We start from the raw sequence: 57,029 nt of genomic DNA, 5'->3' as shown, positions 1-57,029 counted from the left end.
GCAGAGGGCCGCCTAACATGAGCACCTGACCGGAACAGAACCGGGACAGGTCCAATCCAAGAGATGGCGGAGCGGAGCGGCTTGCCGAAGAGATCACTTGAGAACTATATGAATCTCAAAAGACCCGCAGCGTCCTGGTGTGGATGCGCTCATCGGTATTGCCGATGGTATGAGCGTATCCATTGACGGGTTGGCTGGTCGCGGTGATGACCTGACCGGGGGCGTGTTTTCGAAGGAAGACGACGCAGTCTTCTGTCAGTCAGCAGTTCTTCATGTGCTGGTCAAGGGTGATAGACGCGGTCAGGAAACACCCGGAAACTGCCATAGATGTCGAGGACGGGCGCATAGAAGGGTATGAGCTTCATGAGATTGCAGCAGTCGGCCTGCCCGACTTTATATCGATTGCAGATCGACAATCCGGCCATCCAGACCGTCCGAAAAATTACTTCAAGAGAAGCTGCGCGAAGATGTCACGATGGGTCGAGGGCGACCTGAATTCCTCCGCAAAGTGGGATATGTGAACGGCTAGACTGTAACCTGAACAGGTTACGGTCGTGCCTGAATGCGCGCACGACCTCGCCTTTCCCGACCTTGATTTTATTGAATAATTTTTGATCGGATACATGCCGCAGCGGGCGATATTGCCCGGTTTAGCCGGAAATATATCAAACCATGTGTCACCGCCTCCACGTAACCCATTGTAAAATATGAGCCGTGAAAATGGTCAATGTTCAATCCAGGTGTCACCGCTCACCGGGGTTCCATCCGGCCCCCCCCTGGCCCGCAGCGCATCGGCGCTGTGTTCGGCCGTATCGAGCGCGCCAAGCAGCACCGGCATCACGATGCGCCAGGCCGGACGGCGCGGCGATCTGGCCCGCCAGGCCTCTCCCAGCCGGGCCGCGGTTTCCGCCATGACGGGCACAAAGCGAATCACCAGGGTGAAGGCCATCGCGAGGCGTCGCGGCGGCAGGATCGGTGAGAACGGGCGCGCGAGGCGCTCGAACACCGCCAGCATGTCGGAAAGCCGCGTGGTCATCGTCACCAGATTGGCCGCTGCCACCAGGGTCAGCATCCGCAAGGCGATCAGCGCGCCATGGCCGGGCCGCCCGTCCCACCAGCCGAACAGCATCAAAGCCAGGACAAAGGGCCAGAGCGGCCAGAGCATCCGCGCGCCCTGGGCGAAGAGAGGCCGCCCGCCCGGCAGATAGAGCGCGATCACCAGCGCCGCCCCGAGCCCAAGCGGCACCGCTGTCGTGAAAGCCATCAGGACGATGCCGAACCCCAGCAGCGCCGCGAGTTTCACAGCCGCAGGCAGCCGGTGCCAGGGGGTGTCAGCCGGCGAGGTCAGTGTCAGCATCGACCTCTCCCAGCCGGGACATTTCGGTCTCAAAGGCCGGCAAAACCTGGTCAGGCGGGCCGTCCATCCGGATCGCGCCACCTTCGAACCACAGCACGCGGTTCTGCTCTTTCAGATCGCGCGGGTCATGGCCGATGGTGATGATCCGCATGGGGAGCGCGGCAAGGCGGCGCTTCAGCCGTAAGGCGGTTGGCATATCGAGGCCGGAAAACGGCTCATCCAGCAAAAGCGTCTGCGGCGCCATCAGCAAAAGCGCCATGAGGCACAGATATTGCTTCTGCCCGCCCGAAAGCGTGCTGACGGAGGCTTCGGCCCAGTGGCTGCGGGCTTCCGATGCCAGCAGCGCATCCACCCGCATGCGGGCCTCGCGGCGGTTGATCCCTTGCTGGGTCAGCCCGAAGGCCAGCTCTTCGGCGACGGTTGGGAAGAGGATCTGATGGTCCGGGTTCTGGAACAGGATGCCGATCGCCGAAAGGGCGGCGCGGCGGTTCTTAAACATATCCTCGCCGCCGAGGCTGACGGAACCGCTTTCTGCCGCGATCAGACCGGCGAGAAGCCGCATAAAGCTGGTCTTGCCCGATCCGTTGCGGCCGATGATGGCGATTCTCGGCTCTGACAGGTCCAGGTGCAGGGCTGCCAGAATGCTGCGGCCACCAGGAACGCGCACGGCGCCGGTACGAATGATCAGGGGCGGGGGCAGATCGGTCCGGAGGGTCATAGCGGCGGATGGGTCCGGGATTGCAGGAAAACAGAACGGGCAGGGGCCGCCGCGCTTCTGACCTGTCTATGCGGCGGGCCCGGCGCTGCCAAGTCCCGCCGTCACGCCGGCGCAAACTCTGCGACGTGTCGCTGCTTGCGGTTCAGAGAGAAACAGCCCCGGGGCCAGGCGGCTCCGGGGCTGTGTGCAATGACGGGGCAGGGCCGTGACCGGCTTACCGGGACGCATCCGCCGGGGCGCATGTGTCGTCGCCACCGGCAGTTGCGCCACCGGCTCAGCAGGCTGCGACGTAGCGCTGGCCGGCCGAATTGCGGTAATAGCACTGACCCTTGGTCGAGGTCTGGCCGAGATAGGTGCCTGCGGCTGCGCCAAGAGCCGCGCCGATCAGCGCGCCTTTGCCCATATCGTCGCCTGAGGACAGAGCGGCGCCCGCTGCTGCGCCGGCGACGCCGCCGAGCACGGTGTTCTGGGTAGGCGTGGTTTCGACACAGGCGGAAAGCGCCAGGCCGGAGAGCGAGAGAGCAAGGACGATCGCTTTCATGACAACCTCATATGGTTCGCTCCGCAGAGCTTTGGAGAGCTTTGGTTTTGGGCCGCGTGGTAAACGCGGCCCGATGTCATAAGGTTCCCTGACTGCAAAGCCTCAGTCAATTGTCGCTTTCTGACAGGGGTCAACCCTGGCGGGCTGCCGCTACCGAGGCTTCGAGAATCCCGAGCGCTTCGGTGAAATGCGCCTCGGCGATGGTCAGCGGCGCAAGGAAGCGCACCACATTGCCGTAGACGCCACAGCTGAGCAGGATCAGCCCGCGCTTCAGCGCCTCGGCGATGACGCGTTTCACGATCTCGCCATCGGGGTCGGTGGTGCCGGGCTTGCCGAATTCGGCCGCGATCATGAAACCGGGGCCGCGGATGTCGATGATCTCGGGCGTGGTGGCGCGGATCTCTTCCAGCTTCTGCTTCAGCCGCGAGCCGAGCTCGGTTGCGCGGGCATTCAGGCCCTCTTCCTCAACCACATCGAGAACCGCATTGGCCGCTGCCACCGAAAGCGGATTGCCGGCATAGGTGCCGCCAAGGCCGCCGGGCTGGCTGGCATCCATCAGATCGGCGCGGCCAGTGACCGCCGAGATCGGGAAGCCGCCGCCAAGACCCTTGGCCATACAGGTCAGGTCTGCCGCCACGCCATGTGCCTCCATCGCAAACAGCGTGCCGGTGCGGGCGATGCCGGTCTGCACCTCATCGGCGATCAGCACGATGCCATGCTGGTCGCAAAGGGCACGCAGGGCTTTGATCAGATCGGTCGGCAGCGGGTAGAAGCCGCCTTCGCCCTGGACGGGTTCGAAGATGATGGCGGCGACGCGCTCGGGGTCGACATCGTTTTTGAAGAGCTTCTGGATGCCGTCCAGCGTGTCTTTCGAGGTGATGCCGTGGATGTCCTGCGGGCAGGGGACATGGAAGACATCCGGCATCATCGCGCCGAAGCCCTTCTTATAGGGCTCGACCTTGCCGGTCAGGGTCATGCCCATGAAGGTCCGGCCATGGAAGGCGCCGCCAAGGGCGATCACCGCATTGCGGCCGGTGGCACGGCGCGCAATCTTGATTGCGTTTTCAACGGCTTCGGCGCCGGTGGTGACGAAGATGGTTTTCTTCTTGAAATCACCCGGGACTGCCTCGTTCAGGCGCTCGGCCAGACGGATATAATTCTCATAGGGCAGGACCTGGTGGCAGGTATGGGTGAAACGGTCGAGCTGCGCCTTGACGGCTTCGATCACTTTCGGGTGGCGGTGCCCGGTATTGACGACCGCGATCCCGGCGGCAAAGTCGATATAGCGGTTGCCCTCGATATCCCAGACCTCGGCGTTTTCGGCGCGGTCGGCATAGATCTGGGTCGACATGCCGACGCCTTTCGAGATGGCATCCTCGCGGCGTTTGGCGACTTCGGCGTTTTTCATGGCAGGCTCCTCTGGGCACCGGGCGGCGCGCGCGCGGCAATGGCAGCGGCGGCTATACGCCCGCCGCTTTCTTGCGCGCATTCGACCAGATCGCCGGGCGCGGATCAATGAAAGCCATGAGGCCAGATCGGCGCATTCCTTCGCGCCAGTATGACCAGATCGGGGAGGGCGCCCAGGGTTGCAGCGCATTTTACGGGTTCTCTGAGAAAACGCCGGAAATTCGCGTTGGCGGGGGTAAATCTTCAGCTTTCGTTAACCAGGTGCCGCCAATGTCGGATCTGCGAATGAGGCGAGGTGACATGGCGGACGGTCAGCTTTCGAACCCCACACACCCCACCCCACCCCGTACGGAGGAGGAACGTCTCAATGCTCTTCGTCTCATTCGTTCCCGCAGGGTCGGCGCGGTCACCTTTCACCGGCTGGTCCTGGAACATGGCTCCGCCGCCGCTGCACTTGCCGCTTTGCCGGCGATTGCCCGTGCCGCCGGGGTCCAGGACTATGAATGCTGTCCCGAAAGCGTTGCCAGGGCGGAACTCGCGGCCGGACGCAGGATCGGGGCGAGACTGCTTTTCCATGGCGATCCGGATTACCCCGACATGCTGGCCGCGACCGAAGACGCGCCGCCCGTCCTCTGGTTGCAGGGCGATTCCACCCTGTTGCGGCGGCCGCTGGTGGCGATCATCGGTGCGCGCAATGCGTCTTCTCTGGGCGTTCGCATGGCGCGCAGGCTGGCCAGGGATCTTGGCGAGGCGGGGTTCTGCACTGTCTCGGGCCTTGCGCGCGGCATTGATGCCGAGGCGCATCTCGCAACGCTTGCCACCGGCACCATCGCCGTGCAGGCCGGAGGTGTCGAGGTGATCTACCCTCAGGAAAATGCCGGCCTCGCGGCGGATATCGCCCGCCAGGGGCTGCGGATCTCGGAACAGCCGCCAGGGCTGCAGCCGCATGCGCGGCATTTCCCGCTCAGAAACCGCATCGTGGCAGGGATGGCCCGGGCGGTGCTGGTGGTTGAGGCGGCGGCGCGGTCCGGCTCACTGATCACCGCACGGATGGCGCTTGATCTTGGGCGTGAGGTGCTGGCGGTGCCCGGCCACCCGTTTGATGCGCGCTCCTCCGGCTGCAACCATCTGATCCGGGACGGTGCGGCTTTGCTGCGGGATGCGGGGGATGTGTTCGAGGCGCTTGGAACCGGCCCCGATTTGCCGGGCCTGATCCGCCGGGCGGCAGTGTCTCTGACCGGGACCGCTGCGACGAACCAGCCCGAACATGACCGGCAGGTCGGGGCACGCGGACCCGAAAAACCGGCTCGTCCCGCTGTTCTGAGCGAGACCGTGCGGCTGCATGGCATGATCCTCGACCGGCTTGGCCCCAGCCCTCTGGCCGAAGATCAGCTGATGCGTGATCTTTCGCTGTCCAGCGCGGCGCTGGTGCCGGAATTGTTGACACTCGAGCTTGAGGGGCGGATCCAGCGGCAACCCGGCGGGCTTTTGTCGCGGCGCTGAACCGATGCAACAGTCCGGTACCCGTCAGACGATTGTCAGCGTCACAGTTGACAATTGCCCCTGTTGCACCACATCTGGGACCGCCCATATTGCCTGTATAGAATACGTTCCGGAAAGGGATTCATGCCTGTCGTCGTAGTAGAATCTCCTGCCAAGGCCAAGACAATCAACAAATATCTTGGGCCGGACTATATCGTTCTCGCCTCTTATGGCCATGTTCGCGACCTGCCGCCCAAGGATGGTTCGGTCGATACCGAACACGATTTCGCGATGAAATGGGAGGTGGCGCCCGAGAGCAAGAAGCATGTCCGCGCCATTGCCGAGGCGCTGAAAACCGATGATGCACTGATTCTCGCGACCGACCCTGATCGCGAGGGTGAGGCGATTTCCTGGCATCTGAAAGAGGCGCTCGCCTCTTCGCTGAAAAAGGGCAAGACCGTCAGCCGCGTGACATTCAACGCGATCACCAAGGATGCGGTGACCAAGGCGATGAAGGAGCCGCGCGAGGTCGATGAGCCGCTGGTCCATGCCTATCTGGCGCGGCGCGCGCTGGATTATCTGGTTGGCTTCACCCTCTCGCCGGTGTTGTGGCGCAAGCTTCCGGGCGCGAAATCGGCGGGCCGTGTGCAATCGGTCTGTCTGCGCCTGATCGTCGAGCGCGAGATGGAGATCGAAGCCTTCAAGGCGCGCGAATACTGGTCGGTCAAGGCGATCCTGACCACGCCGCGCGGCCAGGAATTCGAGGCAAATCTTGTCACGCTCGGCGGGGCAAAGCTGCAAAAATTCGACATCCCTACGTTGGCCGCCGCCGAAATGGCGGTGCATGCCGTCACCTCGCGCCAGTTCACTGTGGGGGGTGTCGAGAGCAAACCCGCGAGCCGCAATCCCTGGCCGCCCTTCATGACCTCGACCCTGCAGCAAGAGGCCAGCCGCAAATTCGGCATGGGCGCGAAGCAGTGCATGAACGCGGCGCAGCGCCTCTATGAGGCGGGCTATATCACCTATATGCGGACCGATGGCATCGATATGGCGCCCGAGGCGGTGATGGCCACGCGGTCTGAAATCGGCCGGCGGTTCGGTGACGCTTATGTCCCGAAAAGCCCGCGCATGTATAAAAATAAGGCAAAAAACGCCCAGGAGGCGCATGAATGTATCCGCCCGACCGATATGTCGGCGGATCCGTCAAAGCTGCGTGTCGAGGAAGATCAGCGCCGTCTCTATGACCTGATCTGGAAGCGCACCATCGCCAGCCAGATGGAAGCCGCAAGGATGGAGCGCACCGTGGTCGATATCACCTCGCCCGACGGCCAGGTGGGGCTGCGCGCCAATGGTCAGGTCGTGTTGTTCGACGGCTTCCTCAAGGTCTATGACCAGGGCCGCGACGAGGAAGAGGATGATGAGGGCCGCCTGCCGCAGATCATGCAGGGCGAGGCGGTCAAACCGGCACCCGGCGCGCTGAAAGAGGCGTTTTCCAAAGCGGCGGCGAGGGCTGCGGGCGATAAGGAAGAGCGCATCGCTTCTGCCGTTCTGGGCGAGGGCGGCGCGGTTCTGGCCTCGCAAAGCTTCACCCAGCCGCCCGCCCGCTATACCGAGGCGACGCTGGTCAAGCGGATGGAGGAGCTCGGGATCGGGCGCCCCTCGACCTATGCCTCGATCCTGACGACGATTGTGGACCGCGAATATGTCCGCAAGGACAAGAACCGGCTGATCCCCGAAGACAAGGGGCGGCTGGTCACGGCTTTCCTGTCGAATTTCTTCCACCGCTATGTCGAATATGATTTCACCGCAGCGCTTGAAGGTGAGCTGGATGACGTCTCGGCGGGCGAGCGTGATTACAAGGATGTGCTGGCGCGGTTCTGGCGCGATTTCTCGGCGGCGGTGGCTGAGACGGCGGATCTCCGGATCGGCGAAGTTCTGGATAAGCTTGATGAATTCCTGGCGCCGCATCTCTATCCGGCGCGTGCAGACGGATCTGATCCGCGTATCTGCCCGACCTGCGGCACTGGCCGTTTGCATCTGAAAACCGCGCGTTCGGGCGGGGCGTTTATTGGCTGCGGCAATTATCCGGAATGCCGTTACACGCGGCCCATCGCGGGCGATGCGGAATCGGCGGCCTCGGATGGGCGGATCCTCGGCCAGGACGATCAGGGCAATGAGATTTCCCTGCGGGCAGGGCGCTTTGGCCCCTATGTCCAGCGCGGTGAGGCGACCGAGGCGCAGCCGAAACCCGACCGCTCCAGCCTGCCCAAGGGCTGGACGCCGGACAGCCTGACGCTGGAACGCGCCTTGCAGCTTCTGTCGCTGCCACGCCAGATCGGGGCGCATCCCGAAGATGGCGAGGCGGTGGAAACCAATCTCGGCCGGTTCGGGCCCTATGTGAAACATGGCAAGACCTATGCCAATCTCGCCGATGCGGAAGAGGTGTTCAGCCTTGGCATGAACCGCGCGGTGGAACTGCTGGCGCAGAAGAAACTGCGTGGGCCGGGCGCGCGGGGGGCTGCGGCGCAACCGCTGAAATCGCTGGGCGAGCATCCCGATGGCGGCGAGATCCAGGTGATGCCGGGGCGCTACGGGCCCTATATCAAATGGGGAAAGGTCAATGCGACCCTGCCGAAAGACATCGCGCCCGAGGCGGTGACGCTGGAAGAGGCGCTGGCTCTGGTCGCGGAAAAGGCCGGGAAATCTCCGGCGAAGAAGGCGAAAAAGGCCCCGGCAAAACCGGCGGTGGCCAAACCTGCGGCAAAGAAAGCGCCCGCGAAAAAGGCTCCGGCAAAGAAAGCTGCGGCTGAGGGCGTGGCGGCACCTGCGGTTAAGAAAGCCGCGGCGAAAAAGCCAGCGGTGAAGAAGGCGGCTGCGTCAGAGGTCTGACCGGCTCTGCATGCGGATCCCGGCCCGACAGGCCGATCAAAGAGGGCGGGGGATTTCCTCCGCCTTTTTCTTTGGGGGATCGGGTGGCAGGAGGCGGGGCGGACACCGGAGGCACATAGAAAAAGGGCGGCCCGCAAGGCCGCCCTTTTGTCATTCTGTTTTGCTTAGCCAGTCGGTTCTGGCCGCTCAGAGCAGCGCTTTGACCTTTGCCACGGTGGCTTCGGGGGTGATGCCGAATTCCTTGTAGAGACGGTCATAGGGGGCCGAGGCGCCAAAGGAGGACATGCCGACGAAATCGGCTTTGGTTTCCTTGCCGCGCTCGCCCAGCAGCCAGCGATCCCAGCCCTGACGCACGCCGGCCTCGATGCCCACGCGCACCGGACCCGCCGGCAGCACTTTCTTGCGCCAGGCTTCATCCTGCTGCGCGAAAAGCTCCATCGAAGGCAGCGAGACCACGCGGGTGCCGATGCCTTCGGCCTGCAACAGGTCGCGGGCCTTCATCGCGATCTCGACCTCGGAGCCGGTGGCGATCAGGATCGCCTGACGCTTGCCCTCGGCCTCGGCCAGAATATAGCCGCCCTTGGCGGTCATGTTCTGGTTGGTATGGGTCTTGCGCACGGCAATCAGGTTCTGCCGCGACAGCGCCATGACCGACGGCGTGGTTTTCTGGGTGAAGGCGATTTCCCAGGCCTCGGCCACTTCGGTCAGATCGGCGGGGCGGAACACCAGCGTGTTCGGGGTCGAGCGCGAGATCGCCAGATGCTCGACCGGCTGGTGGGTCGGGCCGTCTTCGCCAAGGCCGATCGAATCATGGGTCATGACATAGACGACCGGCAGACCCATCAGCGCCGACAGACGCATCGCGGGGCGGGCATAGTCGGTAAAGGCCATGAAAGTGCCCGAATAGGGCCGGACGCCGCCATGCAGCGCCATGCCGTTCATCGCCGAGGACATGCCGTGTTCGCGGATGCCCCAATACATGTAACGGCCCTTGCGGCTGTCGATGTCAAAGGCGCCCAGATCGGCGGTTTTGGTATTGTTCGAGCCGGTCAGGTCAGCCGAACCGCCGAAGGTCTCGGTCAGGATCGGGTTGATGACGTTCAGAACCTGCTCCGACGCCGAACGGGTCGCGAGCTTCGGCTGGGTCTCTGCGGCCTGTTTCTTCAGCGCACGGATGGCGCCTGCGAGTTTCGCCGGAGCATCCAGCGCGAAGCTGCGTTCGAATTCGGCCTTTTTGGCGCCGGGCAGCGCCGTCAGACGGGTTTCCCATTCCGCACGGGCAGCGGCACCAGGCTGACCCAGCGATTCCCACCAGGATTTGATCTCGGCGGGGATGGTGAAGGGGGCAGCGGTCCAGCCGTAAGCGGCTTTTGCGGCCTCCAGCTGCGCCTTGTCGGTCAGGGCACCATGACCTTTCGAAGTGTCCTGGGCGGCATGGCCAAGGGCGATATGCGTCTTGCAGTCGATCAGCGCCGGGCGGGGCGATTTTTTCGCCTCGGTGATGGCGCGGTCGATATCTTCCGGGTCATGGCCGTCGCAATGGAACACATCCCAGCCGCTTGCGGCAAAGCGCGCGCGCTGGTCGGTCACATCCGAGAGCGACACTTTGCCGTCGATGGTGATGTCGTTATTGTCCCAGAGCACGATCAGGCGCGACAGTTTCTGGCGGCCGGCAATGCCGATGGCCTCCTGGCTGACACCCTCCATCAGGCAGCCGTCCCCGGCGATGACATAGGTGAAATGGTCCTGGATTTTCGCGCCGTATTTGGCACGCAGGTGCTCCTCGGCCATGGCGAAGCCGACCGAGTTTGCGATGCCCTGACCCAGCGGGCCGGTGGTGGTTTCGACGCCCGAGACATGACCATATTCCGGGTGACCGGCGGTGATGGCGCCCCATTGGCGGAAGTTCTTAATCTGATCCAGCGTCACATCGGCATAGCCGGTGAGGTAAAGCAGCGAATAGATCAGCATCGAGCCATGACCGGCCGACAGGATAAAGCGGTCGCGGTCGGCCCAGCGGGGCGCGGTCGGATCGAATTTCAGATGCTTTGAGAAGAGCACGGTTGCGACATCGGCCATGCCGATCGGCATGCCGGAATGGCCTGAATTGGCGGCTGCCACCGCGTCGAGCGTCAGCGTGCGGATGGCGGCGGCGCGCATCCAGTGATCGGGGTGACGGGCGCGAAGGGCTGCGATGTCCACTTGGGTGATCCTCTGCGATGATAGCGGAAACAGGAAGCGGCATAGTCCCGCCCAGGCCCAAGATCAAGCGGCGAGGCGGCTCTGATGGCAAGCCGCTGGCCGGAAAGGGGAAATAAGCGCGGCGATGACGCGCCCAAAACGCGCTAAACTGAGGCGAAGGGGTTTCGCCTGCGATTCGTGCAGGCTATCCTTACGGCAAGACCAAAAGCCGATGAGGGCGGGTATGCAGGAAATTGTCGAGTTCGAGCGTCGTATTTCGTCGGCCTTGCGGCGGATAGAGGCCGGGTTTTCCGCCATCGACGCCGTGCGGGCAAATGCGGCGGAACAGCTGGCGCTGGCCGAAGAACGGATCAGAGAGGCCGAAGCAGCGCGGCTCCGCGCCGAAGCGGCGCGCGACGCCCAGACGGCGCGGGCCGCCGGGGCGGTGGAGGCTGCGGAACGCGCCCGGCATCAGGCCGCGGATGAGATTCGCGCCGCCAGAGCCGAGGCACGGGCTGAATTCGAGGCCCAGGGCGGGCGCGAGGAGCCCACCCTTGTCAGAATGCGCGAGCGCCTCGCCGAGGCGCGTGAACGCGAGGCCGCGCTCAGGGCCGGTTATGAAGAGCACCTGGCCGCGCTTTCCGAGCAGCTTGATGCCCAGGGGCTGGAACTGGCGCGAATGACGCGCAGCGCGGCGACGCTGCGCGAGGAACTGCGCCGGATCACCGAAGCCTCGGCGGCGGGGCTGGTGGATGCTGCGGCGGTGAACCGGGCGATGCTGGCGGAACTTGATGTGCTGCGTGCGAGCCGGCTGGCCGAGATGGCCGAACTTGACGGGATCGCCACCGCATTGAGCATGCAGATCGGGGAGGCGGAACATGCCTGATATCGAGGTAATGATCGGCGGGCGCGGTTTTATGGTGTCCTGCCAGCCGGGAGAGGAACATTTCCTGCGCTCGGCTGCGGCGCAGCTGGATGTGGAGGCACAGCCGCTGGTGGCGTCGATGGGGCGGTTGCCGGAGACGAAGATGTTGCTGATGGCGGGGCTAATGCTCGCTGACCGGACGGCAGCGCAGGAAGAGGAAATGCGCGAGCTGCGGGCGAAGCTTTCGATGCTGGAGGACCGGCCAGAGCCGGAGGCCAGACGCATCGAGGTGCCGGTGATCCCGCCACAGGTGCCGCTGACTTTCGCCGAACTTGCGGCCCGGGCCGAAGCCCTGGCCGAGCGGATCGGTGAGAAAGCCACAGAGCTGCAGCGCAGCGCCGGGACGGGGGCAGGGCAGAGCGCGCAGAACACGGCGCCGGCCAAAGCGGGCGCAGTCATGCTCGCAGATGATGCGCCGCCCGAAGGCGATCCGGTCAGCACCGGGGGCGGCAGCCCCGACATGGCGTCTGAGCCGGACTATGACCCGGAAGGCGGGCTGCCGGAAGTCATTGCCCAACCGGATGCCGATCCGGAAGAGCTTGCGCCCGGCGATCTGTCAGGGCCTGCAGATGGCCCCCCCCATGACACGCCCCGGAGGACGGAAGAATGAAAAACGGATCTGTCGCAGCTGCGGCTGTTTTTGCCACGATCCTGACCGTGGGTATGGCTCAGGCCGAGGCGCAGGACAGCACGTTCCAGACCACCCGCTACATCTGTGAACGCGGCGTGGAAGTGCCGGTCACCTATGTGAATGCGCCGGATCTGTCGCTGGCTGTGCTGAATGTCGAAGGGACACAGATCACCCTGGAGATCGAAACCTCAGCCTCCGGTGCCCGCTATGGCTGGCCCTCGGACGGGGCGCATTACATCTGGTGGACAAAGGGCGAAACCGCCTTCCTGATGTGGTCGGAAGGCGGTGAGGAAAAGACCATCCTCGACGGCTGTCAGCAGCAATAAAGCAAATCGCCCGGGCTGCTGCTCCGGGCGGTTGCCAAAAGCCGAAATCTTCAAAGATTTCGGCACGGTTCCTTTGAAAGGAACCGGCGCCGGTGGAAAACGCGCGCCTTCAGCCGTTGGCTTCGCGGATCTTGTCAGCGGCTTCCTTGTTAAAGCTGACACCGTTCTTCTCGAACAGCGCATCCAGCTCGCCCGAAAGCGTCATCTCGGTCACGATATCGCAGCCGCCGACGAATTCGCCTTTGACGTAAAGCTGCGGGATGGTCGGCCAGTCGGAGAAATCCTTGATCCCCTGACGGATTTCGGCATCGGCCAGCACATTCACATCGGCAAAGTCGACGCCCATGTAATTCAGCACACCCGCGACACGGCTCGAAAACCCGCATTGCGGCATGGTCTTGGTGCCCTTCATGAACAGCACCACAGCGTTTTTCTCGACGGTTTCGCGGATCTGATCCTGCGCACTCATTTCAGTTTCCTCTCGGCTCGCCAGCGCTCGGCCTGGCGTTTACGCGGCCAGTAGCTGCCGCCATATTTCAGAAAGCCCCGCATATCGCCGCACCATCCGACAAGGGCCAGCAGAGCGGAAATCGCCGCCAGACCCTGCAGAAACGCTCCGGCAGATATGCTCATTCCGGCGCCTTGGTGGTCAGCGCCAGGGCATGCAATTCTCCATGCGCCCCGTCCATCTTGCCCTTCAGGCTGGCATAGACGGCGCGCTGCTGCTGAACCCGGTTCATGGAGCGGAAGCTCTCGTCGATCACTTCCGCTGCCCAGTGATTGCCGTCGCCGGCGAGGTCGGTGATGGTGATCTTCGCCTCGGGGAAGGTCTCCCGGATCAGGGTCTCAATATCCTTGCCTTCCATTGGCATCGGGCTGCTCCTTGCTCATTCCCTGAAAGATGTAAGCTCTGGTTGCAGGGGCTGCAAGGGACATGGTTCCGGGGGAGATGGTTCCGCGGGAGATGGCTCAGCCCGCCTCCTGCCAGTCACCGCGCATCAGGCCGAAAAGATGCAGATCGACCGCGCGCCCGATATCCGGGCGATACCAGTGTTCGCGCTGCACCCCCTCGCGCCGGAAGCCGAGCTTTTCATAAAGCGCCATCGCGCGCGGGTTCTCGCCCGAGGCGTCGAGCCAGAGCCGGCGCGCCTGCAGCCTGTCGAACCCGTAGCGGATCAGCTGGCCGACAAAGGCGCGGCCGCGCCCGCCATCTGTCACGGCCAATGCGAGGCGGCGCAGTTCTGTCCTTCCTGACGGGTCGCCGATCTCGCAAAAGAGAGCATAGCCCATCGCGGTGCCATTCTCTTCGGCGATCAGCAGACGGCAATCGGGCGCGGAGACATAGGCGGCCAAAGCGGTCTCATCTTCGTCGGTGATGAAAGCGCGGTTCTCGGGGCGCTGCGCGAGGGCGCGGATAAAGGCGAAATCGCCGGCAGTGGCCAGTCTCAGATCGATTTGTCCCAGATCGATTGGCCCCAGATCCTTTGGTCGCAGATCCATCTCAGCCCCTTATCCGCTGCCATTCCGGCGCCAGCATCGAGAAAGCATGGCAATCGACCCAGATGCCGCTCCGCTTCCAGCATTGCCGCATATTGCCCTCGAAAGTGAATCCTGCCCGCGTCATCGCGGTCATGCCGGCATGATTGTCGAACACCACGTCACACATCAGACGATGCGCGCCCAGCTTGTCAAACACCACCGCCAGCATATCCCGGATCAGTTTTTGCCCCTGGCCCGGACCCTCGACCGCGAGATTGTCGAGATACCAGACCTGGTCATAAAACATGTGCAATGTCGCAAAGCCCAAAAAACCCTGATCCTCGCGGATCAGGATCTCGCAATCTTCGGCCTCCAGCATCTCGTGCAGCTGGTCGATGCCCTTATCCATCAGGGCAGAAGGATGGGCCTTGATCAGCAGGTCCACCCGGGCAAGATCATCCGCTGTCGCGCGCCGGATCACAGACCCACGGCAGTGGCAAAGGCACTGCGATACAGTGCCGAAAGCTCGGCGAGGGAGGCGCTGTCCTGGCCGAATGTCACCTTGTCGCCGCCGAAAGCGCCGATCCGGGTGACTGCGACACCTGCGGTGATGGCTGCCGCCTCGATCTCAGCCGCAGCAGTTTCACGGACCGCGAGAAGATAGCGCGCCTGGTCTTCGCCAAAGAGCGCCGAAGTCTCGCCCGGGATCAGGGTGATGCCGGTGCCGGCCGCTTCGGCCATTTCAAAAGCCGCCAGCGCCAGGCCGCCATCGCTGAGGTCGGAGGCGGCGGTGATCGATTTCCGATGCGCGCGGACGAAATCGCCGTTTTTCTTTTCCAGGGCCAGATCGACCGGCGGCGCATCGCCGCGCTCGTTGCCAAAGGCTTCCACGATCAGGGCGGACTGGCCGAGATGGCCAAAGCTTTCGCCGATGAGCAGCGCCACGTCGCCGGCCTGGGGCCTGCCGTTGATCAGATCATCAAGCGAGGCGAGGATCCCCACCGCACCAATCGTCGGTGTCGGCAGGATGCCGGAGCCATCGGTCTCGTTATACAAAGACACGTTGCCGGACACGATGGGCATGTCGAGCGCCGAGACCGCTTCGCCGATGCCTTTGATCGCGCCGACGAACTGGCCCATGATTTCAGGCTTTTCGGGGTTGCCGAAGTTCATGTTGTCGGTGGTTGCCAGCGGCAGTGCGCCCATAGCAGTCAGGTTGCGATAGGCTTCCGCCACTGCCTGTTTGCCGCCCTCGAACGGGTTGGCTTTGACGTAGCGCGGCGTCACATCCGAGGTGAAGGCCAGTGCCTTGGTGGTGCCATGCACGCGCACGACGCCTGCGGGCAGGCCCGGGGTGACGACGGTATCGGCGCCGACCTGGCTGTCATATTGTTCGAACACCCAGCCCTTATGGGCGTAGTTCGGGCTCGACAGCAGCACTTTCAGGCCCTGGATCGCCCCGATCTGTGGCACTGCGCCCAGCGGTTCGGCTTTCGGCGTCTCTACCCAGGGGCGGTTATATTCCGGCGCGCTCGACGACAGCTTTGACAGCTGGATATCGGCCTTGATCTCATTGCCGTGCAGGATCAGGAAACGGTCTTCCGGGATGGTCTCGCCGACAATGGCGAAATCGAGATCCCATTTTACGAAGATCGCCCGCGCCACATCTTCCAGCTCGGGATTGAGCACCATGAGCATCCGCTCCTGGCTTTCCGAGAGCATCATCTCATAGGCGGTCATATTGGTTTCGCGCTGCGGCACCTGATCAAGCTGCAGTTTGATCCCGAGGCCGCCCTTGTCGCCCATTTCGACCGCAGAACAGGTGAGGCCCGCCGCGCCCATATCCTGGATCGAGATCACCGCGCCGGTCTGCATCAGTTCAAGGCAGGCTTCCAGCAGGCGTTTTTCGGTGAAGGGGTCACCGACCTGAACGGTGGGGCGTTTTTCCTCGATCGTGTCGTCGAATTCAGCGGAGGCCATGGTGGCGCCGCCCACGCCGTCGCGGCCGGTTTTCGCACCCAGATAGACCACCGGCATGCCGACCCCGCTGGCCGCCGAGTAGAAGATCTTATCGGTATCCGCGAGGCCCGCCGCGAAAGCATTCACCAGGCAGTTGCCGTTATAGGATTTGTGGAAACGCACTTCGCCGCCCACGGTCGGCACGCCGAACGCATTGCCGTAAGAGCCCACACCTTCGACCACACCCTTGACCAGATGCGCGGTTTTGTGATGCGAGGGCAGGCCGAAGGAGAGCGCATTCATCGCCGCGATGGGCCGCGCGCCCATGGTGAAAACGTCGCGCAAAATGCCGCCGACGCCGGTCGCGGCGCCCTGATGCGGCTCGATATAAGATGGGTGGTTGTGGCTTTCCATCTTGAAGATGACCGCCTGGCCATCGCCGATATCGACCACACCGGCATTCTCGCCCGGGCCGCAGATCACCTGCGGGCCGGTCGTCGGCAGGGTGCGCAGCCAGACTTTCGACGATTTATAGGAACAATGCTCGTTCCACATCGCCGAAAAGATGCCAAGCTCGGTGAAAGAGGGCGCACGGCCGAGGATCTCCAGCAGGCGCTCATATTCGTCGGGTTTGATCCCATGCGAGGCGATGAGCTCCGGGGTGATTGCGGGGTCGCGTGCGGCGTCTGACATGATCGGGCCTCCGGGTCTGCAGCTCTGGTCTGGTCGGGCCTGCTGCGGCACTTCTGCGGCAATGCAGGAAATCTGCGCGCGTCTTATTGCATGACGCGCGCCTGGGGAAGGGCTCTGCCCGGTTTGCGGCAGGAATAGGCGTCGGGATAATGCGCAGATGCGACAGAGGCGCCGGCGAGACGCGCAGTCGCACTGTGGCGGGCGTGATTCCCTTGGGAGTCTGCATATGCCGCAGCCCGATAGCACAAAGCAAAAAAAAAAAGGCCGAGCAAAGCTCGGCCCAAGTCCAACAGGGAGGTATGAGGGCGATCAGGTTGCCCCGATCCGCGCCTCGTAGCCTGATTTATGGGCTGTTTGCGAATTATGCAAGTGCAGCAATGTCGCAGCCCGGGCAATGCCGCCATGCGCTCTCCGCATGGCTTCTTCTTGGCCGTGTTTGCGATAACGCCGCAACGCAGATTCCGGTCTCATCCGGAGGCCGGGAGGGAGGGGCAGTGACCGACCCGCCCCGTCTGAATGGCCGTCGCGGGCCGGTCAGCACCCCCTCAGGAATGAGGGCTGTGCTGCAAATGATATGGCAGTGGGAACGGGTGCCGCCGCGGGGCAAAAGCGGTCAGGGCCTCAGGCGGGCGTCTCAGCTGCCGTGACTGCGGCGGAAGGTGGAGATCTCTTCCGTCACGAAATCGCGGAAGGCGGCAACGCGTTTCGAGTGCCGGAGTTCTTCGGGATAGGCGAGGAAGACCGGCACTTCGCCCGATTCGATGTCTTCCAGCACCCGTACCAGATGCGGGTTTTCTTCGGTCGTGTAATCGGGCAGCACGCCGATGCCGAGATGGTTGATCACGCCCTGCTGCACACCGAAATAGTTGTTCACATGCAGGGTCGAGGGGATGTCATGTGCCATGATCTCCTGCACCAGCCGCGCGCCTGCCGCCACCTGGGGAGTGCCGGGATGCTGACAGATCAGACGGTGCTGGCTGAGATCGGCCATGGTTTTCGGCGTGCCGTTACGCGCGAGATAATCCGGCGTCGCGTAAAGGCGCATGCGGATATTCATCAGCCGGCGACGGATCAGATCGGCCTGGCTGGGTTCTTTCATGCGGATCGCGACATCGGCCTCGCGCATCGGCAGGTCGAGGACACGTTCTTCGAGCATGAGATCGATCTTCAGCGCCGGGAATTTGTCGTAAAGCCGTGCTAGACGGGGGGCGAGCCAGAGCGTGCCAAACCCCATCGTCGTGGTGACGCGCAGCTCGCCAAAGACCTCATCCTCGCTGTCGCGGATGCGGGCCGCGGCAGCGTCGAGCCGTTTTGCCATGGCCTGGGTGGCCTCGAACAGCAGTTCGCCCTGTTCGGTCAGGATGAGACCGCGCGCATGGCGGTGGAACAGCGTCACATCGAGGCTTTCCTCAAGCGCGCGGATCTGCCGGCTGACGGCGGATTGCGACAGATGCAGCACCTCGCCCGCATGGGTGAGGCTGCCCTTGTCGGCCACCGCGTGAAAAATCCTCAGCTTATCCCAGTCCATTTGTCTGCCCTGTTCCTTCGGGCGGGACAGTAGCACAAGCTATGCACCGGGGGAAAACCCGATCACGCATTTTTGCTGTGGCGACAGGGATTTGGCAGGAAAGTCACGGATGCCCTGACGGCAGGCCCTTTCACGGTGTATCTGTTGCGCCTATGATTGCAGCATAAGGCGGTGAACCCGTCAGATTTTCCACCCGGTGAGAGGGCAGGCAGATGGCAGTTGGCGTTTTTGATTCGGGTCTGGGCGGGCTGACGGTGCTGGATGCGGTCTCGCGCCGCCTGCCCGAGGTGCCCTTTGTCTATTTCGGCGACAATGCCCATGCGCCTTACGGCGTGCGCACCGCCGATGATATTTACAACCTGACCTGTGCGGCGGTGGAACGGCTCTGGGCCGAGGGCTGTGACCTGGTGATCCTTGCCTGTAACACGGCGTCGGCTGCGGCTTTGCGGCGGATGCAGGAAAGCTGGCTGCCGGCGGACAAGCGGGTGCTCGGTGTGTTCGTGCCGCTGATCGAGGCGCTGACCGAACGGCAATGGGGCGACAATTCGCCGCCGCGCGAGGTTTCCGTGAAACATGTGGCTTTGTTTGCCACGCCGGCGACGGTGTCGTCGCGCGCCTTCCAGCGCGAGCTCGCGTTTCGCGCCATCGGGGTCGATGTCGAGGCGCAGCCCTGTGGTGGTGTGGTCGATGCGATCGAGCAGGGCGATGAGATCCTTGCCGAGGCGCTGGTGCGCTCTCATGTCGAGGCGCTGAAGCGCCGGATGCCGCAGCCCGAGGCCGCGATCCTTGGCTGCACCCATTACCCTTTGATGGAAAAGACCTTTCAGGAGGCTCTGGGCGAGGGGGTCAGGGTTTACAGCCAGGCGAAGCTGGTCGCCGAAAGCCTGAGCGACTATCTGGAGCGGCGGCCGGAGATGCTCGGCTCCGGCACAGTGCCCAAATTCCTCACCACCGGCGATCCGGTCTCGGTTTCGGCCCATGCGACGCAATTCCTGCGTCGCGGGATCAAATTCGAAAAAGCCTGAAACTGAAAAGGCCTGAAACCGAAAAAGCCTGAGTTCTGAAGGACCAGATCGGCTCTGCCTTGCGGGCGTTCAGCCGGTGAGGTCGGGCCTTTCAGCCCAGCGGCGCGATCAGCGTTTTCAGCGCGGCGACCGGGTCTTCTGCGCGCCAGATCTCTTCGCCAATCGCGAAATGATCGGTGACCGGAGCGAAGCGGGTGATCAGTGCGGGCGTCAGAGCGCCTTCGGCGATCACCGGCACTTCGATCACTTCCGACCACCATTCGAACAGCTCCCAGTCGACCTGGCTGCCATCGCCGAGACCGGTTTCACCGACCGGGCCAAAGGCCACGTAATCGGCGCCGGCTTCGGCGGCATTCATCCCCTCATGGCGGGTGATGCCGCAATGGGCGCCGATGATCGCGTCCTGACCGAGATCCTTGCGGGCCTTTCTGACCGAACGCGCGCCATCGGTGAGATGCACGCCGTCAAGCCCGTGACGCTCGACCAGCAGCAGGTGGTTGTCGATCACCACCGCCACATCGCGCTGATGCGCGATATCGCGGCAGATATCGGCGGCCAGGCCCTGGTCATCGATGTTTTTCGTGGCCAGCGAGATGCGCAGACAGGCGATTTCCACCGCATCCAGCACCCGTGCCAGCTGATCCGGAAACAGATCGGTCTGGAAGCTCGGGGGGGTGATCAGATTGATCTGCGGACGATCTTCTGCGGCCATAATCAAAGGCTCCGTAACTGTGTCGGGGGGATTTAGCAGCGTTTGTGCGCTTTGGCTATGGGCGGAAGGGGGCGCTGCCCCCGTCTGCGCTTTGCGCAGCCTCCCCCGGGATATTTAAGGACAGAAAATGAGCCCTGCTTGTTTGCGGGCGGCTGAGGGGCTATCTGGCGGGCGGTTTTCAGATGGGGGCGCGCAGATGGCACAGGCTGATATGGTGGATCCGGTGATCGTGCTGGTGCGGCCGCAGATGGGCGAGAATATCGGCGCGGCGGCGCGGGCGATGCTGAATTTCGGGCTCGACCGGATGCGGATTGTCGCTCCGCGCGATGGCTGGCCGAACCCGAAGGCCAATGCGATGGCGAGCGGGGCGGGGCGGGTGCTGGATCAGGCCGGGGTATTCCCGGATGTGGCGCGCGCGGTTGCGGATTGCGATTTCGTTTTTGCCACCACCGCGCGGTCGCGCGAGCTGGTGAAAGAGGTCGTCACGCCTGAGCGCGCGATGGCGATGGCGCGGGAGATGGGGGCGGCCGGCAAGAAGATCGGGATCCTGTTCGGGCCGGAGCGGGCGGGGCTGGAGAATGGCGATATCATCCATGCCAATACGATTGTGACCGTCCCGGTCAATCCCGAGTTCTTCTCGCTGAACCTTGGCCAGTCGGTTCTGCTTCTGGCCTATGAATGGGGACGCCAGGGCAGTGAGGTTCCGGCGTCAGTGATGGGCTTTGCGCGCACCGAACTTGCCAGCCGCGAAGAGGTGGAGCGGCTGGGGGATCATTACGAGATGCGGCTGGAAGAGGCCGGGTTCTTCTTTCCGCCGACCAAGGCGGCCGGCATGCGGCTGAATTTGAGGAATATGTGGGGGCGGCTCGCGCTGACCCGCGCCGAGGTGCAGACCTTGCACGGGATGCTGCGCCAGATCCTGTTTCGCAAGGGCCAGGAAAGCGGCCAGGACGAGCCGCGCGACTAGCGCCCGGCGAACCCCTGCCGGTGGCGGTGACGGGGCCCTGGCCTGGGCTTTGACTGACGGTCGGGATCGGGTAACCTTGCGCCAAATCTAAAACAAAGGCAGGCAGGCGCTATGATTACCCGCAGATTTTTCACCACTACGGCTGGTTTTGCGCTGCTTTCCGGCTGCGTGGGGGGCGCCTCCCGCATGGGCGGCTCCGTCCCCGGCAGCCGCGAGACGCCGGCGCCGCGTGCGGTGGCGGACAGTGGCTGGGACAGCTGGGTCGCGAATTACCGCAACCGGGCCACGGGGCGCGGGATTTCTGCCGGCACGCTTGATGCCGGGTTCCGCCATGCCGGCTTTCTGCCCGAGGTGATCGAGAAGGACCGCAACCAGACCGAATTCAAACGCTCACTTGAGGACTACCTGTCGATTGCGGCCTCGGATGAGCGGGTCTCGCTCGGGCGTGAGATGTATGCGCGCTATGGATCGACGCTGGCCGCCATCGAGCAGCGCTACGGGGTCGAGGGCAATGTCGTCGCGGCCTTCTGGGGGCTTGAGAGCTTTTTCGGCACAAGGCGCGGCAATGTGCCGGTGATCTCGGCGCTGTCGACCCTCGCCTATGAGGGGCGGCGCGCGGCGTTTTTCGAGAGCCAGCTTGATGGCGCGCTGAGAATCCTTCAGGCCGGGGATGTCCAGGCTGACCGGATGGTCGGCAGCTGGGCCGGGGCGATGGGTCACACCCAGTTCATCCCGACCTCCTATCTGCAATATGCCGTCGATTTCACAGGCGACGGGCGGCGCGACATCTGGTCGGATGACCCGACCGACGCGCTGGCATCGACTGCGAATTACGTGGCGCGCACCGGCTGGCAGCGCGGGGTGCCCTGGGGGATGGAGGTCTCGCTGCCCCCGGGCTTCAACGCGGGCCTTCTGGGGCGCGGCAAGGGGAAATCGGCGGCGGAATGGGAAGCGCTTGGCGTCTCGCGCAGCGGCGGCGGGCTTTCCGCGGGCTCGATCATCCAGCCGGGCGGGGCAGGGACGCCGGCCTTCCTGCTGACGCAGAATTTCAACGTGATCCTGCGCTATAACAATGCCGAGAATTACGCGATCGGCGTCGGGCATCTGGCCGACCGGATCAGGGGCGGCGGCCCGGTCAGGGCGGATTTCGGGCCGGACCGCACCGGTCTGACAAAAGCCGACCGCCAGGATCTGCAACGGCGCCTGACCGCGCGCGGCTTTGACACCGGTGGCAGCGATGGCGTGATCGGTCCGAAATCGCGCGAGGCGATCTCGGCCTGGCAGTCCCGCAATGGTATGGCGGTGACGGGTGAGCCCTCGGCCGCGCTGCTCGCGTCTTTGCGATAGACCTCAGATCGTGATCAGGTCCAGGTGATGCGGGGCCGGGCGGTTGCGGTGGCAAACTGCTCCAGCACCGGCCCGGCGCCGTGTTCCTCGGCCAAGCGCAACAGGCCGAAGCGGATCGCGGCCATCTCGCGGTAATAGCGCAGGAAAGCGGCATTGATCGCAGCGCCCGAAACCGCCCCCATCACCGGCACCGCCTGGGCCATAAGCTTCTGGCCAAGGGTCGCGGCAAGCTTCGGCGCGACGGTGGCGATCAGCTGGTTCAGCGCTGGCCCGGTCAGGGCCGCGCGGGCCGAGAAAAACGCCGTATTGCTCCCGTCATCCGCCGCAATCGGGCTGCCCGAGCCAAAGGTGCGCAGCGCCTCAGACATGATCCAGGGATCGTCGGGGTCGTAACCCAGCTTTTCAGCTTCCCGCCGGATCGCATGCAACAGCACGGTGATTGTGAACGGAAGTTCGGCAAGCCCGCCCATGATCCCACCGGCGCCGCCGGCAATCCCTGCCCCAATCGCAGCAGCAAGCGTGCCACGATCCCCGGTGCCGGGAAGCCTGCCGCCTTGGCGGGCCACCATCCAGGCCCGCTCCAGCGCGGCCGCAGTCACCCCTTCGGCCCGCTCGCGAAAGCCTGCGGGAAGGATCGACATCTGGTCTTCCAGCCTGCCGCCAAAGCGGGTCAGAAGCGCCATCACCGGCCCATTGGCCTTCTTCCAGCGCAGCGCGAGTTCATCGACGCCGGCCCGGCATTCGGCGGGCAGCGGCAGATGGGGCAGGGTCATGTCTTCATGGCTCATAAACCGCATATGGGGAGGGCGCGCCGCCGCACAAGACCATGCCCCGCAGGAAGCGAGACCGCGTGGCCAGGCGGCATCAGGTGGCGCGCGAAACCACGCCGGCAACCCCTGTCCAGGCGCCCGCTTTCAGCTCCAGCCCCAGCACCCGGTCGGGGTTGGTCGGGGGCGGCATCACGACCTCTGCAAGTTTTTCAAAGCCAAAGCGGCTGTAATAGGGCGCGTCGCCCACCAGAAGCACCCGCTCCCAGCCCAGCTTGCGCGCCTCGGCGAGGCTTTCCGAGATCAGCAGCCCGCCCAGACCCTCGCCCTGACGCGTCGGGTGGACCGCGACCGGGCCGAGAAGCAGCAGATCCACCGTGCTGATCTTTGCCGGCCAATAGCGGATCGCCCCGGCGAGGATCCCGTCGCCATCCCGCAGACAGAGGCATAAAGGCGCGATGGTCGGCACACCGTCCCGCAGCCGATACGACGACAAAGCCGTCCGCCCCGGCGCAAAACAGAGATCGTAAAGCGCCTCGACCTCCCACCAGTCTGCCTCGCTCTCTTCTTCAAGCCTGTAGACCACAGCGCCTGTCCTTTTCCCTGTGCCGCGTCCAGGCGTGGCAGCGCCTTGCCTGCCATGCCAATAGGAGTGTGATTATGACAATGCCGCGCGCGCCGAAGGGCCGCATCTTCCTCTTGAGAAAAATACTCCCGCCGGAGGCATTCCACCCCGGCCAGAGGCGCATTCAGCGGGTCAGAGCGCGCGCCAGCCGATATCGCGTCGGCAAAAACCTTCGGCCCAGTCGATGCCATCCACCATTTGATAGGCGGCATCGCGTGCGGCTTTCAGCGTATCCGCCCGGCCGGTGACATTCAGCACCCGGCCGCCACTGGCCAGCACATCACCATCGCGCGCCACGGTGCCGGCATGGAACACCATATGGCCGCTGTCTTCGGGAAGCGCCTCAAGGCCCTGGATCCGTCTCCCCTTCACATAGGCGCCCGGATAGCCCGCCGCCGCCATCACCACGGTCAGCGCATGATCATCGGCCCAGTTCACCTTTGCCTGCGAAAGCCGCTGGTCTGCGGTCGCAATCAGATGATCCAGCACCTGGGCGCCAAGACGCATCATCAGCACCTGACATTCCGGATCACCAAAGCGGCAGTTATATTCCACCAGCCGCGCGCGGCGTTCGCCGTCAGGGCCGTCATCGATCATCAGCCCGGCATAAAGCACCCCCTGATAGGGGGTGCCGCGCCGCGCCATCTCACGGATGGTCGGCAACACGATCTTTTCCATCGCCTGGGTCTGGAGCGCTTCGGTCAGCACCGGTGCCGGGGAATAGGCGCCCATGCCCCCGGTATTCGGGCCGGTATCGCCATCGCCGACCCGCTTATGGTCCTGGGCGGTGCCATAGGGGATCGCGGTCACGCCATCGGTCAGGATGAAGAAGCTCGCCTCTTCGCCCTGCATGAATTCCTCGATCACCACCTCGGCGCCGGCCTCGCCGAATTCGCCGCCGAACATATCGTCGATCCCGGCCAGGGCCTCGGCCTCGGTCATTGCGACGATCACGCCTTTGCCGGCCGCCAGCCCATCGGCCTTGACCACAATCGGCGCGCCCTGGGCACGGATATAGTCTTTTGCCGGCGCCGCTTCGGTAAAGCGCGCCCAGGCTGCGGTCGGGGCGGCACAGGCGTCGCAAACCTCTTTGGTAAAGCGCTTTGACGCTTCAAGCTGTGCCGCCTCGCGGCTCGGGCCGAAGGTCAGGATCCCGGCGGCACGCGTCGCATCCGCCACGCCTGCCGCAAGGGGCGCCTCGGGGCCGACGATCACGAAATCAATGGCGTTTTCTTCGCAAAACGTCACCACGCGCGCCTGGTCCAGAATATCAAGGCTGGCGCATTCTGCGATCTGAGCGATGCCGGCATTGCCGGGGGCCACGATCAGCCGGTCGCATTTCGGGTTCTGCTTTACCGCCCAGGCCAGCGCATGTTCACGCCCGCCGCCGCCAAGGATCAGGATATTCATCTGCTGCGCGCCCCGTTCCGGTCTGATGGTTCTGGCGCCTGATAGTCGCCACAGCCGCTGGTGGCAAGCGCCCGAAACGCCCTGTGAAGCAGCTCCGGCCGGATGCTTTGCCACCTTGAAGCCAGGGGGCGCCCGGCCTAGTCTCGCGCCCGTCACGAAGGAAGGCACCATGGCCGGAAAACGCAGCATTTTCGAAGAGGTCGGCGAGACCTCGAAAAACCCGAAACAACCGGGGAAGTCCGGCGTTACAGGCGGGATGATCGATCAGGGCCACAGGGGCGCGCGCGGCGCGATCCGGGTCTGGCTGATCGTGCTTTTCCTGCTGGTCGTCGCGATGATCGTGGTCGGAGGGCTGACGCGCCTTACCGGCTCGGGCCTCTCGATCACCGAATGGCGCCCGGTCACCGGGGCGATCCCGCCGATGGATCTCGCCTCCTGGACGGCGGAATTCGATAAATACCGCCAGACGCCGCAATACGAGCTGGCAAATACCGGCATGACGCTGGATCAGTTCAAGACGATCTACTGGTGGGAATGGGCGCATCGCCAGCTTGGCCGCCTGGTCGGCCTGATCTGGGCCATTGGTTTCCTTGGCTTTCTTGTCACGAAATCCATCCCGCCGCGCTGGTCAAAGCGGCTTTTGCTGATCGGGGCGCTTGGCGGGCTGCAGGGCGCGATTGGCTGGTGGATGGTGTCTTCGGGCCTCTCGGGCAGCATGATCCGCGTCGCCTCTTACCGGCTGGCGGTGCATCTGGGGCTGGCCTTCATCATCCTTGGCTTCATCGGCTGGTATGTCTTCCTGCTGTCGCGCAGCGAATCCGCGCTGATGACGGCCAGGCGGGGCAGGGAGGCGAAGCTCTTCTCAATGTCCACTGGCCTCATGCATTTCGCCTTCCTGCAGATCCTTCTGGGGGCGCTGGTCGCGGGGATTGACGCCGGGCGTGCCTTTCCGACCTGGCCCCTGATGGGCGACAGCTTCTTCCCGGCGGATGCGTTTTACGCGACCGATATGCAGGGCAATGTGCTGCCGGTCTGGCACGCCTTCTTTGAAAACCCCGGCCTCGTGCAGTTCATGCACCGGATGGCGGGCTATCTCCTGTTCATCTTCGGCGTGGTCGTCTGGCTGCGCGGTCGCAAATCCGCGCATCGTGATACCAGGTTTGCGTTCAACATGGTTATGCTGATGCTGGTGGCCCAGGCCGGGCTTGGCATGATGGCGGTTCTCACCTCGGCGCATCTGCATGTGGCGATCACCCATCAGATCGGCGCGGTGATCCTCTGGGTGCTGATCCTGCGCGCGCGCTACCTGTCGCAATACCCGGTTGCGGGCTCGATCCGGAAAGGAACCGCCTGATGGCTGATGTCTATGACGCGCTGATGGCTCATGCCCGCGAGACCGCGGCGCTGGAACAGGTGGCGGGGCGCTTGTCCTGGGATCAGGAGACCATGATGCCGCGCGATGCCGCCGAGCAGCGCGGCGAGGAAATGGCGGCGATGGAGGGTGTTTTGCATGCCCGCCGCTCTGACCCGCGTGTCGGTGACTGGCTGTCAAAGGTCGAGCCGGTCGAGCTGGTCGCGAAAGCCCAGGTTGCAAAAATCCGCCGCTCTTACGAGCGCGCGCTGAAAGTGCCGGCGCGGCTTTCGCAGGAGATCGCGCGGGTGACCTCGCTCTCGCAGGGCATCTGGGCCGAGGCACGGGCGAATGAGGCGGTCCCGTCTTTCCTGCCGACGCTGGAGAAGGTCGTCGCCCTGAAGCGCGAAGAGGGCCAGGCACTCGCTTCCGGTGGCGACAGCTATGACGCGATGCTCGATGATTACGAGCCCGGGATGACCGGGGCCGAATGCGCCGCGATGTTCGACGCGCTGCGCCCGCGCCTCGTGGCTTTGCGCGAAAAGATCCTTGCCTCACCGCGCAAACCTGCCGCGCTGACCGGCAGTTTCGGGGCCGATGCCCAGATCCGGCTGTCGCGCCGCCTTGCGATGGTCTTTGGCTATGACATGCAACGCGGCCGCATCGACACCGCCGTGCATCCGTTCTGCTCGGGGTCGGGCGATGATGTGCGCATCACCACCCGCGTGGCCGAAGGCGACCCGTTCAACTGCCTTTACTCCACCATCCACGAGACCGGCCATGCGGCTTACGAGCAGGGCGTCGATTCCGATTTCCTGCTGACCCCGATCGGCGGCGGCGTCTCGATGGGGGTCCATGAAAGCCAGAGCCGGATCTGCGAGAACCAGCTTGGCCGCTCGCGTCCCTTTACCGAATGGTTGTTCGGCGAGATGCGCGACCGTTTCGGCGAATTCGGTATCACCGACCCCGAAGAGTTCTTCGCCACCGTGAACCGCGTCACGCCAGGCTATATCCGCACGGAATCGGATGAGGTGCATTACAACCTCCATGTCATGCTGCGCTTTGATCTCGAACGCGCGCTGATGCGCGGTGATCTGGCGGTTGGCGACCTGGAATCTGCCTGGAATGACCGCTTCCTGAAAGATTTCGGCGTGGCGGTCGACAGGCCTTCGAACGGGATGCTCCAGGACGTGCACTGGTCGATCGGTCTTTTCGGCTATTTCCCGACCTATACTTTGGGCAATCTTTACGCCGGCTGCCTTTTCAAGGCGTTGCGTGCCGATCTGCCGGGGCTCGATCAGGATCTGGCCGCAGGCGAGATCGGTGCAGCAAATGACTGGCTCAGGGAAAACCTCCGCCGTCACGGTGCCCTGTACAGCCCGCGCGAGACCATTGCCCGCGCCTGTGGCGAAGAGCCGTCCGCCGGCCCGCTTCTGGATTATCTCGAAGCGAAATTCGGCGCGATTTACGGGTTCTGAGACGCAGTCCGGGGCCGCAGCGCCACGAGACCCATCGCCAGAACCGAGATGCCCGCGCCGATCAGAAACGGCGCGGAGGATCCCCAGCTGACCCAGGCCCAGCCTGCGGCGGTATTGCCGATCAGCATCACCAGACCGCTTGCAAGGTTAAAGGCCCCGAAGGCGCTGCCCCGGAGCGCGGGCGGCGCGCTTGCTGCAATCATCGCGCCCAGAAGTCCCTGGCTGAACCCCATATGCAGCCCCCAAAGCGCCACACCGGCCAGAAAGACCGGGGCGTTATGCGAATGGCCCAGCACCAGATGCGCGCCCGCCAGAAGCCCGAGCCCGATCAGCAGCGGCAGCCTCACCGGATCGCGCCCGGAGGCTGCCAGCCGGTCCGAGAAGATCCCCACCGGCCAGGCCGCCAGGGCATAAACCGCATGCAGCGCCACGATGATCAGCGGCACCCAGACCGGCGAGAACCCGGCCTCCAGCGCTTTCAACAAAAGGAATGCCTCGGAAAACCGCGCCAGCATGATCAGCCCCGCCAGCGCAATGACCCCCCTGACCGGGCCGGTCAGCCGCAGCGCATCGCGAAACCGGAAGCCGGAGCCCTTGCCGGCCTGCGCCGCCACCGGCTCCCTGACCCGAAAGATCAGCAGAAAAATCGCGAAAGCCGCCGGCAGCACCGCAAGCCAGAACACGATCCGGATATCCCCGGCAAAGACCAGCATGGCGGCAATCGCGAGGAGCGGCCCGAGAAAGCCGCCCAGACTGTCGAGCGATTTCCTGAGGCCAAAGGCCGCGCCCCTGATCGCGGCCGGCGTGGCGGTGGCGATCATCGCATCGCGTGGCGCAGACCGGATCCCCTTGCCAACCCGGTCCATCGCCTTGGCCAGCACGACCTGATCCAGGCTTATCGCGAGCGGAAAGATCAGCCGCGACAGCGCGCCAAGCCCGTAACCCAGCACTGCCAGCGGTTTCGCCCGCCCCGACCAATCCGCCAGAACCCCGGAAAGCGCTTTGGTCACCGTGGCCACGGCCACGGCCAGCCCTTCGATAAAGCCGATAACCAGCGCCGATGCCCCGAGCCCACTGGCCAGAAACACCGGCAAAAGCGTGTTCACCATCTCGGAGGATACATCCATCAGCAGGCTGACAAAGCCCAGCATCCAGACCATGCGCGGAATCGGCAAAACTGTCATTCAGAGCGCAAGCCCCTTCCTCATGACACAAATACTCCGGGGTCCGGGGCAGAGCCCCGGCGCCTCCGGCGGCTGACAGGCGCCGCCGCCGCAGTCACGCGCGGCGAAAGCGGTAGACCCGTGCCGGCGGCAGATTGGCCCAGACCTTGTGGCCCCTGTCCACCGCCAGGCCCAGATCGCTGATGATCTCGGGCGGCACCGGCGGGCGCGGGCCATAGGTGAATTGTACATATTCCCCGTCCGGCTCCAGCACATCGAAGGCGGCGCCGACAATCGCGCGGCGCACCGGGTCCGGCATCGACAAAAGCGGCAGGCCCGAGATGACCGTCGACACGCCGCTGCCGACAATTGCCCCCACCTCCTGCGCGCCGGTCTTATGCACGGCCACCCGCGGAAATTTCCGCCGCAGGAAATCGACAAATTCATCATCCAGCTCGAAAAGCGTCAGATTCTCGGGCGGCAGGCCGCGCGCAAGAATGGCTTCGGTAAACCGTCCGGTGCCGGGGCCGAATTCCACCACTTTGCCGCTGTCGGGGCCGATCTTCGCTGTCATCGCACGGGCCAGCACCCGCGACGAGGGCGCGATGGCCGAGATCTGCCGGGGATTGCGCATAAGGCGCCTCCGGAACAATGCGAGATCACTTTCCATCGCTTATCCTGTCCTCATACGGGATTGCTCCCGGGTCATGTCCCAGGCCCATCCGCTGGATGAACCGGTTGTTTCGCAGTAACTCTTGCGGCACGGTCAGGCGGCGCCGGGTACGCCATTGGCCGCAATAAGCGCCAGATGTGTCGCCTCAGACGCTGTCCCGGGCGCCGAAAAACCGGGTCGTTCCCGTCTCAGCCTGGCGGGTCATGCTGACAGACGGATGACACGCGCGGGGGCGATCTCCGGCTCAGGTCCCCGGCTCAGGTCCCCGGCTCAGTGCCTGGGCTCAGGTCTTGCGGAACTGATCAAGGCTGACCACTTCGGCCTCCTGGCGCGGCGGGGGTTCGGCATCTTCTGCCTCCTCCTCGCCCTCATCCGTCTCGTCTTCCTCCTCCTCCTCATCATGCTGGCTTTCGAAGCGCAGCCCGAATTCGACCGAGGGATCGACAAAGGTCAGCACGGAATCAAAGGGGATCACCAGCGGCTCGGGTGAATTGCCGAAGTTCAGCGTCACGGTGAATCCCTCATCCGTGACCTCAAGCCCCGAGAACCAGTGTTGCAGCACCACCGTCATCTCGGTCGGGTAGCGCTCTTTCAGCCAGTCGGCGATGGCAACATCGGGATGGGTGGTGTCAAAGGTGATAAAGAAGTGATGCGCCCCGGGCAGGCCATGTGCCGCCACTTCATCCAGCACCGAGCGGATCAGGCTGCGCATAGCCTGATGCATCAGGTTTCCATAGTCGATACTGCGCGTCATCCGGTTCCCCCGCCATTTCGCGCCACCATAAAACATCTGGCCGTCAAGGAAAGGGGCGAGCGCGCACCTCTGGCCTAAAACTCGCTGCCTGCGGACAGGGCGGCGGCGAAACTGCCCCGATTTACGGCAGTCACGAATGCGAGAGCAGCAGGGCGGCGCCGGCGGCCAGCGCCAGAACAAGCGGCATCGCAAGGCGCAGGTGCCAGAGCGCAACACCGCTCGCCAAAGCGATGGCAAGCGAGAGGGGTTTCAGCGTCGCGAGGTCAGGCAGCAGCATCTGCACCGGTCCGGCGCTGATCCCGCGATGGCCGGTGAACAGCACATGCAGGGCGAACCAGAGCGAGAGATTGGCGATCACCCCGACGACAGCAGGCGTGATCCGCGCCATGGCTCCGGCGAGCACCGGCACGGCCAGCAGCCTGTCGATAAAGGGGCTCGCGGTGAAGATGAACAGAAATGACGGCAGGAAGGTCATCCAGAGCGCGACGCCCGCGCCACCAAGCGCCATCAGGGGGCCGCCGTCCTGAAACCCCGCGATCCAGCCGGTGAAAGCGGTGACAAGGATCAGCGGCCCCGGCGTCGATTCCGCCAGTGCCAGCCCGTCGATCATCTGCCCGGTCGTCAGCCAGCCGCGCAGATCGACCATTTCCTGCGCCATCCAGGCCATCAGCGCATAGGCGCCGCCAAAGGCCAGCGCCGCCAGTTTCGTGAAAAAGACCCCGATCTCTGCCAGCCGCTCTGGCCCGAAGATCATCAGCAGGGCCAGTGGCAGAAGCCAGAGGCCCAGCCAGAGCGCCCCTTGCCAGACGGCCTCGCGCCAGATGTTGCCGGCAGCCCGGGCGGGCGGGGGCGGTTCTATGGCCGGGGGGCTGGCCGCGCGCAGCCCCTCTGGCAGCCCCGGTCGCAATGCCGGTCGCAGCGCCTGCAACCCTCCCCAAAGCGCTGCCGCCAGCAGGATCAGCGGGAAGGGCAGGGCAAAGACAAACAGGCCGAGAAAGGACAAAAGCGCGATGATCCGCGCCTCCCGCATTTGCAGCGCCCTTTGCCCAAGCCGGATCAGGGCTGCTGCGACAATCGCCAGCACCGCCGCCTGGATGCCGGTAAACAGCACCGGAATCAGGGGGATAGTGCCAAACCCGGTATAGAGCGCGGCGAGGACTGTGATCAGCACCGCGCCCGGAGCCACAAAAAGCCCGCCCGCAATCAGCCCGCCCTTAACGCCGCGCAGCCGCCAGCCGATCCAGGTTGCAAGCTGCATCGCCTCGGGGCCGGGAAGCAGCATGCAAAAGGACAGCGCGCGCGCATATTCCTCCTCGCTGATCCAGGATTTTTCCTCCAGCGCCACCCGGTGCAACAGGGCGATCTGTGCTGCCGGGCCGCCAAAGGACCAAAGGCCGATCCGCCAGAACGCCGCCGACACTTCAGCCAGCGACGGCGCCGGGGCGCGCGCGGGCAAAGGCGCCTCACGGCGATCGGCGGGGGGAGTGGGGTCCGTCGGGCTGGCTGATGTCATGACCTCCAGGGAAGTAGCGGGGTTTTGTGACGGGGGAAAGACATTCCCATCCTGCCGCCCTGCACAGACCACCCCCTCTCAGACCGCAGCCTGGCAGCCACCGGACCCGGTACGCTGCTCGGGCCCCGCCGCCCGTGCGAGGGTATCATTGCCAGATGCCCCCCAAGATGCCCCCCAAGATGCCCCCCGGGATGCCCCCCGAGGCCCCGCATTGCGTGGTGATCGCGCAGGCAGTCGACATATTGCTCAGGCTGCTACCAGGGCGGTCACGCCAGGCGGCGCAGCCTGGTCCCCGATATCGGCAAAGCGGCCTGCAGGATCCTTCAGCGCCGATGCTTTTTGTTTTTCTGCCGCAACAAAGGCAGCAGCAATCGCCGTTGCCCGGATGATGCCCGGATGATGCGCGGATCCATCGGTTCGGTGATGGTGGCTTTCGCACCGGGCTTTGCAGCCGGATCCGGCCTGCGCAACCGATAATTCCTCAAACTTGTCATGCCATTAGAAATCGGTTCCGGCGCCTCTTTAACCATTCAGCCCTTCCGGACCCAGATGGATACCACCCCTGACCGGCAGCCCGCTGGCGAGAAGCAACAGCTTGGGCCAAAGCCCAGTCAAAGTGGATCGAAAGCCCGTTCGGGTTCTCATCGGGGGCGGAACCGGCATCGGCGTCAGGCCTTCGATCCGCGCCCGCATCGTTTCCTTCGCGTCGCCCATCTGTTCCGGCTCTGTGAGGCCCGCGAACATCCGATCCTTAACCTGTTCGGGCGGGACCACTGGCACCGAGGGCGGCAACCAATTCTTATGGCCGGCGGTGACGCGGACGAGATCCTTCCTGCAATCGGCACGACCGGTCTCCCGGGCGTTCTGTATCCGGTTGCGCCTGGCGGCATGTCCCTCGCAGAGAATACGGGCGGCGTCCTCATCGAACGGGTGTTGTGCGGCGGCATTTCGAACTGAGCCCTGCGGCAGAGGGAGGTCGTCGCGTGCTGAGCAGGAACCGGGGGCGGTGCCCGTCCCGGATTGGCACATCGGCACTCAATCTTCCTCACCATATGACCGCGCATTTTGACCGCGTTCCGGAGGCCCTCGCGGACAAGGCGAGGATGCGGCACCGCGATTTCGGTCTACCGCTCCCCCAGGCTCATCCGCGCGTTGCGCGTTCCTGCATGCGGATCCCTGCTGTGACGCCGCCGGGTCCCCGCAGGATTGCCGGCATGAAGCTGCTGTTCAGCATCCCGGCACGGCGCCTTCTGTTGCCGGGAATGGCCGAACCGCCCCAAAAGCCGCAAGGTGGGATGGGACCCTCCCGAGTTGGAAAGTCATGGCGACCTGAATCGACCGCCAGCCGCTCGCAACAGCTGCCCTTCTCGCCTTCGCTGCGCGCGGCGGCCCGGCAGTGACGCAGGAGATTGCGAAGCCCGATTGCGCATTCCGCTCGCCATTGCGAGGAGGCGATGGCGTTGCAAAGACCCCGGGGATGATATCCTCATGCCCAGGGGGATTTCGTGACCGTCAAATGCCCTCCTGAGATGCAGCGACTGTCAATATCGCTCGCAGAAGGAGCCGGTTCGGGCAGAGGGTTTCGCCGATGATACCCGACACAGGCTGCCGCCACCGCGCGACGTCTTTGTCGACAGCGCTGAAGCGCCCGGGCGCGTGCGCGGCTGGTCGCTGGCTCTCTGTCATCCGCTTCCTTGCTTATGAAGCCAAAGCCTTCATCGGAGGGGCGATTGCTGACCAGGCCGAAAAATCCCCCGACGCCGGGACGCCGCGAAACCTGATGAGATCGACGCGACGATCCGCAGCCTTGCACTGACCCCGTAAATGGGGAGCAGGCGCGATCAGATTTCGCAGCCGATGATGATCCGCATTGGGTCCTCCTGCCAGGAGCTGTGACCGGTCGGATCGGATTCGTCGGAGCAAGGGGCGCAGCAGGGTTCCGGCGGCACGCAAGGTCGCCCGCTGCTATTGTGGGGCAGGGCCTGCGCATTGCCTTCTGTCGCGGAACAGGTTGCATATCACGCCTGTGATCACGGCCAGGCCCCGTATGATCGGGCCCGCCGGTGCCAATCAGAATGGGGTCAGACAGCGTGGCCGCTCTGGCCGTGGTTTTCGCATCGGGATGCGCGGCCCCCGTTGCAACCGGCGAAACGACATGCCGGCCATGCGCCGCAACGAGGTGGGGCCTTGCCGCCGCCTCTGGAGCGCGGCAGAGTTGGCGGCGCCGTCCCTGTCGCATCAGCGTTACCGGAGCCGGCGATATGGTCCCTGGCCCCCGCCACCCATGCCGCCCTTGCCGGCGGCCAGGGTTATTCAATATGCCCTTCAACCGGAGCAGACATGGTCCGCCAATCCGCCTTCACCGCCCCCGGCCGCTTCTGGCGCGGAAATCTCCACTGCCATTCGGACCGCTCCGATGGCGCGCTGCCGCCCGCAGAGGTCTGCCGCCGCTACCAGGCGGAAGGCTATGATTTCATGGCCCTGACCGACCACTATGTCGGGCATTACGACTATCCGCTGGTTGATACCCGGCCGTTCCGGGCCGAAGGGTTCACGACCATTCTGGGGGCAGAGCTGCATTCCGGCGCGATGGAAAACGGCGAACTCTGGCATATCCTTGCCGTTGGCCTGCCGCTGGATTTTCCGAAAGTGGGCAGCGCTGATTTCCATGCCCATCCGGGCCAGGAAACCGGCCCCGACATCGCGGCCCGTGCCGCCGCCGCCGGCGCCTTCGTGACCATCGCGCATCCGCATTGGTCGGGGATGACCCTTGACGATGCGCGCTCGATCACCGCCGCCCATGCGGTCGAGATCTACAACCACGGCTCGGCGGTCGGCGCGGATCGCGGCGATGGCGGCACGATTGCCGATCTGCTGATCTCGGAAGGGCGCGACATCACCCTGATCGCGACCGACGATTCCCATTTCGCGGTTCCCGATGCCTTTGGCGGCTGGACCATGGTGAAGGCTGAGGAAAACACCCCCGAAGCCCTGCTGGAAGCCCTGAAACGCGGCGATTTCTATTCGAGCCAGGGCCCTGAAATCCATGATTTCCGCGTTGAGGGCGACCGGGTCATCGTCGAGTGCACCGCCGTGGAATGGGTCATTGCCATCGGCCATGGGTCAAGCTCAAACGTCACACATGGATCCTCCATGACCCGCGCCGAAGTGCCGCTGAACTGGCAGGGCGACACGCCCTGGATCCGCGTTGTGGTGATCGATGCTGCTGGCCGGCGCGCCTGGACCAACCCGATCCGGCGCGACTGAATTTCCGCTTGATTTAAATACTCCCGCCGGAGGCATCCGACAGCCGTCATGCCTCCGGCGGCGTCAGAAACGCACCATGCCCGCCAAGCTTGCGGCTGACGATCCGGCTGAGCTTTCGGTGCAGGGGCGTGATCCGGTGCCTGATATGCATCGCCGCATAGACCGGCTGGCGCAGCACCGGCGCATCCGCCACCGCCATGACCTTGCCGGCAGCGATCATCTCCCTGGCAGTCGCCTCCAGCACATAGCCGGTGCCGCCCATTCCCATCAGAAGTGAGGTGACCGAACCGCTTTGCCCGACCGAGATCGGTGAATTCACCAGGTCGGGCGTGACCTGGCGGTGCATTTCCTGAAAGGCGGGCGAGAAATGCGAGAAGATGAACCGTTCCGGCCGCACCCCGGAAAGCGCAGTCACTTCGGTCGAGACCATGTGATAGCCGGCATCGCCAAGGCTTTCGAAATGCAGATCCGGATGCGGTTTTGGTGAAAACATCACCGCGAAATCGAGGATGCCCGTGAGCAGATCAGCGCACATCTGATTAGAATAATCGGGCTCGATATGAAGCGCGATATCGGGGAATTGCCGCCGGATCCCGACAACCCATTCGCCCAGATAAATCGCCGAAAGGTCATTCTGGATCCCGAGCCGCAGAAGATGCCCGGCGCCGGTCGGCACCTGAATATGGCGGCGCGCCTCGTTCCATTCATGGCGCAACATGCGGGCATGGGGCTCAAACCGTTTGCCTTCGGTCGTAAGCATGGTGCCGGCGCGGGAGCGGTCGAAGAGCCGCGCGCCGAGCGCGGTTTCCAGCACCTGGAGGCGGGCCGAGATCGTCGATTGCGTGACGCCGAGGCGCTCGGCCGTGCGGTGGAAGCTGCGGCTTTCGGCAAGATCGAGGAAGGTCTCGATAAGTTCGATTTGCATGGCTGCGTTCTTTCTGAAGCCGCCGGGGGCCAGCCCCCGGACCCCCGGAGTATTGCCGTCAAGAGGAAGACCAAAGCAGCGGTTCTGATCGGATAGGCCGATCAATAGCCGGCTCTGCGCCGAATTGAAAGGGGCGGGAAGCTGGCGGATATTGGAGGCAATCAGGGAGAGTAAAATGACAGAACTGGCCAGCGCGCGGGTCGCGATCATCGGGGGGGGCGTGGTGGGCGTCTCGGCCCTTTACCACCTTGCGAAAGCAGGCTGGAAAGATGTGATCCTGCTGGAGAAAAACGAGCTGACCGCCGGCTCGACATGGCATGCGGCGGGGAATGTGCCGACATTTTCCGCCTCCTGGTCGATCATGAATATGCAGCGCTATTCGGCGGGGCTTTATCGCGGGCTTGGCGATGAGGTCGGCTATCCGATGAATTACCATGTCACCGGCTCGGTCCGGCTGGGGCATAGCGAGGAGCGGCTGCTGGAGTTTAAGCGTGTCGCCGGCATGGGGCGCTACCAGGGGATGGATCTGGAAGTGCTGGGGCCGGATGAGATCCGGGGGCGCTATCCCTTCCTGGAAACGCATGATCTGACCGGGGCGCTTTATGATCCCTATGACGGCGATATTGATCCGGCGCAGCTGACCCAGGCGCTGGCCACCGGCGCGCGCCAGATGGGGGCGCGCATCGAGCGGTTTTGTCCGGTCACGGCCGCGACATGGACCGGCTCTGAATGGGTGCTTTCGACGCCGAAGGGCGAGGTGCGGGCGGAATATGTCGTCAATGCCGCAGGGTACTATGCGGCCGAGGTCGGCAGGCTCTTCAACCGCCGGGTGCCGATGATGGTGATGAGCCATCAGTATCTCCTGTTCGACACCATCCCGGAGCTGGAGGCCTGGTCGAAAGAAAGCGGCGCCAAGCTGCCGCTGTTGCGCGATGTCGACTCGAGCTATTACCTGCGTCAGGAGAAGATGGGCTTCAACCTTGGGCCCTATGAGAATCCCTGCCGTGCGCATTGGGCGACACCCGATGACCCGATGCCGGAGGATTTCAGCTTTCAGCTCTTCCCCGATGATCTGGAGCGGCTGGAATGGCATATTGCTGACGCGATGGCCCGGGTCCCGCTGCTGGAGAAGGCCGCGTTGCAAAAGGTTATCAACGGGCCGATCCCCTATACGCCGGATGGCAATCCGCTGATCGGGCCGATGCCCGGTGTGCCGAACGCCTTTGAGGCCTGTGTCTTCACCTTTGGCATCTGCCAGGGCGGCGGGGCCGGCAAGGTGCTGGCCGAATGGATCACCGAGGGCGCGACCGAATGGGATATGTGGTCCTGCGATCCGCGCCGGTTTACCGGGTTTGAGGATCACGATTACTGCGTCGCCAAGGGCAAGGAAGTCTATGGCAACGAATATGCGATGCATTTCCCGCATCACGCCTGGGGCGAGGGGCGCGGCAAGAAGCTCTCACCGGTGCATGACCGGGTGGCGGCGATGGGCGCGCAATTCGGGCCCTTTAATGGCTGGGAGCGTGCGCTCTGGTATGCGCGGCCCGGCGATGACGTCACTGAGGCGGCGCAGCGCACCTGGAAGCGCGAAGGGCCGTGGTTCGGTGCGGTGAAGGCCGAATGTGAGGCGGTGCGCGATGCCTGCGGTATCCTCGATCTGCCGGGCTTCTCGCGTTACTGGCTGTCGGGTGAGGGCGCGGCGGCCTGGCTTCTGGCGCAGACCACCGGCAAGCTGCCATCGGTCGGGCGGCTGGGCCTGGCCTATTTCGCCGATGAGAAGGGCCGGATCGTCACGGAAATGTCGGTCGCCCGCTTTGCGGAAGATGAGATCCTGCTGATCACGGCAGCAACGGCCGAGGCACATGACCGGGCCTGGCTGGAGCGGCACCTTGTGCCAGGGCTGACCCTGGCCGAGGTCACCAATGACTGGTCCTGCCAGATCCTGACCGGGCCTCAGGCGCGGGCGGTGCTGGAGGCGGCGGGGACGGAGGCTGATCTTGCGAAAGGGTGGCTGTCGCATCAGACCGGGCGGATTGCCGGGCGCGAGGTCTGGCTGGCGCGGGTGAGTTTTGCCGGGGAGCTTGGCTGGGAGATCCATTCCCGCCTGGCCGATACGCCCGTGGTCTGGGACGCAATCCTGGCGGCAGGCGCGCCTTTGGGGCTGAAACCCTTTGGGATGTTTGCGCTGAATTCGCTGCGGATCGAGAAAGGCTATCGCGGCTGGAAGGGCGATCTGTCAACTGATTACAGTGTCTTGCAGGGCGGTCTTGAGAGATTTTTCGATTGGGGGAAAGCTGATTTCCGCGGTCGCGCAGCCCTGGAGGCCGAGAATCAGGCCGGAGTTTCAAAGCGCTTTGCGACCCTGGTGATCGAAGCGGGTGCTTTTGATCCGCCCTATATGTCGACGATCTGGAAAGGGGATCAGGTCGTGGGGGAGCTGACGTCCGGATACTTTGGGCATCGGGTCGGAAAATGCATTGGTCTCGGAATGTTGCGGGCTGATCTGAATGTTCCGGGTGAGGCGCTTGAGGTTGAGATCTTCGGGGAGCGGTTCGCGGCGGTGGTGCAGGCGGATGAGCCGGTCTGGGATGCGAAAAACGCGCGGATCCGCGCGTGATGGGATGCGGGACCGGGGGCCAGCCCCCGGAACCCCCGGGATATTTTTAGACAGAAAATGAAGGGGTAACATCGTGGTCGATGTACCGAAGACGGCGCGGGCGGTGGTGATCGGGGGCGGGATTTCCGGCTGCTCGGTGGCCTATCATCTGGCAAAGGCGGGCTGGACGGACGTGGTGTTGCTGGAGCGGCGCAAGCTGACCTCCGGGACGACCTGGCATGCGGCTGGGCTGATCGGGCAGCTGCGCGCCAATCAGAATATGACGCGGCTCGCGAAATATTCGGCGGATCTTTACGGCAGGCTGGAAGAAGAGACCGGCGTTGCGACGGGCCTGAAACGGGTCGGCTCGATGACCGTTGCCCTGACCGGCGACCGGTTGCAGGAGATCTTGCGCCAGGCGACGGTGGCGCGGATCTTCGGGGTGGATGTGACCGAAATTTCTCCATCTGAAATCAAAGCGATGTATCCGCATCTTAACACAGACGGCGTGATCGGCGGCGTGCATCTGCCGGGAGACGGCCAATGCGATCCGGCCAATATCGCCATGGCTTTGGCCAAAGGCGCGCGGATGCGCGGCGCGAAGATCATCGAGGGGGTGAAGGTCACTGGCGTGACAGAGGGGCCGGCGCCGGGCGGCAAGCGCCAGGTCACGGGCGTCGATTATGAGGGGCCGGAGGGTCCGGGCCATATCGCCGCCGATGTGGTGATCAATTGCGGCGGCATGTGGGGGCGCGATCTGGCGGCGCAGTCGGGGGTCACGCTGCCGCTGCATGCCTGCGAGCATTTCTACCTGCTGACCGAGCCGGTGGCGGGCCTCACCGATATGCCGGTTTTGCGGGTGCCGGATGAATGCGCCTATTACAAGACCGATGCCGGCAAGATGATGGTCGGCGCCTTCGAGCCGGTGGCAAAGCCCTGGGGAATGGCGGGGATCCGCGAGGATTTCGAATTTGATACCCTCCCCGAAGACTGGGATCATTTCGCGCCCATTCTGGAGGATGCGGCGAACCGGATGCCGATGTTCCAGACCGCCGGCATCCACACTTTCTTTAATGGCCCTGAAAGCTTTACCCCCGATGATCGCTATTACCTTGGCCCTGCGCCGGAGCTGGGCGGCTATTGGGTGGCGGCAGGCTATAATTCGGTCGGGATCGTGTCTTCGGGCGGCGCAGGCATGGCGCTGGCGGAATGGATCACGACCGGCGAGGCTCCGTTCGATCTCTGGGACGTCGATATCCGCCGGGCACAGCCGTTCCAGAAGAACCGCCGCTATCTGAAGGATCGGGTGACCGAGACCCTGGGGCTGCTTTATGCCGATCACTATCCCTACCGCCAGGTGGTCACCGCGCGGGGCGTGCGGCGGACGCCGTTGCATGAGCATCTGAAGGCGCGCGGCGCGGTCTTTGGCGAGGTCGCGGGCTGGGAGCGGGCGAACTGGTTCGCAAAGGACGGCCAGGAACGGGAATATCGCTACGCCTGGGGGCGGCAGAACTGGTTTGAGAACCAGAAGGCCGAGCATATGGCCGTGCGCGAGAATGTCGGCCTTTTCGATATGTCGAGCTTTGGCAAGATCCGGGTCGAGGGGCGCGATGCGGTGAGTTTCCTCAACCGCGTCTGTGCGGGCCAGATGGATGTGGCGGCGGGTCGCATCGTCTATACCCAGATGCTGAACCAGAAGGGCGGCATCGAGAGCGATCTGACCGTGACCCGGCTGTCGGAGCGGGCCTTCATGCTGGTGGTGCCGGGTGCGACGCTGCAGCGTGATCTGGCCTGGCTGCGCCGCCATCTCGGCGATGAATTCGTGGTGATCACCGATGTGACGGCGGCGGAATCGGTGCTTTGCGTCATGGGGCCGAAGTCACGCGAGCTGCTGCAAAAGATCAGCCCGAATGATTTCTCGAACACGGCGCATCCTTTCGCGACCATGCGCGAGATCGAGGTCGGCTACGGGCTCGCCCGGGCGCATCGGGTGACCTATGTCGGCGAGCTTGGCTGGGAGCTTTATGTGTCAAGCGACCAGACCGCGCATGTCTTCGAGGCGCTTGAGGCGGCGGGGGCGGATCTGGGGCTCAAGCTTTGCGGGCTGCATGCGCTGGATTCCTGTCGGATCGAAAAGGGCTACCGCCACTGGGGCCATGACATCACCGATGAGGATCACGTGCTTGAGGCCGGGCTTGGCTTTGCCGTGCGCATCAAAAAGCCGGATTTCATCGGGCGTGACGCGGTGCTGCGCGTCGAAGCCGAAGGGGTGGCGCGGCGGATGATGCAGTTCCGGCTCGAGGATCCGATGGTGTCCCTGTTCCATAATGAGGCGATCGTGCGCGACGGAGAGATCGTCGGGCCGGTGACCTCTGCCAATTATGGCCATGCTTTGGGCGGTGCGATCGGTATGGGCTATGTGCCCTGCAAGGGCGAAAGCGAGGCGGAGCTGCTGGGCTCGGCCTATGAGATCGAAGTCGCCGGGGTGCGGCATAGAGCGGTGGCGAGCCTTTCGCCGATGTATGATCCGAAGTCGGAGCGGATCCGGATGTGACCGCCCGGGGAACGGGGGGCTGTCTGCCCCCCGCGCCTTCGGCTCCCCCCGAGGATATATGAGGACAGAAAATGAAGCTGGCGGCCCGACATCAGGCTTTTGAGGCATTGCACCTTTCGGGGTGTTTTGTGATTCCGAACCCCTGGGACCGGGGATCGGCGCGGATGATGGCGGCTTTGGGGGCACAGGCGCTGGCGACGTCGTCGGCGGCGCATGCTTTCACGCTCGGGCGGCCGGATATGGGGGGCGTCAGCCGGGATGAGGCGCTGGCCCATGCGGCGGATCTGATCGCGGCCACCGATCTGCCGGTTTCGGGCGATTTCGAGAACGGTTTCGGCGATGCGCCGGAGGTGGTGGCCGAAACCGTGCGGCTGGCGGCAGAGGTCGGGCTTTCGGGGATATCGGTTGAGGACACCCGGATGGTTGCGGGCAGCCCGGCCTATGAGTTCGGGCTTGCAGTGGAGCGGGTGCGGGCAGGGGTTGCCGCATCCCGCGCCCTTGGCCGGCCTTTCGTGTTCTGCGCCCGCGCCGACGGGGTGATGAACGGGGCCTATGATCTGGCCGAGGGGATCCGCCGTTTGCAGGCCTTTGAGCTGGCCGGCGCGGATCTTTTATATTTGCCGGTGCCACCGGGGCGGGCAGAGCTCGCGCAGGTTCTGGCCGCGGTCAGGGCGCCGGTCAATGCGCTGGCGGCGGGACCGTTGAAGGCGATGACGGTGACAGAGCTTGCCGCCATGGGGGTGCGGCGGATCTCGACCGGCAGCCAGATCGCGCGGCTGACCCATGCCGCGATCCGGGACGCGACGGCTGCGATGCTGGGTGAGGGAAGCTTCGCGCCGCTCAGTGCCACGGCCCCGGGGGATGAGATCGACGCGCTGCTTCTGCGAGGCGCGTCGCAGGAATGAAATCGGCCCCGCGCCGGCCGATGGCCCGGGGCAGGCCTGTTGCTGCACCTATATCAGTTCACGCAGTGGGCTCAGAAGCATGGATCATGAATGGGGGGCGACTGGCTCGGATGCCGGTCGCCGTCTGAGGCGGGCGGGTATACCGGCGGTACGCGTGTCGGCACGGGCAGCGCATGTGTCAGAAGATATGCGCCCGATAAGGCCTGGGATGAACCGGGGGCAAAACAGGCCTCTGACGGATGCCGGGCTGGAGATGGTCTACCAGTCCGCGCCAGAGGTTATCGGCCTGTCAAATGCGCCGGAGTCGCGCGCCGCAATCCTGACCGGGGCCGGGGTGATCCCGGGCAGTGACCGGCGCATCCGTTTCTCGCGCGCGCTGTTCGGGGCTACGCTGGCAGGGGCGGCGCGCAACGTCACTCTTCTGGCACGCGATGCGAAACATGACCTGCTGCTCTCGGGGAGCAATGTGTACTTCGGTACAGCTGCTGCTGCGGTGGATGTCGTCGCTTCTGTGACGCCGGATTACCCCGATTCCACCGCCCACGTATCTTTCTGATGCGGCGCGGCTGATGGGTAACATCGACAATATCCTGGCCGAGCTTTCCGGGCTGAAAATGTATTATGAAACGGTGGGGATGCGAGCCTTCCCTCTGGGCATTTGTCTCCTAAACCTGCTGTCGGGCGATGACACTCCGGACCGGATCATGCGGCTTGAGAACAGCATTGATGTGACTCCGGACAGCAACTCGATTAAGGTGATGAAAGAGGCCTGGGTGGGCGGGCCAGGGCATTATCTGGGCCCCGATCAGGCATTGCGGCTGATGCAGACCGAATATGTCTGTCCGAAAACCGGCAACCGGATATGCCCGAAGGAATGGAGCGTGGTTGGCAGGCCGGCGCTGCTCGACCGGGCGATGGCGAGGCAGAACGGGATCCGTGCCAAAGCCGGCGGCGGGATTGATCCGCAGATCGACGCCCCCCTGCGGGTGCGGCTCAATATGGCGTTCCGCTGAGCTTGCGCGAGGGGGTAATCCACCGCAAGCTGCGCCAAAAGGTGGCGCTGCCAAGGCACCGCCGTTGCAATGACAGGAGGATGATATGGCGATCTCAAAGCATCTGGGGCAATTCTATATCAATGGCGGCTGGGTTGATCCGCTGCCCGGGGCCACGAAAGCCGGGGTCGAGAACCCGGCAACCGAGGAAATCGTCGGCGAGATCGCGCTTGGCACCGAGGCGGATGCAGATCGGGCGATTCTGGCGGCGCGGGCGGCGTTTGATGCCTGGACGGTGGTGCCGGTGGCCGAGCGCATCGCGCTCGTGAAAAAGATCCTCGAGGTCTATAATGCGCGCTATGAGGACTTTGCCCAGGCGATGTCGACCGAGATGGGCGCGCCGATTGAATGGGCGCGCGGCGCGCAGGCCTGGGCGGGGCAGGTTCATATCGAATCGACCATCAAAGCCGCCGAAGAGATGGTCTGGGAATATATGCGCGGCGATACCCGCATCGTGATGGAGGGGATCGGCGTCTGCGCCCTGATCACGCCCTGGAACTGGCCGATGAACCAGATTGCCTGCAAGGTGGCGCCGGCGCTGATCGCAGGCTGCACCATGGTGCTGAAACCGTCGGAAATCGCGCCGCTTTCGGGGCTTTTATTCGCGGAAGTCTGCCATGAGGCCGGGGTGCCGGCGGGGGTCTTCAACCTGGTGAATGGCGTGGGGCCGGTCGTGGGCGCGCGGATGTCCTCGCATCCCGAGGTGGATATGGTGAGCTTCACCGGATCGACCCGGGCGGGCACCGCGATTGCCGCCGCTGCGGCGCCGACGGTCAAACGTGTCGCGCAGGAACTCGGTGGCAAAAGTCCGAATATCATCCTGCCTTCGGCCGATATCCATGAGGCGGTGAAGGCGGGCGTTGCGGGCTGTTTCGCCAATACCGGGCAAAGCTGCGATGCGCCGACGCGGATGTTCGTGCCGCGCGCCGCGACAGCAGCTGCCTATGCCGCCGCGAAAGAGGCCGCTGACGAAGTGGTGATCGGGGCGACGACCGATGCTGCGACCACGATGGGGCCGCTGATCTCGAAACTGCAATATGACAAGGTGCAGCGCCTGATCCAGGCCGGCATCGACGAGGGCGCGACGCTGATCAGCGGTGGGACCGGGCGGCCTCAGGGTGTCAATCGCGGCTGGTATGTACAGCCGACCATCTTCGGCGATGTCACCAATGAGATGACCATCTCGCGCGAAGAGATCTTCGGGCCGGTGCTGGCGATCCTGCCCTATGACAGTATCGACGATGCGGTCCGGATGGCGAATGACACGCCCTATGGCCTTGCCGCCTATATCGCCGGCCCCGTTGAAGAGGCCAAACCTATCGCGCGACGGCTGCGGGCCGGGACGGTGAACCTCAACTACCCGGACTGGGACACATTCGCGCCCTTCGGGGGCTATAAGCAATCCGGTAACGGGCGCGAATATGCCGATTGGGGCATCCATGATTTCTGTGAAATCAAGGGCGTGGTCGGCTGGGGCGCCTGAACGAGGCGTTGAACCCGCCCCCGGGAGAAACTCTTCCGGGGGCGCATAGCAGATGTGCAGCGGACAACCCTTGAATGTCCCGGGGCAGCGGGGTTGACTGGTCTGGCGGGGGGCGTTTCCCCCGCCTTTTATCATCCGGAGGAGCGGCCATGCGCTATGGCTATGTTGGTCTGGGCAATCTCGGCGGGCACCTGGCGGCAAGCCTGCTCAGGGCGGGGTTCGATGTCACGGTCTGGGATCGCGATCCGGCAGCCGTTGACCGGCTTTGCGGCAAAGGCGGCGACCGTGTCGGATCGCTTGAGGATCTCGCGCAACAGGTTGACCATGTTTTCACCTGTCTGCCCTCGCCCCAGGCCTCGGAAACCGTGCTGGCGCAGATGCTGCCTTTCATGAAGCCCGGATCGAGCTGGATCGAGAATTCAACGCTCGGGCGCGATGATGTGCTGCGGCTTGCGGGGCTTGCGCGCAGTGCGGGCGTGCGGATGATGGAGGCGCCGGTGACCGGCGGGGTCCATCTGGCCGCGAAAGGCGAGATCACCGTGCTGGCAGGCGGTGACCGCGATCTTTACGATCTGCATTTCCCGGCGCTTGAGGTGATCGGCGGCAAGATTTTCCATATGGGGCCGCTTGGCTCTGCGGCGGTGATCAAGGTGATCACCAATATGCTGGCCTTCATCCATCTCGTCGCCGATGGCGAGGCATTGATGCTCGCGAAACGCGGCGGGCTTGACCTGAAAACCGCCTGGGAAGCGATCGCGGCCTCATCGGGCAGCTCTTTCGTGCATGAGACCGAGGGCCAGCTGATCCTGAATGGCAGTTACGATGTCGGCTTCTCGATGGACCTGGCGCTGAAGGATCTGGGCTTTGCCATCGGATTTGGCCGCGAATTCGGCGTGCCGCTGGATCTGGCCTCGCAGGTCAACCAGACCTTCCTGCGCGGGCGTGCGGCCTTTGGTGGCCAGGCGCAATCGACCCAGATCGTGAAACTTCTGGAAGAACTGCTTGCCACGGATTTACGCGCCGAAGGTTTTCCGGACCGGCTGGAATGAGCGGCGGGCAAAGCCGGCATTTGCCAGAGCCCAATCCGGTGCTAGACATGGCATTGCGTGGCCGTTAGAAGGCTGGCATCGTATCGTTAGCGCTAACGGTCCTGCGAAGCCGTGATGGCAGCCGCACCGGGCCGTGATCAGAAAAGACAGGGATTCCATGGCTTCGCGCGTCATTCCGGTCGAGATTTTCGATCTTGTGATCTTCGGTGGTACGGGTGACCTTGCCCGCCGGAAGATCCTTCCTGGCCTTTATCTGCGCTGGCTGGCGGGGCAGATCCTGCCCGAGGCCCGCGTGATCGGTGCCGCGCGCGCCGATCTGACCGAGGCGGAGTTTCGCGATTTCGTCGCCGGCGCCATTGCCGAATTCGTCCCCGAAGCGAAACGCGACGAGGCGGCGATCAGGGGGTTTCTGGACCGGCTTGGCTATGTCGCGATCGATGCGACGGGCGAACGCGGCTGGAAGGATCTCAAGGCGCTGATCCGCCCCGATGTGGTTCAGGCCTTCTATTTCTCGGTGGCGCCCTCGCTCTTTGGCGCGATTGCCGAACGGCTGACCAGCAACGATATCGCGGGCCCCGATGCGCGGATCGTGGTGGAAAAACCCTTCGGCCGCGATCTGGCCTCGGCCAAAGCGCTGAACGCGGCGCTGGCCCGGCATTTCGAGGAACGCCAGATCTACCGGATCGACCATTATCTCGGCAAGGAAACCGTGCAGAATCTGATGGCGGTGCGCTTTGCCAATATCCTGTTCGAACCTCTGTGGAAGTCGGAATATGTCGACCATGTGCAGATCACGGTGGCGGAAACCGTCAGCGTGGACGGGCGCGGTGCCTATTACGACACATCCGGGGCGATGCGCGATATGGTGCAAAACCATATCATGCAGCTTCTGTGCCTGATCGCGATGGAGCCGCCCTATCATTTCGACCCCGATGCCGTGCGCGATGAAAAGCTCAAGGTGATCCGGGCGCTCGATCCCGTGCGCCCCGAAGATATCGTGCGCGGCCAGTATCTCGCCGGTGGCGGCGAGGCGGGCTATCTCGAACATGCCGAAAATCCGGCCTCCCGCACCGAAAGCTATATCGCGCTGAAGGTGAATATCTCGAACTGGCGCTGGAAGGGCACGCCCTTCTATCTGCGCACCGGCAAGCGGTTGCGCTCGCGCGAAAGCGAGATTGCGATCACCTTCAAGGAACCACCCCATTCGATTTTCGACGATCACGCCGGCTGGCGCGACAATGTGCTGGTGATCCGGCTGCAACCCGATGAGGGGATGAACCTCAAGGTGATGATCAAAGAGCCGGGGCCGGGTGGCATGCGCCTGACCCAGGTGCCGCTGGATATGTCTTTCGCCGAGGCGCTGAAAGACAGCCTGGAAGACGTGCCTGACGCCTATGAACGGCTGATCATGGATGTGATCCGTGGCAATCAGACTCTCTTCATGCGCGGCGATGAGGTCGAGGCGGCCTGGGCCTGGACCGACCCGATCATCCAGGACTGGGAGGCGCGCGGCGACCGGCCCCAGACCTATGATCCCGGCACCTCTGGTCCTGAGGATGCGCTGATGCTGATGCATCGGGACGGGCGGCGCTGGCGGGGGATGGGGGCATGAATTTCAACACCTATCCCGACCGCGATTTCCTGCATCTGCAACTCGCGGACCGCATTGCCTCGCAGCTTGGGGAATTCATCCGGCGCGATGGGCGCGCGACCTTTTCGGTGCCGGGCGGCACCACGCCGGGGCCGGTCTTTGACATCCTCTCGGGCGTCGATCTCGACTGGGGGCTGATCTCGGTCGTGCTGAATGACGAACGCTGGGTGCCGGAACATTCCGACCGCTCGAATACAAGGCTCCTGCGCGAGCGCCTGCTTCAGGGCCGCGCCGCCAATGCGAAACTGATCCCGCTTTACACCGCGACCGACACGCCGGAAGAGGGCATCCCCGCGCTGGAGGCCGGCCTCGCGCCGGCATTGCCGATCTCGGTGCTGCTTCTGGGCATGGGGGGCGATATGCATACCGCATCACTCTTCCCCGGTGCCGACCGTCTGGCAGAGGCTCTGGCCCCGGATGCGCCCTTGCTGATGCCGATGCGTTCGGATGCGGCGGTAGAACCCCGCGTGACCCTGACCGCGCCGGTCCTGCGCGCAGCCATGCATATCCATGTGCTGATCACCGGCGCGGCAAAGCGGGAAGCGATTGAAAAGGCGGCAGGACTGCCCGCAACCGAGGCGCCGATCCGGGCTGTTCTGGATCATGCCGAGGTGCATTGGGCCGAATGACGCAAAAGACCGGAAGGGCAGAAAATGGATAAGTGGCAGGCGCTGAAAGCGCATCATGCGAAAGTGGCAGAGCGCCGGATCCTCTCGTTGTTCAATGCGGATCCGGCGCGGGCGGCGGGCTTTTCTGCGAAGGCCGACGGGCTTTTGTTCGACTGGTCAAAGACCAATATCGACATTGAGGGCCGCGATCTTCTGCTGGCGCTGGCCACGGCGTCGGGGGTCGCGGACAAGCGCGCCGCGATGTTTTCCGGCAAGAAGATCAATGAGACCGAGGGCAGGGCGGTGCTGCATGTCGCCTTGCGTGCGGGCGAAGAGCACCGCATTCTGGTCGATGGCCAGGATGTGATCCCCGACATCACCGCGACCCGCAGGCGCATGGCGGCTTACGCGGAACAGGTCCGGTCGGGCGCATATCAGGGGCAGGGCGGCAGGATTACCGATGTCGTCAATATCGGCATCGGCGGCTCGGATCTTGGCCCGGCCATGGCGGCTCTGGCGCTGGCGCCCTATGCCGACGGGCCGCGCGCGCATTTCGTCTCGAATGTGGACGGCGCCCATATCCATGACACCCTGTCCGGGCTGAACCCGGAAACGACCCTGGTGATCGTCGCCTCCAAGACCTTTACCACCATCGAGACCATGACCAATGCGGATACTGCAAAGGCCTGGATGGGCCGCGTGGTCAAAGACCCGGCCGCGCAATTTGCCGCCGTTTCGACCGCTGGTGACAAAACCGCCGCTTATGGCATCGCACCTGAACGGGTGTTCGGTTTCGAGGACTGGGTCGGCGGGCGCTATTCGATGTGGGGGCCGATTGGCCTCGCATTGATGCTGGCGATCGGGCCTGAGGATTTCGACCGGTTCCTCGCCGGCGGCCGCGCGATGGACACGCATTTCCTTGAGGCGCCCTTCGCGCGGAACCTGCCGGTGCTCTTGGCGCTGGTGGGCATCTGGCATAACCAGCTTTGCGATTACGCCACCCGCGCCGTGCTGCCCTATGAACAGCGCCTGTCGCGGCTGCCGGCCTATCTCCAGCAGCTCGAGATGGAATCAAACGGCAAATCGGTGGCGCTGGATGGCGCCTCGCTCACCATCAATTCCGGCCCGGTGGTCTGGGGCGAGCCCGGCACCAATGGCCAGCACGCCTTTTACCAGCTGATCCACCAGGGCACCCGGGTGATCCCCTGCGAATTCCTCGTCGGCCGCCAGGGGCATGAACCCGATCTCGCGCATCAGCACCTCCTGCTGGTCGCCAATTGCCTTGCGCAATCCGAGGCGCTGCTGCGCGGCCGCTCGCTCGACGAGGCCCGCGCCATCATGGCGAAAAAGGGCCTCACCGGCGACGAACTGGAACGCCAGGCCCGCCACCGCGTCTTCCCCGGCAATCGCCCGACGACAACGCTCGCCTATGACCTGCTGACGCCCTTCGTCCTCGGCCAGATCATCGCGCTCTATGAGCACCGGGTCTTTGTCGAAGGCGTGATCCTCGGGATCAATTCCTATGACCAATGGGGGGTTGAGCTCGGCAAGGAACTGGCGCTCGCGCTGCAACCGGTGCTCGAAGGCAAAGAGGGCACCGAAAGCAAAGACGGCTCCACCGCACAGCTGGTGGCCTTTCTCAAAGCCTGATCATTTTCTGTCCCGAAATATCCTCGGGGGGTGAAGGGGGGCAGACAGCCCCCCTTCTTCTTTCGCTCACTTCAGCGCAGCGGTCACGATGACCTCGACGCGGTAATCCGGCGTCGCCAGCTTCGCCTCGCCGGTGGCGCGCGCCGGGGTATTGCCCTGCGGCACCCAGGTGTCCCAGACCGAATTCATCTCGGCGAAATCCGCCATATCGGCGAGCCAGATCTGGGTCGACAGGATGCGGGTCTTGTCGGTGCCGGCAGCCGCAAGGATCCGGTCCACTTCTGCAAGGCAGGTGCGGGTCTGATCCGCAACCGAGTCGCCGGGGTTCCCGACCTGACCCGCAAGCCAGATGATGCCATTGTAAGACACGCCCTCGGACATACGCGCGCCCACGCCATAGCGATTGATTTCCGAACTCATCTTGCACTCCCTGCTTTGGTCGGTTCCCTGCAAGGAATAGCGGTGCGGCGCGGGGAAGAAAAGCGCTCCTCAGGCGAATGCGGCGCGGCGCTTTAGTGCCGCCCGATCCGGGAGGGGCGGCTAAGGCGTGCGGCGGCACAGAAAGCTGTCGCCGCTGACCGGGGAAAACCAGGTCATGGTGCCATCGGGGTTCATCGCCAGCGAGAGCTGGTAATTATCCTCGAAAGTCAGGGTGAATGTATCGCCTTCGGGGGCGATATCGACGATGGGCATCGGCGCTTCACCGCTGTCATAATCGCTGCCGGTAAAGGTGAAAGTCCCGACCTCGCAATCCCAGACCCCTTCGAAAGGCCAGGGCGTGGCGGCAACCGATGATCCGGCTGTGATCACTGCGAGTGCCCAGAAGAGCGCCGCCCCGCCCAAAAGGCCCAGGATGCCAGAGCGGTAAGGCGAAGGGTCGCGGCAGTCACCTGAACCATCAAAGCCGGGATCAGGAATGCCAAAGCTGCAACCCTGGAGGCGGGTCGCCACCCAGGCCCCGGATCTCGCCCCGGATTGCCTCACTTGCCTCATCGCGCTCCACTTTCCCGCTGTCAGGGGCTGTAAATGTAAATCCGGCGCTCCCCCGGAGTAAAGGGGGCGCAATGTGTCAGATCTGGCGCTGCAGGTGTCACCCCGGTCAAGCCTGCCGCCGCCTCGCGCCATGGCACCGGCACCCGATTGCCGATCGCCCGCTTCGATCGGGCAAGAGATCGCCGGGCCTGGCCAGGTGCGTCCGCTCCGGTGCGTCCGCTCACGGGCTGAGCTCAGGGGCTGATCAGTGTGACGCCGGGCATGTTGCGGATCAGTTCGATATCTTCGAGATAGGTCCGGGTCAGCCGGTCAACGGTTTCCTGCGTCCAGCCGGGCAGGGCGAATTCCATGGTGATCCGCTCCGCCATCGCGAATTTGTCGAGAAAGGCCGAAACCACCCGGCGGCGCTGGCTGACCGAAGCCGGCGGGTGGCTTGCAAGGTAATTGCGCAGCCGCGTCAGACCGTCCCCGGCCATGATCAGCGACAAAAGCTCGTCAGTCTCCTCCAGCCGGGTGTCATCGCTGTAGCCGCCCACCGCCTGCAACACCTCCGGCCAGATCAGCGGCGTGTCTTCGTCGCACCAGATCGTCAGCGGCGCCCCGGAGTTTTCGGCCGTAATCTGGCTGACCACATCCGACCAGCGCAGCTGGCTGATATCGGTGCCCTCGATGAATTCCTCATAGCTGCGGCTGTTCCTTTGCTTCTCATAAAGCGCCGGCAGCCAGGTGGCGGGATTGCGGATCGCAAGAAAGAATTCGGCCTCGATATGGGGGAAGATCTGGGTAAAGGCCCGGATGCGTTCCCCGGCAAAACCATAGAGCCGGCCCCGCAGCGCCCATTGCGGAAAGGCAAGGAAACTGTCCCAGCTGAGGATCAGTCGCCCGGCGGTGTCATCATCCATGATCTGTTCGATCACCAGCGCCTGGGTCTCGACACTGGCCGGTGCGCCGCGCAGCTGGACCGCCGTATCGCGCAGGAGCCGCCGGTAGCGGGTCGGAGCCGGCACATGGATCCCCTGTTCTGCCAGAACCGACCGATTCTTCAGCAGGCAACGGATAAGCCGCTCCTCATCGGTGCAATGCGCACCCAGGTGGTAGACAATGCGCATGATTCGGATCGGGGCTCCCGCTGCCATCCTCGCCGCCCGCGCCAGTCGGACAGCCTGCTTTCTTCCCATATACAGCACGATAGCCTGTGGCAAATGCGTTTGTCTTAAGGCGTTTGTGAGAAGTTGCGGGAATGAGGGCCGGGGCCGGGCTTGGCCGATCCATCACCACATGCACCGCCAGCCAAAGCCCAAAACCCGGCCCGGACAGCCGGTACCGGGGCGCGCGCCACAGGCGGCCGCCACAGGGGGCTGCCACAGAGGGCCGCCACAGGGCCGACCGGGACAGCTGGCCTGGACAGCAGCAAGCCGGTCTTTGCACTGCCAGGATGCCGCCGCAGAGCGACCTGCCCGGACCGATTCTGGCCCATACCGCACCGGCGCGCCCCGCGCGGGCCGGTCCTTGCGACCAATCGGGGCTGCGGCGCCTCCGGCAAACCACTGCACGCCAGCCAGATCCGGCTTAAAGCACCGGTTCGCAGACAGCGCTCCGGCTTGCACCTGCGGGCGGGAGTTGCTACATCATCGCTCTGTGGCCCCTATAGCACAGCGGTAGTGCAGCGGTTTTGTAAACCGAAGGTCGGGAGTTCAAATCTCTCTGGGGGCACCATTTCACAATCCCTGACTGAAACATGGTGTAAAACCCTGAACCGACGGATCGCGTTCCGGGTCATGGCAGGTTCCGCCTTTCTCACCGGCGCTTAGGCCACTGCCTTTGCGGGGGCCTGAACCGGCAGGCTGGTGGCATTGCTGGCTTGCGGCTCGGGCGACGCGCCATCTCAATGGCTTCGCCCATCTCTGGCTTACCCTTTTGTACGGTCGACATTTCCGGCGCCTGTATTGGCAGAAGATCCGGCAGATCAGCCTGGCCCCTGGGGTTCCCGACGGGGTCGGAGACCTCTGCGATGTTCGGCAGGGCGGCATGTCAAAATCGGCATCGGTCCTCCCGGGATTGCGGCCAGTGGCGCGCCCACGGCCAGGTGGGCTAAATTAGGTGAGCGCCGGAATTCCGCTTTTCCCCGGCGGACTTGTCCCGCGCCTTCCGTGCTGGCTGTGCCGCAGTGGGGAAGCCGTGCGCTCTGGCATTGGCCGGGCGAGTGGAGGCCCTGGATCTTCGGTACGACCTGGCCTTGCGGTGGCAATCGCTCCATCATCGCCAGATAGCCGGGCCGATGCGGCGTGCCGGGCCTCGCGGTTCTTGGCCGGCTTTTTGCAGGGCTCTGGCGTTCTTGCGACGGGGGAGGATGGCAATAGCACCACCAGGGGCAATGACTTCATGGCATTTGCGGGCCTCGCAGGCACCATCAACGGCGCTGTCCCAGGCAGCGCGGATTTCGGGGGATTTCCGGGGATTTACTGCGGTGTCTTTGCAGATCCTGTGCCGGAGCCGGCGCCTGGAGCCGCCAGACGTGCGGCCATTCCACGCCCCTCCGCCTTCTGCCCTGATCCTTCCTCACCGGCTCGCCCGATCCGGTGGTGCGCGCCATCCCGATGTCGTCGCGAAGAAGGGAGAGGCCGCCCGATCCAGGAGAGGGGACGCGGCGCAGCGGCGGCGCAAGTGCCTGCATGGCTGCGCCACCCAGGGCGCCTGGGATCTGCGCCTGCCGGCAGGGTAGTCAGCGGCGCTTACCACCTGGACGCGCGGTTTTGTTGCCGCGCGGGCCGGTCAGAACCGGGGTATTCGAGAGGTTCTCTTCATGCAGCTTGCGCCAGCGATCCAGGCGGGCAGGGTCGAGCCTTCCGGCCTTGACGGCGGCCAGCACCGCGCAGCCCGGCTCATGGCCGTGGGTGCAGTCGCGAAAGCGGCATTCGGGGGTGAGTTCTGCGATTTCGGCAAACAGCTGATCCAGCCCGGTGGACAGATCGCTGACATAGAGCGACCGGATGCCGGGCGTATCGATCACCATCGCCCCGCCGGCAATCGCATGCAGCGAGCGCGAGGTCGTGGTGTGGCGCCCCTTTGCGTCATCCTCGCGGATGCTGCCCGTCAGCTGCGCATCCTCGCCGGTTTTTTCCGCAAGCGTATTCAGCAAGGACGACTTTCCCACCCCTGACGAACCGACTAGGGCCACCGTCTGACCGGCGCCAAGCCATGGCGCCAGCACCCGGGCCGCATCAGGCGATGTGGCATCCAGCCAGACCGCCTGCACTCCGCGCTGCAATGCGACAGCCTGATCGCGAAACGCGCCCGGATCCGCGATCTGATCGGCCTTGGACAGCACGATAACCGGCGTGGTTCCGGCCTCATTGGCGACGGCGAGATAGCGTTCCAGCCGCGCCGGGCTGAAATCATCATTGCAGGAGGTGACGATGAACAGCGTATCGACATTCGCGGCGATCAGCTGTGGCGCCCCGCCGCCATCGCTGCGCCTTTGCAGCAGGGTCTGCCGGTCGAGCCTGCGCACCAGCATCCTGGTTCCGGCCTCTGTCAGGATCCAGTCGCCCACTGCATAATCTGCGGTATTGGCGCGGGGCGGCAGGACAAGCCGGACCGGGCCTGCGACAGATTGCGCCGTCATCCTGGCGCGGTGGACGCTCGCCACTCGCACCGGCACCAGCCCTGCCTCCTCCTCGCCGAGCTGATCAGCAAAGAAGGCGGACCAGCCCAGAGCAGCCAATGCCGGATCGCTCAGAGCAGGGCCACTCAGGGCTGGGCCGATTTGGGCGGGCGGGATCTGATCGGAGACATGTTTCACACCTGCCTGCATGTCTGTCGCCCGGGACCAATGCAAGCCTGGCGTTGCAGAGCCGGCATGTTTTTTCCACCCGACCCGGCTCTGTCGGGTGTTTGCAGCACTTCGCCTGATCAGACGAGCCCACATGCCGGTGCGCCGCAGTCCGGGTGGACGCGGACCGCCTGAACGCGCTACACAGGCGTCTCGCGATGACATGGGGGTAGAGATCATGCTTTGGGATATCCGGGCACTTATGAAACCTGCCCTTTCGGTGATCGACCTGATCCCGAACATTCATCGCACGCCGGCACTGGCGATGCTGCGAAGGGCGGTGCTTGACGGGCGGCCCCTGTCAACGCGTCTCTCTGCGGATGACAAAGAGCTGGCCTTTCTCGATGCCCATGTTGCGATGACTTCGCCTGTCGGGGCAAAGGTTCTGAAAGCGCTTTATACCGGTGGCCATCTCAGGCTGAAGAAACCTGCGCAGAAATCGCTTCCGGCGCTGGACGCCTATATCGCGACCGAGGCCGCCTTTCGCACCGAGGTCGCGCGGATCATCGCCAGTGAAGATGCGAAACGGGATCGGCTGGCCGAGATCATCGCCAATCCGGATTGCGCGGATGAAAGCGAGCTGAATCCCTGGCTGATCGACCGCGTTATCTCGGCACATCTTGGGCATGGTGCAACCGGTGCCATGCTGATCGCCGGGCTGACCTGTGAGCGGGCGGAGCGCCTGTCCGCCAGTCCCGGGGACAGCCCGCATCGCGCCGCATCCGACATGATGTGCTGGTGGTTCGATCATGCGGGACAGCGACAGGGCGATGCCGGGCCTGGTCTTGCCGATAATCCGGAAGCCACTGGCTGACGCGGCGGGGCACAATCGGCTGACGTCTGGAATTGGCTGAGGCGGAGCTGTGCCGGGCCTGTGGCCGCAGCCCTATCCGTCTGGCCCTGGCAGGGCGCGAGGCCCTGGCCGGTGTTTCCCTCACGCGGGGACGCGCATGATCAGGGTGGAGTTCATCGGCGGCAGTTTTGCCATCTGGCTGCCGAGCATTTCGCGCCGCAGTCCGAGATGATCACGCGCAGGTCGCGGGCGGGTCTGCAGAGCGACCAGACTTTGCGCCGCATCAGCCACGCGGCTGGCGGTCACCGCTGTGTCGCCCCTTGCTCTGCGGCACTCCGGCAAATGTTCCGGCAGGACCTGGCAGGCTGAGGGCCAGACGCTCCTGCCGCAGGTGAGGGCGCAAAGCCCGAATCTGGTGTTCACCAGCCCTGACATGGGCGACCCTGAGAATGTCGCGCTGACCAATGGTCTGCAAACCCTGATCGAGCCTGTCAGGGGCATCGCACCGGTGCTTTCCGCCATCCGGTGCTCTTGTAACCAGCGCTCGCCAAACGCGCCGCAGCTCTTTGCTTCCCTGATACGGCGCTTTTCGCGCTGCTTCTCTTGAGCGGGCGACCGCCCTTCCAGAAAGGCACGCTGCGCATCGATCAGCTTCTCCCGCGCAAGCGCCAGAGATAGGTCGACCGCCCCATTTTCGCGGAGGTCCTTCATCCGGTCGCCGTAACGGAACATGGCCGATCCCGATGGCTGCACCACGACGTAAATACCGGCAAGGTTAGTAAATTTTAAGATTTACCCTTTGGTTTCATGGCTTTGGTGCCCATGTCGGTCAGCATTGGACCCTCCGAAATCGTTCAGAAAACGCGAGAGAGCCATAGAATATGCACCAGGGCAAAATCGACCTCTCTGCGCATAAAATTTCCATTTATTTTCAATGAATTAAGTCTGAATAAATACCGCCACAGGCTTTCTGAGCCGTGACGGTATCTGTATTCTGCCGATGCGACAAGCGTCGCCATACGGTCAATCCGGAGGCTTGCTCCGCTATGGACGGCGATAGATCTCTGTCATTTTATTTCGTTACTTCAATCGGTTATAAAGAGACTTGGCGCATGGTCGGCGGTGTTCGGATGGGTCAAAATCATTCCCACTCTATTGTCGTTAAGCAGCATAACATACTGTTTTCATTGTGAAAATAATAAATCTCATTGCGAAATACCGCTTGTAATACCGTCAAAAATCTACGGTGTTGATTTCGCAGGGAAATTTTTGGCGAAAAAACCTTCGACCTTTCGGCATCTATTGGTGGAGTGATCGGCGAAGCAGCCCCTTAACCGCCGCGCCCGACGCAAACAACTTCTCAAAATACCACTGTCACGACGATGATAACTTTATCTAGTGTCGACGAACAGGAGTTCTCCAATCGGTGGGATATAGACGGCGTTGAGCGATATCAAAAGTTTCATGGCGAGCGACGCCGGGGCATCAGCCCGGTACACGCAACGGCGCAAGCGGCGCGTCCGCATCAGTATCGACGACATCGAGCCCCAATCGAAGAAGATGTCGGCCGTGGATCGCACCGCCTTTCAGGCGGCGGTCGCCGAACAGCTTACCTCCGTCAAGCGCAGCACGTTTAGAGGAGACGTTGCGCTCAAGCTCGATCTCGCCACTGCCAGTAAATCTCCGCCGCACGCGCATACGATCGCCAAGAACCTTCTTGGACCTGTCCCGGTTCTGTTCCGGTCTTCTGAGAGCGATGCTCTCTTCAAA

Annotated in this window: 49 protein-coding genes, 1 tRNA gene and 1 pseudogene; 24 read left to right on the top strand and 27 right to left on the bottom strand. The window is 63.9% G+C overall.

Going from position 1 to position 57,029, the window contains the following annotated elements; genetic code table 11:
* Positions 1-724: 724 nt before the first annotated feature.
* The 4 genes from JC607_RS19070 to JC607_RS19055 all read right to left on the bottom strand — a co-directional run bounded on the left by JC607_RS19070 (position 725) and on the right by JC607_RS19055 (position 4,024).
* On the bottom strand, positions 725-1,357 hold the full coding sequence (locus tag JC607_RS19070; RefSeq protein WP_198838474.1) for an energy-coupling factor transporter transmembrane protein EcfT: 633 nt from the start codon (positions 1,355-1,357) through the stop codon (positions 725-727).
* Positions 1,332-2,075, bottom strand: a complete 744-nt coding sequence (locus tag JC607_RS19065; protein WP_198838473.1) for an energy-coupling factor ABC transporter ATP-binding protein — start codon at positions 2,073-2,075, stop codon at positions 1,332-1,334. The genes JC607_RS19070 and JC607_RS19065 overlap by 26 nt, the downstream gene beginning before the upstream one ends.
* A 274-nt stretch (positions 2,076-2,349) precedes the next feature.
* The gene (locus JC607_RS19060) at positions 2,350-2,616 is read right to left on the bottom strand and encodes a glycine zipper 2TM domain-containing protein (RefSeq protein ID WP_092896870.1); all 267 of its coding nucleotides are present in this window, start codon (positions 2,614-2,616) and stop codon (positions 2,350-2,352) included.
* A 130-nt stretch (positions 2,617-2,746) separates the two neighbouring features.
* Positions 2,747-4,024: a 4-aminobutyrate--2-oxoglutarate transaminase gene (locus JC607_RS19055; protein WP_198838472.1), complete on the bottom strand. Its 1,278-nt coding sequence runs from the start codon at positions 4,022-4,024 to the stop codon at positions 2,747-2,749.
* A gap of 299 nt (positions 4,025-4,323) precedes the next feature.
* On the opposite strand from JC607_RS19055, the gene dprA reads away from it, so the two are divergent.
* Together dprA and topA are read left to right on the top strand one after the other, a co-directional pair.
* Complete coding sequence (dprA, locus tag JC607_RS19050) at positions 4,324-5,526, top strand: DNA-processing protein DprA (RefSeq protein WP_198838477.1); 1,203 nt, start codon at positions 4,324-4,326, stop codon at positions 5,524-5,526.
* A gap of 123 nt (positions 5,527-5,649) precedes the next feature.
* Positions 5,650-8,394, top strand: coding sequence for a type I DNA topoisomerase (gene topA, locus JC607_RS19045; protein ID WP_198838471.1), 2,745 nt, complete (start codon positions 5,650-5,652; stop codon positions 8,392-8,394).
* A gap of 186 nt (positions 8,395-8,580) precedes the next feature.
* Here the strand turns inward: topA and tkt are convergent, their stop codons facing one another.
* Positions 8,581-10,596: a transketolase gene (tkt, locus tag JC607_RS19040; protein WP_198838470.1), complete on the bottom strand. Its 2,016-nt coding sequence runs from the start codon at positions 10,594-10,596 to the stop codon at positions 8,581-8,583.
* Between the two features lie 223 nt (positions 10,597-10,819).
* Here tkt and JC607_RS19035 point away from each other — a divergent pair, with 223 nt between their 5' ends.
* The 3 genes and pseudogenes from JC607_RS19035 to JC607_RS19025 all read left to right on the top strand — a co-directional run bounded on the left by JC607_RS19035 (position 10,820) and on the right by JC607_RS19025 (position 12,457).
* Positions 10,820-11,461, top strand: a complete 642-nt coding sequence (locus tag JC607_RS19035; RefSeq protein ID WP_198838469.1) for a hypothetical protein — start codon at positions 10,820-10,822, stop codon at positions 11,459-11,461.
* Positions 11,454-11,825 (top strand): annotated as a pseudogene (locus tag JC607_RS25495) (cell division protein ZapA); the annotation flags it as partial. The gene JC607_RS19035 and the pseudogene JC607_RS25495, both read left to right, overlap by 8 nt.
* Before the next feature lie 281 nt (positions 11,826-12,106).
* On the top strand, positions 12,107-12,457 hold the full coding sequence (locus JC607_RS19025; protein WP_198838467.1) for an MliC family protein: 351 nt from the start codon (positions 12,107-12,109) through the stop codon (positions 12,455-12,457).
* Between the two features lie 109 nt (positions 12,458-12,566).
* Here the strand turns inward: JC607_RS19025 and grxD are convergent, their stop codons facing one another.
* From grxD to JC607_RS18990, 7 genes are all read right to left on the bottom strand, one after another.
* Positions 12,567-12,926: a Grx4 family monothiol glutaredoxin gene (gene grxD, locus JC607_RS19020; protein ID WP_092896892.1), complete on the bottom strand. Its 360-nt coding sequence runs from the start codon at positions 12,924-12,926 to the stop codon at positions 12,567-12,569.
* Entirely contained in the window at positions 12,923-13,090 is a 168-nt protein-coding gene (locus tag JC607_RS19015; protein ID WP_198838466.1) for a hypothetical protein, read from the bottom strand. Before JC607_RS19015 ends, grxD begins: the two co-directional genes overlap by 4 nt.
* Positions 13,087-13,329, bottom strand: coding sequence for a BolA/IbaG family iron-sulfur metabolism protein (locus JC607_RS19010; protein ID WP_198838465.1), 243 nt, complete (start codon positions 13,327-13,329; stop codon positions 13,087-13,089). Before JC607_RS19010 ends, JC607_RS19015 begins: the two co-directional genes overlap by 4 nt.
* Before the next feature lie 97 nt (positions 13,330-13,426).
* Positions 13,427-13,957 carry a GNAT family N-acetyltransferase gene (locus JC607_RS19005; protein WP_198838464.1) on the bottom strand — a complete coding sequence of 177 codons (531 nt, stop codon included), beginning with the start codon at positions 13,955-13,957 and terminating at the stop codon, positions 13,427-13,429.
* Between the two features lies 1 nt (position 13,958).
* A complete protein-coding gene (locus JC607_RS19000) occupies positions 13,959-14,381 on the bottom strand; it encodes a GNAT family N-acetyltransferase (RefSeq protein WP_198838463.1) in 423 nt (140 codons plus the stop codon).
* Positions 14,382-14,413: 32 nt separating this feature from the next.
* Positions 14,414-16,588: a phosphoribosylformylglycinamidine synthase subunit PurL gene (purL, locus tag JC607_RS18995; RefSeq protein ID WP_198838462.1), complete on the bottom strand. Its 2,175-nt coding sequence runs from the start codon at positions 16,586-16,588 to the stop codon at positions 14,414-14,416.
* Between the two features lie 634 nt (positions 16,589-17,222).
* Entirely contained in the window at positions 17,223-18,116 is an 894-nt protein-coding gene (locus JC607_RS18990) for a LysR family transcriptional regulator (protein WP_198838461.1), read from the bottom strand.
* 212 nt (positions 18,117-18,328) lie between these two features.
* Here JC607_RS18990 and murI point away from each other — a divergent pair, with 212 nt between their 5' ends.
* Complete coding sequence (gene murI, locus JC607_RS18985) at positions 18,329-19,141, top strand: glutamate racemase (protein ID WP_198838460.1); 813 nt, start codon at positions 18,329-18,331, stop codon at positions 19,139-19,141.
* A 91-nt stretch (positions 19,142-19,232) separates the two neighbouring features.
* Here the strand turns inward: murI and JC607_RS18980 are convergent, their stop codons facing one another.
* The gene (locus JC607_RS18980) at positions 19,233-19,853 is read right to left on the bottom strand and encodes a thiamine phosphate synthase (protein ID WP_198838459.1); all 621 of its coding nucleotides are present in this window, start codon (positions 19,851-19,853) and stop codon (positions 19,233-19,235) included.
* Positions 19,854-20,049: 196 nt separating this feature from the next.
* Here JC607_RS18980 and JC607_RS18975 point away from each other — a divergent pair, with 196 nt between their 5' ends.
* Positions 20,050-20,820 (top strand): RNA methyltransferase, encoded by a 771-nt coding sequence (locus JC607_RS18975; RefSeq protein WP_233093016.1) that lies wholly within the window; start codon positions 20,050-20,052, stop codon positions 20,818-20,820.
* Positions 20,821-20,931: 111 nt separating this feature from the next.
* Positions 20,932-22,167, top strand: a complete 1,236-nt coding sequence (locus tag JC607_RS18970) for a lytic murein transglycosylase (protein WP_370584877.1) — start codon at positions 20,932-20,934, stop codon at positions 22,165-22,167.
* A 14-nt stretch (positions 22,168-22,181) separates the two neighbouring features.
* On the opposite strand, the gene JC607_RS18965 is transcribed toward JC607_RS18970, so the two are convergent.
* The 3 genes from JC607_RS18965 to purD form a co-directional block, all read right to left on the bottom strand.
* Entirely contained in the window at positions 22,182-22,940 is a 759-nt protein-coding gene (locus JC607_RS18965) for an EcsC family protein (protein WP_198838458.1), read from the bottom strand.
* A 91-nt stretch (positions 22,941-23,031) separates the two neighbouring features.
* On the bottom strand, positions 23,032-23,520 hold the full coding sequence (locus JC607_RS18960) for a GNAT family N-acetyltransferase (RefSeq protein WP_198838457.1): 489 nt from the start codon (positions 23,518-23,520) through the stop codon (positions 23,032-23,034).
* 171 nt (positions 23,521-23,691) lie between these two features.
* Positions 23,692-24,969 (bottom strand): phosphoribosylamine--glycine ligase, encoded by a 1,278-nt coding sequence (gene purD, locus JC607_RS18955; RefSeq protein ID WP_198838456.1) that lies wholly within the window; start codon positions 24,967-24,969, stop codon positions 23,692-23,694.
* Positions 24,970-25,138: 169 nt separating this feature from the next.
* Between purD and ctaA the strand changes: the two genes are divergently transcribed.
* Both ctaA and JC607_RS18945 read left to right on the top strand, forming a co-directional pair.
* The gene (gene ctaA / locus JC607_RS18950) at positions 25,139-26,323 is read left to right on the top strand and encodes a heme A synthase (RefSeq protein ID WP_198838455.1); all 1,185 of its coding nucleotides are present in this window, start codon (positions 25,139-25,141) and stop codon (positions 26,321-26,323) included.
* Positions 26,320-27,798, top strand: coding sequence for a carboxypeptidase M32 (locus JC607_RS18945; protein WP_233093017.1), 1,479 nt, complete (start codon positions 26,320-26,322; stop codon positions 27,796-27,798). The genes ctaA and JC607_RS18945 overlap by 4 nt, the downstream gene beginning before the upstream one ends.
* Here JC607_RS18945 and JC607_RS18940 read toward each other — a convergent pair.
* The 5 genes from JC607_RS18940 to JC607_RS18920 form a co-directional block, all read right to left on the bottom strand.
* The gene (locus tag JC607_RS18940) at positions 27,786-28,982 is read right to left on the bottom strand and encodes an MFS transporter (RefSeq protein WP_198838453.1); all 1,197 of its coding nucleotides are present in this window, start codon (positions 28,980-28,982) and stop codon (positions 27,786-27,788) included. The genes JC607_RS18945 and JC607_RS18940 overlap by 13 nt on opposite strands.
* Before the next feature lie 94 nt (positions 28,983-29,076).
* Entirely contained in the window at positions 29,077-29,595 is a 519-nt protein-coding gene (locus tag JC607_RS18935; RefSeq protein WP_233093015.1) for a class I SAM-dependent methyltransferase, read from the bottom strand.
* A 322-nt stretch (positions 29,596-29,917) separates the two neighbouring features.
* The gene (locus tag JC607_RS18930; protein WP_198838451.1) at positions 29,918-30,388 is read right to left on the bottom strand and encodes an SspB family protein; all 471 of its coding nucleotides are present in this window, start codon (positions 30,386-30,388) and stop codon (positions 29,918-29,920) included.
* Between the two features lie 130 nt (positions 30,389-30,518).
* A complete protein-coding gene (chrA, locus tag JC607_RS18925) occupies positions 30,519-31,844 on the bottom strand; it encodes a chromate efflux transporter (RefSeq protein WP_233093014.1) in 1,326 nt (441 codons plus the stop codon).
* Between the two features lie 380 nt (positions 31,845-32,224).
* The gene (locus JC607_RS18920) at positions 32,225-32,431 is read right to left on the bottom strand and encodes a hypothetical protein (RefSeq protein WP_198838449.1); all 207 of its coding nucleotides are present in this window, start codon (positions 32,429-32,431) and stop codon (positions 32,225-32,227) included.
* A 1,810-nt stretch (positions 32,432-34,241) separates the two neighbouring features.
* On the opposite strand from JC607_RS18920, the gene JC607_RS18915 reads away from it, so the two are divergent.
* Positions 34,242-35,168, top strand: coding sequence for a CehA/McbA family metallohydrolase (locus tag JC607_RS18915; protein ID WP_198838448.1), 927 nt, complete (start codon positions 34,242-34,244; stop codon positions 35,166-35,168).
* Between the two features lie 46 nt (positions 35,169-35,214).
* Here JC607_RS18915 and JC607_RS18910 read toward each other — a convergent pair whose 3' ends face one another.
* Positions 35,215-36,093 (bottom strand): LysR family transcriptional regulator, encoded by an 879-nt coding sequence (locus JC607_RS18910; RefSeq protein WP_198838447.1) that lies wholly within the window; start codon positions 36,091-36,093, stop codon positions 35,215-35,217.
* A gap of 175 nt (positions 36,094-36,268) precedes the next feature.
* Between JC607_RS18910 and JC607_RS18905 the strand changes: the two genes are divergently transcribed.
* From JC607_RS18905 to pgi, 10 genes are all read left to right on the top strand, one after another.
* Positions 36,269-38,710 carry an FAD-dependent oxidoreductase gene (locus JC607_RS18905; protein ID WP_198838446.1) on the top strand — a complete coding sequence of 814 codons (2,442 nt, stop codon included), beginning with the start codon at positions 36,269-36,271 and terminating at the stop codon, positions 38,708-38,710.
* 73 nt (positions 38,711-38,783) lie between these two features.
* Complete coding sequence (locus tag JC607_RS18900) at positions 38,784-41,243, top strand: FAD-dependent oxidoreductase (protein ID WP_198838445.1); 2,460 nt, start codon at positions 38,784-38,786, stop codon at positions 41,241-41,243.
* Positions 41,244-41,314: 71 nt separating this feature from the next.
* Positions 41,315-42,148: an oxaloacetate decarboxylase gene (locus JC607_RS18895; RefSeq protein ID WP_198838444.1), complete on the top strand. Its 834-nt coding sequence runs from the start codon at positions 41,315-41,317 to the stop codon at positions 42,146-42,148.
* Between the two features lie 253 nt (positions 42,149-42,401).
* Positions 42,402-42,704, top strand: a complete 303-nt coding sequence (locus JC607_RS25490; RefSeq protein WP_233093013.1) for a hypothetical protein — start codon at positions 42,402-42,404, stop codon at positions 42,702-42,704.
* 13 nt (positions 42,705-42,717) lie between these two features.
* Entirely contained in the window at positions 42,718-43,161 is a 444-nt protein-coding gene (locus JC607_RS25485) for a trimethylamine methyltransferase family protein (protein ID WP_233093012.1), read from the top strand.
* Positions 43,162-43,246: 85 nt separating this feature from the next.
* Positions 43,247-44,683: an aldehyde dehydrogenase family protein gene (locus JC607_RS18885; protein WP_198838443.1), complete on the top strand. Its 1,437-nt coding sequence runs from the start codon at positions 43,247-43,249 to the stop codon at positions 44,681-44,683.
* 149 nt (positions 44,684-44,832) lie between these two features.
* Positions 44,833-45,732 carry an NAD(P)-dependent oxidoreductase gene (locus tag JC607_RS18880; protein WP_198838442.1) on the top strand — a complete coding sequence of 300 codons (900 nt, stop codon included), beginning with the start codon at positions 44,833-44,835 and terminating at the stop codon, positions 45,730-45,732.
* Positions 45,733-45,889: 157 nt separating this feature from the next.
* Complete coding sequence (zwf, locus tag JC607_RS18875) at positions 45,890-47,344, top strand: glucose-6-phosphate dehydrogenase (protein WP_198838441.1); 1,455 nt, start codon at positions 45,890-45,892, stop codon at positions 47,342-47,344.
* A complete protein-coding gene (gene pgl, locus JC607_RS18870; protein WP_198838440.1) occupies positions 47,341-48,012 on the top strand; it encodes a 6-phosphogluconolactonase in 672 nt (223 codons plus the stop codon). The genes zwf and pgl overlap by 4 nt, the downstream gene beginning before the upstream one ends.
* 24 nt (positions 48,013-48,036) lie before the next feature.
* Complete coding sequence (gene pgi / locus JC607_RS18865) at positions 48,037-49,641, top strand: glucose-6-phosphate isomerase (protein ID WP_198838439.1); 1,605 nt, start codon at positions 48,037-48,039, stop codon at positions 49,639-49,641.
* 66 nt (positions 49,642-49,707) lie between these two features.
* Here pgi and JC607_RS18860 read toward each other — a convergent pair whose 3' ends face one another.
* The 3 genes from JC607_RS18860 to JC607_RS18850 form a co-directional block, all read right to left on the bottom strand.
* Entirely contained in the window at positions 49,708-50,061 is a 354-nt protein-coding gene (locus JC607_RS18860; protein WP_198838438.1) for a RidA family protein, read from the bottom strand.
* A 120-nt stretch (positions 50,062-50,181) separates the two neighbouring features.
* Positions 50,182-50,592 carry a hypothetical protein gene (locus JC607_RS18855; protein WP_198838437.1) on the bottom strand — a complete coding sequence of 137 codons (411 nt, stop codon included), beginning with the start codon at positions 50,590-50,592 and terminating at the stop codon, positions 50,182-50,184.
* 275 nt (positions 50,593-50,867) lie between these two features.
* Positions 50,868-51,743 (bottom strand): hypothetical protein, encoded by an 876-nt coding sequence (locus JC607_RS18850; RefSeq protein ID WP_198838436.1) that lies wholly within the window; start codon positions 51,741-51,743, stop codon positions 50,868-50,870.
* Between the two features lie 532 nt (positions 51,744-52,275).
* Between JC607_RS18850 and JC607_RS18845 the strand changes: the two genes are divergently transcribed.
* Positions 52,276-52,350: transfer RNA gene (locus tag JC607_RS18845), tRNA-Thr, on the top strand.
* A 1,006-nt stretch (positions 52,351-53,356) separates the two neighbouring features.
* Here the strand turns inward: JC607_RS18845 and rsgA are convergent.
* On the bottom strand, positions 53,357-54,448 hold the full coding sequence (gene rsgA, locus JC607_RS18840) for a ribosome small subunit-dependent GTPase A (RefSeq protein WP_198838435.1): 1,092 nt from the start codon (positions 54,446-54,448) through the stop codon (positions 53,357-53,359).
* A gap of 220 nt (positions 54,449-54,668) precedes the next feature.
* Between rsgA and JC607_RS18835 the strand changes: the two genes are divergently transcribed.
* Entirely contained in the window at positions 54,669-55,280 is a 612-nt protein-coding gene (locus JC607_RS18835) for a hypothetical protein (RefSeq protein ID WP_198838434.1), read from the top strand.
* 120 nt (positions 55,281-55,400) lie between these two features.
* Here the strand turns inward: JC607_RS18835 and JC607_RS18830 are convergent, their stop codons facing one another.
* A complete protein-coding gene (locus tag JC607_RS18830) occupies positions 55,401-55,991 on the bottom strand; it encodes a hypothetical protein (protein ID WP_198838433.1) in 591 nt (196 codons plus the stop codon).
* Positions 55,992-56,702: 711 nt separating this feature from the next.
* On the opposite strand from JC607_RS18830, the gene JC607_RS18825 reads away from it, so the two are divergent.
* Positions 56,703-57,029 (top strand): hypothetical protein (locus JC607_RS18825; RefSeq protein ID WP_198838432.1); only part of this gene is annotated, 327 nt, incomplete at its 3' end.

The organism is Paracoccus sp. IB05 (assembly GCF_016405985.1).
Taxonomy (GTDB): Bacteria; Pseudomonadota; Alphaproteobacteria; order Rhodobacterales; family Rhodobacteraceae; genus Pseudogemmobacter.
Note: the sequence above shows the minus strand (reverse complement) of the source record. Positions and strands in the feature narration are given on the sequence as shown.

What these genes read in the sequence shown, in the direction of transcription:
- JC607_RS19025 (WP_198838467.1), top strand. Translation starts at nt 12,107, where the DNA reads ATGAAAAACGGATCTGTCGCAGCTGCGGCTGTTTTTGCCACGATCCTG.
- JC607_RS19070 (WP_198838474.1), bottom strand. Translation starts at nt 1,357, where the DNA reads ATGCTGACACTGACCTCGCCGGCTGACACCCCCTGGCACCGGCTGCCT.
- purD (WP_198838456.1), bottom strand. Translation starts at nt 24,969, where the DNA reads ATGAATATCCTGATCCTTGGCGGCGGCGGGCGTGAACATGCGCTGGCC.
- JC607_RS18850 (WP_198838436.1), bottom strand. Translation starts at nt 51,743, where the DNA reads ATGCGCATTGTCTACCACCTGGGTGCGCATTGCACCGATGAGGAGCGG.
- topA (WP_198838471.1), top strand. Translation starts at nt 5,650, where the DNA reads ATGCCTGTCGTCGTAGTAGAATCTCCTGCCAAGGCCAAGACAATCAAC.
- JC607_RS19035 (WP_198838469.1), top strand. Translation starts at nt 10,820, where the DNA reads ATGCAGGAAATTGTCGAGTTCGAGCGTCGTATTTCGTCGGCCTTGCGG.
- JC607_RS19065 (WP_198838473.1), bottom strand. Translation starts at nt 2,075, where the DNA reads ATGACCCTCCGGACCGATCTGCCCCCGCCCCTGATCATTCGTACCGGC.
- JC607_RS25485 (WP_233093012.1), top strand. Translation starts at nt 42,718, where the DNA reads ATGGGTAACATCGACAATATCCTGGCCGAGCTTTCCGGGCTGAAAATG.
- JC607_RS18980 (WP_198838459.1), bottom strand. Translation starts at nt 19,853, where the DNA reads ATGGCCGCAGAAGATCGTCCGCAGATCAATCTGATCACCCCCCCGAGC.
- JC607_RS18970 (WP_370584877.1), top strand. Translation starts at nt 20,932, where the DNA reads ATGATTACCCGCAGATTTTTCACCACTACGGCTGGTTTTGCGCTGCTT.
- rsgA (WP_198838435.1), bottom strand. Translation starts at nt 54,448, where the DNA reads ATGCAGGCAGGTGTGAAACATGTCTCCGATCAGATCCCGCCCGCCCAA.
- grxD (WP_092896892.1), bottom strand. Translation starts at nt 12,926, where the DNA reads ATGAGTGCGCAGGATCAGATCCGCGAAACCGTCGAGAAAAACGCTGTG.
- JC607_RS25490 (WP_233093013.1), top strand. Translation starts at nt 42,402, where the DNA reads ATGGTCTACCAGTCCGCGCCAGAGGTTATCGGCCTGTCAAATGCGCCG.
- JC607_RS19015 (WP_198838466.1), bottom strand. Translation starts at nt 13,090, where the DNA reads ATGAGCATATCTGCCGGAGCGTTTCTGCAGGGTCTGGCGGCGATTTCC.
- JC607_RS18935 (WP_233093015.1), bottom strand. Translation starts at nt 29,595, where the DNA reads ATGCGCAATCCCCGGCAGATCTCGGCCATCGCGCCCTCGTCGCGGGTG.
- JC607_RS18885 (WP_198838443.1), top strand. Translation starts at nt 43,247, where the DNA reads ATGGCGATCTCAAAGCATCTGGGGCAATTCTATATCAATGGCGGCTGG.
- ctaA (WP_198838455.1), top strand. Translation starts at nt 25,139, where the DNA reads ATGGCCGGAAAACGCAGCATTTTCGAAGAGGTCGGCGAGACCTCGAAA.
- JC607_RS18940 (WP_198838453.1), bottom strand. Translation starts at nt 28,982, where the DNA reads ATGACAGTTTTGCCGATTCCGCGCATGGTCTGGATGCTGGGCTTTGTC.
- zwf (WP_198838441.1), top strand. Translation starts at nt 45,890, where the DNA reads ATGGCTTCGCGCGTCATTCCGGTCGAGATTTTCGATCTTGTGATCTTC.
- murI (WP_198838460.1), top strand. Translation starts at nt 18,329, where the DNA reads ATGGCAGTTGGCGTTTTTGATTCGGGTCTGGGCGGGCTGACGGTGCTG.
- JC607_RS19060 (WP_092896870.1), bottom strand. Translation starts at nt 2,616, where the DNA reads ATGAAAGCGATCGTCCTTGCTCTCTCGCTCTCCGGCCTGGCGCTTTCC.
- JC607_RS18975 (WP_233093016.1), top strand. Translation starts at nt 20,050, where the DNA reads ATGGCACAGGCTGATATGGTGGATCCGGTGATCGTGCTGGTGCGGCCG.
- pgl (WP_198838440.1), top strand. Translation starts at nt 47,341, where the DNA reads ATGAATTTCAACACCTATCCCGACCGCGATTTCCTGCATCTGCAACTC.
- JC607_RS18835 (WP_198838434.1), top strand. Translation starts at nt 54,669, where the DNA reads ATGAAACCTGCCCTTTCGGTGATCGACCTGATCCCGAACATTCATCGC.
- JC607_RS18880 (WP_198838442.1), top strand. Translation starts at nt 44,833, where the DNA reads ATGCGCTATGGCTATGTTGGTCTGGGCAATCTCGGCGGGCACCTGGCG.
- JC607_RS19010 (WP_198838465.1), bottom strand. Translation starts at nt 13,329, where the DNA reads ATGCCAATGGAAGGCAAGGATATTGAGACCCTGATCCGGGAGACCTTC.
- JC607_RS18965 (WP_198838458.1), bottom strand. Translation starts at nt 22,940, where the DNA reads ATGACCCTGCCCCATCTGCCGCTGCCCGCCGAATGCCGGGCCGGCGTC.
- pgi (WP_198838439.1), top strand. Translation starts at nt 48,037, where the DNA reads ATGGATAAGTGGCAGGCGCTGAAAGCGCATCATGCGAAAGTGGCAGAG.
- dprA (WP_198838477.1), top strand. Translation starts at nt 4,324, where the DNA reads ATGGCGGACGGTCAGCTTTCGAACCCCACACACCCCACCCCACCCCGT.
- JC607_RS18990 (WP_198838461.1), bottom strand. Translation starts at nt 18,116, where the DNA reads ATGGACTGGGATAAGCTGAGGATTTTTCACGCGGTGGCCGACAAGGGC.
- JC607_RS18895 (WP_198838444.1), top strand. Translation starts at nt 41,315, where the DNA reads ATGAAGCTGGCGGCCCGACATCAGGCTTTTGAGGCATTGCACCTTTCG.
- JC607_RS18915 (WP_198838448.1), top strand. Translation starts at nt 34,242, where the DNA reads ATGGTCCGCCAATCCGCCTTCACCGCCCCCGGCCGCTTCTGGCGCGGA.
- JC607_RS18905 (WP_198838446.1), top strand. Translation starts at nt 36,269, where the DNA reads ATGACAGAACTGGCCAGCGCGCGGGTCGCGATCATCGGGGGGGGCGTG.
- JC607_RS18910 (WP_198838447.1), bottom strand. Translation starts at nt 36,093, where the DNA reads ATGCAAATCGAACTTATCGAGACCTTCCTCGATCTTGCCGAAAGCCGC.
- purL (WP_198838462.1), bottom strand. Translation starts at nt 16,588, where the DNA reads ATGTCAGACGCCGCACGCGACCCCGCAATCACCCCGGAGCTCATCGCC.
- JC607_RS18920 (WP_198838449.1), bottom strand. Translation starts at nt 32,431, where the DNA reads ATGGTTAAAGAGGCGCCGGAACCGATTTCTAATGGCATGACAAGTTTG.
- JC607_RS18860 (WP_198838438.1), bottom strand. Translation starts at nt 50,061, where the DNA reads ATGAGTTCGGAAATCAATCGCTATGGCGTGGGCGCGCGTATGTCCGAG.
- JC607_RS18930 (WP_198838451.1), bottom strand. Translation starts at nt 30,388, where the DNA reads ATGACGCGCAGTATCGACTATGGAAACCTGATGCATCAGGCTATGCGC.
- JC607_RS19055 (WP_198838472.1), bottom strand. Translation starts at nt 4,024, where the DNA reads ATGAAAAACGCCGAAGTCGCCAAACGCCGCGAGGATGCCATCTCGAAA.
- JC607_RS18830 (WP_198838433.1), bottom strand. Translation starts at nt 55,991, where the DNA reads ATGTTCCGTTACGGCGACCGGATGAAGGACCTCCGCGAAAATGGGGCG.
- JC607_RS19005 (WP_198838464.1), bottom strand. Translation starts at nt 13,957, where the DNA reads ATGGATCTGCGACCAAAGGATCTGGGGCCAATCGATCTGGGACAAATC.